The organism is Longirhabdus pacifica (genome assembly GCF_004115085.1).
Lineage (GTDB): Bacteria > Bacillota > Bacilli > Paenibacillales > DSM-105158 > Longirhabdus > Longirhabdus pacifica.
In genome coordinates this window covers 1-57,671 of sequence record NZ_QXJP01000017.1, presented here as the reverse complement: position 1 = coordinate 57,671, position 57,671 = coordinate 1, and the positions used below count along the sequence as shown (strand labels likewise).

General features: G+C 38.8%; 55 protein-coding genes, 1 pseudogene and 1 other annotated feature (1 of these 57 running past the window's edge). Of the genes and pseudogenes, 48 read left to right on the top strand and 8 right to left on the bottom strand.

The features are described from left to right. The 4 genes from D1Z92_RS12380 to D1Z92_RS12365 all read left to right on the top strand — a co-directional run. Positions 1–959: the 3' portion of a valine--tRNA ligase gene (locus D1Z92_RS12380; protein ID WP_128895991.1), read on the top strand. It extends 1,717 nt beyond the left edge of the window; only the last 959 of its 2,676 coding nucleotides appear in the window; its start codon lies beyond the left edge, outside the window; the stop codon is at positions 957–959. A gap of 40 nt (positions 960–999) precedes the next feature. After that, positions 1,000–2,349: a bifunctional folylpolyglutamate synthase/dihydrofolate synthase gene (locus D1Z92_RS12375; protein WP_240666721.1), complete on the top strand. Its 1,350-nt coding sequence runs from the start codon at positions 1,000–1,002 to the stop codon at positions 2,347–2,349. A 7-nt stretch (positions 2,350–2,356) separates the two neighbouring features. Next, positions 2,357–3,745 carry a UDP-N-acetylmuramate--L-alanine ligase gene (gene murC / locus D1Z92_RS12370; RefSeq protein WP_128895990.1) on the top strand — a complete coding sequence of 463 codons (1,389 nt, stop codon included), beginning with the start codon at positions 2,357–2,359 and terminating at the stop codon, positions 3,743–3,745. 109 nt (positions 3,746–3,854) lie between these two features. Further along, a complete protein-coding gene (locus D1Z92_RS12365) occupies positions 3,855–5,237 on the top strand; it encodes a hypothetical protein (RefSeq protein WP_128895989.1) in 1,383 nt (460 codons plus the stop codon). A 75-nt stretch (positions 5,238–5,312) separates the two neighbouring features. Here D1Z92_RS12365 and D1Z92_RS12360 read toward each other — a convergent pair whose 3' ends face one another. Continuing rightward, positions 5,313–6,764: an N-acetylmuramoyl-L-alanine amidase gene (locus D1Z92_RS12360; protein ID WP_128895988.1), complete on the bottom strand. Its 1,452-nt coding sequence runs from the start codon at positions 6,762–6,764 to the stop codon at positions 5,313–5,315. Between the two features lie 248 nt (positions 6,765–7,012). Between D1Z92_RS12360 and D1Z92_RS12355 the strand changes: the two genes are divergently transcribed. The 8 genes from D1Z92_RS12355 to D1Z92_RS12320 all read left to right on the top strand — a co-directional run bounded on the left by D1Z92_RS12355 (position 7,013) and on the right by D1Z92_RS12320 (position 14,050). Then, entirely contained in the window at positions 7,013–7,606 is a 594-nt protein-coding gene (locus tag D1Z92_RS12355; RefSeq protein ID WP_128895987.1) for a Maf family protein, read from the top strand. Between the two features lie 24 nt (positions 7,607–7,630). Continuing rightward, positions 7,631–8,320, top strand: coding sequence for a RadC family protein (radC, locus tag D1Z92_RS12350; RefSeq protein ID WP_128895986.1), 690 nt, complete (start codon positions 7,631–7,633; stop codon positions 8,318–8,320). Positions 8,321–8,631: 311 nt separating this feature from the next. After that, complete coding sequence (locus D1Z92_RS12345; protein ID WP_128895985.1) at positions 8,632–9,660, top strand: rod shape-determining protein; 1,029 nt, start codon at positions 8,632–8,634, stop codon at positions 9,658–9,660. A gap of 314 nt (positions 9,661–9,974) precedes the next feature. Continuing rightward, positions 9,975–10,844: a rod shape-determining protein MreC gene (mreC, locus tag D1Z92_RS12340; protein ID WP_128895984.1), complete on the top strand. Its 870-nt coding sequence runs from the start codon at positions 9,975–9,977 to the stop codon at positions 10,842–10,844. A gap of 12 nt (positions 10,845–10,856) precedes the next feature. Beyond that, positions 10,857–11,381 carry a rod shape-determining protein MreD gene (gene mreD / locus D1Z92_RS12335; protein ID WP_128895983.1) on the top strand — a complete coding sequence of 175 codons (525 nt, stop codon included), beginning with the start codon at positions 10,857–10,859 and terminating at the stop codon, positions 11,379–11,381. A 64-nt stretch (positions 11,382–11,445) separates the two neighbouring features. After that, positions 11,446–12,102: a septum site-determining protein MinC gene (minC, locus tag D1Z92_RS12330; protein ID WP_128895982.1), complete on the top strand. Its 657-nt coding sequence runs from the start codon at positions 11,446–11,448 to the stop codon at positions 12,100–12,102. 6 nt (positions 12,103–12,108) lie between these two features. Next, complete coding sequence (gene minD / locus D1Z92_RS12325; protein WP_128895981.1) at positions 12,109–12,903, top strand: septum site-determining protein MinD; 795 nt, start codon at positions 12,109–12,111, stop codon at positions 12,901–12,903. Between the two features lie 7 nt (positions 12,904–12,910). Then, positions 12,911–14,050: an FtsW/RodA/SpoVE family cell cycle protein gene (locus D1Z92_RS12320; protein ID WP_128895980.1), complete on the top strand. Its 1,140-nt coding sequence runs from the start codon at positions 12,911–12,913 to the stop codon at positions 14,048–14,050. 127 nt (positions 14,051–14,177) lie between these two features. On the opposite strand, the gene D1Z92_RS12315 is transcribed toward D1Z92_RS12320, so the two are convergent. Both D1Z92_RS12315 and D1Z92_RS12310 read right to left on the bottom strand, forming a co-directional pair. Further along, positions 14,178–14,417 (bottom strand): HD family phosphohydrolase, encoded by a 240-nt coding sequence (locus tag D1Z92_RS12315; protein ID WP_128895979.1) that lies wholly within the window; start codon positions 14,415–14,417, stop codon positions 14,178–14,180. A gap of 28 nt (positions 14,418–14,445) precedes the next feature. Further along, positions 14,446–14,772, bottom strand: a complete 327-nt coding sequence (locus D1Z92_RS12310; RefSeq protein ID WP_128895978.1) for a YbjQ family protein — start codon at positions 14,770–14,772, stop codon at positions 14,446–14,448. Between the two features lie 268 nt (positions 14,773–15,040). On the opposite strand from D1Z92_RS12310, the gene D1Z92_RS12305 reads away from it, so the two are divergent. The 26 genes from D1Z92_RS12305 (at position 15,041) to yajC (ending at position 39,323) form a co-directional block, all read left to right on the top strand. After that, positions 15,041–15,889, top strand: a complete 849-nt coding sequence (locus D1Z92_RS12305) for a M23 family metallopeptidase (protein WP_128895977.1) — start codon at positions 15,041–15,043, stop codon at positions 15,887–15,889. Beyond that, entirely contained in the window at positions 15,882–16,769 is an 888-nt protein-coding gene (locus tag D1Z92_RS12300; protein ID WP_128895976.1) for a M50 family metallopeptidase, read from the top strand. Before D1Z92_RS12305 ends, D1Z92_RS12300 begins: the two co-directional genes overlap by 8 nt. A 96-nt stretch (positions 16,770–16,865) precedes the next feature. After that, complete coding sequence (locus tag D1Z92_RS12295) at positions 16,866–18,095, top strand: Rne/Rng family ribonuclease (RefSeq protein ID WP_128895975.1); 1,230 nt, start codon at positions 16,866–16,868, stop codon at positions 18,093–18,095. Positions 18,096–18,161: 66 nt separating this feature from the next. Next, positions 18,162–18,239: a sequence feature (ribosomal protein L21 leader region), on the top strand. 11 nt (positions 18,240–18,250) lie between these two features. After that, a complete protein-coding gene (gene rplU / locus D1Z92_RS12290; protein ID WP_128895974.1) occupies positions 18,251–18,562 on the top strand; it encodes a 50S ribosomal protein L21 in 312 nt (103 codons plus the stop codon). Between the two features lie 3 nt (positions 18,563–18,565). Continuing rightward, positions 18,566–18,916, top strand: a complete 351-nt coding sequence (locus D1Z92_RS12285; RefSeq protein WP_128895973.1) for a ribosomal-processing cysteine protease Prp — start codon at positions 18,566–18,568, stop codon at positions 18,914–18,916. Then, the gene (gene rpmA, locus D1Z92_RS12280; protein WP_128895972.1) at positions 18,913–19,209 is read left to right on the top strand and encodes a 50S ribosomal protein L27; all 297 of its coding nucleotides are present in this window, start codon (positions 18,913–18,915) and stop codon (positions 19,207–19,209) included. The genes D1Z92_RS12285 and rpmA overlap by 4 nt, the downstream gene beginning before the upstream one ends. A 270-nt stretch (positions 19,210–19,479) precedes the next feature. Further along, entirely contained in the window at positions 19,480–20,247 is a 768-nt protein-coding gene (locus D1Z92_RS12275; RefSeq protein ID WP_164931605.1) for a Spo0B domain-containing protein, read from the top strand. A 26-nt stretch (positions 20,248–20,273) separates the two neighbouring features. Further along, the gene (gene obgE / locus D1Z92_RS12270; protein ID WP_128895970.1) at positions 20,274–21,578 is read left to right on the top strand and encodes a GTPase ObgE; all 1,305 of its coding nucleotides are present in this window, start codon (positions 20,274–20,276) and stop codon (positions 21,576–21,578) included. A 118-nt stretch (positions 21,579–21,696) separates the two neighbouring features. Further along, a complete protein-coding gene (locus tag D1Z92_RS12265) occupies positions 21,697–22,149 on the top strand; it encodes an ACT domain-containing protein (protein ID WP_128895969.1) in 453 nt (150 codons plus the stop codon). A 22-nt stretch (positions 22,150–22,171) separates the two neighbouring features. After that, complete coding sequence (locus tag D1Z92_RS12260) at positions 22,172–23,461, top strand: homoserine dehydrogenase (protein WP_128895968.1); 1,290 nt, start codon at positions 22,172–22,174, stop codon at positions 23,459–23,461. 26 nt (positions 23,462–23,487) lie between these two features. Next, entirely contained in the window at positions 23,488–24,471 is a 984-nt protein-coding gene (gene thrB, locus D1Z92_RS12255) for a homoserine kinase (RefSeq protein ID WP_128895967.1), read from the top strand. Further along, positions 24,468–25,340: a prephenate dehydratase gene (gene pheA / locus D1Z92_RS12250; RefSeq protein WP_128895966.1), complete on the top strand. Its 873-nt coding sequence runs from the start codon at positions 24,468–24,470 to the stop codon at positions 25,338–25,340. The genes thrB and pheA overlap by 4 nt, the downstream gene beginning before the upstream one ends. A gap of 1 nt (position 25,341) precedes the next feature. Beyond that, positions 25,342–26,214, top strand: coding sequence for a branched-chain-amino-acid transaminase (ilvE, locus tag D1Z92_RS12245; protein WP_128895965.1), 873 nt, complete (start codon positions 25,342–25,344; stop codon positions 26,212–26,214). A gap of 169 nt (positions 26,215–26,383) precedes the next feature. Then, entirely contained in the window at positions 26,384–27,262 is an 879-nt protein-coding gene (locus tag D1Z92_RS12240; protein WP_164931604.1) for an acetoacetate decarboxylase family protein, read from the top strand. Positions 27,263–27,295: 33 nt separating this feature from the next. Further along, a complete protein-coding gene (locus D1Z92_RS12235; RefSeq protein WP_128895963.1) occupies positions 27,296–28,336 on the top strand; it encodes a ketopantoate reductase family protein in 1,041 nt (346 codons plus the stop codon). A 273-nt stretch (positions 28,337–28,609) separates the two neighbouring features. Further along, positions 28,610–29,521: a LysM peptidoglycan-binding domain-containing protein gene (locus D1Z92_RS12230; protein WP_164931603.1), complete on the top strand. Its 912-nt coding sequence runs from the start codon at positions 28,610–28,612 to the stop codon at positions 29,519–29,521. Between the two features lie 105 nt (positions 29,522–29,626). Further along, complete coding sequence (locus tag D1Z92_RS12225) at positions 29,627–30,253, top strand: BofC C-terminal domain-containing protein (protein WP_128895961.1); 627 nt, start codon at positions 29,627–29,629, stop codon at positions 30,251–30,253. A 73-nt stretch (positions 30,254–30,326) separates the two neighbouring features. Continuing rightward, positions 30,327–31,604, top strand: coding sequence for an ArsB/NhaD family transporter (locus D1Z92_RS12220; protein WP_128895960.1), 1,278 nt, complete (start codon positions 30,327–30,329; stop codon positions 31,602–31,604). 57 nt (positions 31,605–31,661) lie between these two features. Then, positions 31,662–31,937: a hypothetical protein gene (locus D1Z92_RS12215; RefSeq protein WP_128895959.1), complete on the top strand. Its 276-nt coding sequence runs from the start codon at positions 31,662–31,664 to the stop codon at positions 31,935–31,937. 226 nt (positions 31,938–32,163) lie between these two features. Next, positions 32,164–32,670, top strand: a complete 507-nt coding sequence (ruvC, locus tag D1Z92_RS12210) for a crossover junction endodeoxyribonuclease RuvC (protein ID WP_128895958.1) — start codon at positions 32,164–32,166, stop codon at positions 32,668–32,670. After that, on the top strand, positions 32,663–33,268 hold the full coding sequence (gene ruvA / locus D1Z92_RS12205; protein WP_128895957.1) for a Holliday junction branch migration protein RuvA: 606 nt from the start codon (positions 32,663–32,665) through the stop codon (positions 33,266–33,268). Before ruvC ends, ruvA begins: the two co-directional genes overlap by 8 nt. Positions 33,269–33,284: 16 nt before the next feature. After that, on the top strand, positions 33,285–34,289 hold the full coding sequence (gene ruvB / locus D1Z92_RS12200; protein ID WP_128895956.1) for a Holliday junction branch migration DNA helicase RuvB: 1,005 nt from the start codon (positions 33,285–33,287) through the stop codon (positions 34,287–34,289). Positions 34,290–34,704: 415 nt separating this feature from the next. After that, on the top strand, positions 34,705–36,735 hold the full coding sequence (locus tag D1Z92_RS12195) for a SpoIID/LytB domain-containing protein (RefSeq protein ID WP_128895955.1): 2,031 nt from the start codon (positions 34,705–34,707) through the stop codon (positions 36,733–36,735). A gap of 7 nt (positions 36,736–36,742) precedes the next feature. Then, positions 36,743–37,795: a tRNA preQ1(34) S-adenosylmethionine ribosyltransferase-isomerase QueA gene (gene queA, locus D1Z92_RS12190; protein ID WP_128895954.1), complete on the top strand. Its 1,053-nt coding sequence runs from the start codon at positions 36,743–36,745 to the stop codon at positions 37,793–37,795. 52 nt (positions 37,796–37,847) lie between these two features. Then, on the top strand, positions 37,848–38,981 hold the full coding sequence (gene tgt, locus D1Z92_RS12185) for a tRNA guanosine(34) transglycosylase Tgt (protein WP_128895953.1): 1,134 nt from the start codon (positions 37,848–37,850) through the stop codon (positions 38,979–38,981). Positions 38,982–39,017: 36 nt separating this feature from the next. Then, positions 39,018–39,323, top strand: a complete 306-nt coding sequence (gene yajC, locus D1Z92_RS12180) for a preprotein translocase subunit YajC (protein WP_128895952.1) — start codon at positions 39,018–39,020, stop codon at positions 39,321–39,323. Positions 39,324–39,469: 146 nt separating this feature from the next. Here yajC and D1Z92_RS12175 read toward each other — a convergent pair whose 3' ends face one another. From D1Z92_RS12175 to D1Z92_RS12165, 3 genes are all read right to left on the bottom strand, one after another. Further along, entirely contained in the window at positions 39,470–40,150 is a 681-nt protein-coding gene (locus D1Z92_RS12175) for a sulfotransferase family 2 domain-containing protein (RefSeq protein WP_128895951.1), read from the bottom strand. 152 nt (positions 40,151–40,302) lie between these two features. Beyond that, positions 40,303–41,118, bottom strand: coding sequence for a phosphatase PAP2 family protein (locus D1Z92_RS12170; protein ID WP_128895950.1), 816 nt, complete (start codon positions 41,116–41,118; stop codon positions 40,303–40,305). 470 nt (positions 41,119–41,588) lie between these two features. After that, on the bottom strand, positions 41,589–41,963 hold the full coding sequence (locus D1Z92_RS12165; RefSeq protein WP_128895949.1) for a TIGR04086 family membrane protein: 375 nt from the start codon (positions 41,961–41,963) through the stop codon (positions 41,589–41,591). Between the two features lie 113 nt (positions 41,964–42,076). Here D1Z92_RS12165 and D1Z92_RS12160 point away from each other — a divergent pair, with 113 nt between their 5' ends. Beyond that, positions 42,077–42,793 (top strand): DUF421 domain-containing protein, encoded by a 717-nt coding sequence (locus tag D1Z92_RS12160; RefSeq protein WP_240666718.1) that lies wholly within the window; start codon positions 42,077–42,079, stop codon positions 42,791–42,793. A gap of 297 nt (positions 42,794–43,090) precedes the next feature. On the opposite strand, the gene spoVB is transcribed toward D1Z92_RS12160, so the two are convergent. Continuing rightward, positions 43,091–44,683 carry a stage V sporulation protein B gene (gene spoVB, locus D1Z92_RS12155; RefSeq protein ID WP_128895948.1) on the bottom strand — a complete coding sequence of 531 codons (1,593 nt, stop codon included), beginning with the start codon at positions 44,681–44,683 and terminating at the stop codon, positions 43,091–43,093. A gap of 175 nt (positions 44,684–44,858) precedes the next feature. Here spoVB and D1Z92_RS12150 point away from each other — a divergent pair, with 175 nt between their 5' ends. The 8 genes from D1Z92_RS12150 (at position 44,859) to D1Z92_RS17970 (ending at position 57,087) form a co-directional block, all read left to right on the top strand. Further along, positions 44,859–45,128 carry a post-transcriptional regulator gene (locus tag D1Z92_RS12150; protein ID WP_128895947.1) on the top strand — a complete coding sequence of 90 codons (270 nt, stop codon included), beginning with the start codon at positions 44,859–44,861 and terminating at the stop codon, positions 45,126–45,128. A 109-nt stretch (positions 45,129–45,237) separates the two neighbouring features. Continuing rightward, positions 45,238–46,521, top strand: coding sequence for a protein translocase subunit SecD (secD, locus tag D1Z92_RS12145; RefSeq protein ID WP_128896009.1), 1,284 nt, complete (start codon positions 45,238–45,240; stop codon positions 46,519–46,521). Beyond that, positions 46,511–47,434 (top strand): protein translocase subunit SecF, encoded by a 924-nt coding sequence (gene secF, locus D1Z92_RS12140; RefSeq protein ID WP_128895946.1) that lies wholly within the window; start codon positions 46,511–46,513, stop codon positions 47,432–47,434. The genes secD and secF overlap by 11 nt, the downstream gene beginning before the upstream one ends. Positions 47,435–47,506: 72 nt before the next feature. After that, positions 47,507–48,466, top strand: coding sequence for a cation diffusion facilitator family transporter (locus D1Z92_RS12135; RefSeq protein WP_503104915.1), 960 nt, complete (start codon positions 47,507–47,509; stop codon positions 48,464–48,466). 16 nt (positions 48,467–48,482) lie between these two features. Continuing rightward, entirely contained in the window at positions 48,483–50,882 is a 2,400-nt protein-coding gene (gene recJ / locus D1Z92_RS12130) for a single-stranded-DNA-specific exonuclease RecJ (protein ID WP_128895944.1), read from the top strand. Then, positions 50,879–51,394 (top strand): adenine phosphoribosyltransferase, encoded by a 516-nt coding sequence (locus D1Z92_RS12125; RefSeq protein WP_128895943.1) that lies wholly within the window; start codon positions 50,879–50,881, stop codon positions 51,392–51,394. Before recJ ends, D1Z92_RS12125 begins: the two co-directional genes overlap by 4 nt. 193 nt (positions 51,395–51,587) lie before the next feature. Then, positions 51,588–54,614 (top strand): NTTRR-F1 domain, encoded by a 3,027-nt coding sequence (locus D1Z92_RS17975; protein ID WP_442404256.1) that lies wholly within the window; start codon positions 51,588–51,590, stop codon positions 54,612–54,614. A gap of 211 nt (positions 54,615–54,825) precedes the next feature. Beyond that, a complete protein-coding gene (locus D1Z92_RS17970; RefSeq protein ID WP_206099754.1) occupies positions 54,826–57,087 on the top strand; it encodes an NTTRR-F1 domain in 2,262 nt (753 codons plus the stop codon). Between the two features lie 167 nt (positions 57,088–57,254). On the opposite strand, the gene D1Z92_RS17345 is transcribed toward D1Z92_RS17970, so the two are convergent. After that, positions 57,255–57,428, bottom strand: coding sequence for a hypothetical protein (locus D1Z92_RS17345; protein ID WP_164931602.1), 174 nt, complete (start codon positions 57,426–57,428; stop codon positions 57,255–57,257). A gap of 167 nt (positions 57,429–57,595) precedes the next feature. On the opposite strand from D1Z92_RS17345, the pseudogene D1Z92_RS17750 reads away from it, so the two are divergent. Beyond that, positions 57,596–57,671, top strand: a pseudogene (locus D1Z92_RS17750) (IS200/IS605 family transposase); the annotation flags it as partial.

The window sequence follows — 57,671 nt, the reverse complement described above, 5'->3', positions numbered from 1 at the left end:
ACTGGGACAAAGTAGAGCAAGCACGTAACTTTGCCAACAAAATTTGGAATGCATCCCGCTTTGTCTTGATGAACATGGGTGAATTCCGTTATGAAGATATCGATCTAAGTGGTCCATTGGAGACAGCGGATAAATGGATATTACATCGTCTGAATGTCACGATTGAAGAAGTTACGCGTTTACTCGATCGTTACGAATTTGGTGAAGTAGGTAGAATTTTATATAACTTTATTTGGGATGACTTATGTGATTGGTATATAGAATTTGCTAAAATCAATCTTTATGGAGACAATGAGACTGCAAAAGCTACAACCATGTCCGTTTTATCATATACATTAGAACAAACGATGAAGTTAATGCATCCATTCATGCCTTACATTAGTGAAGAAATATGGCAGCACTTGCCTCATCAAGGAGAAACCATTACCGTTGCTCCGTGGCCAGAACAAAATGAACAGTTCCATTATGCAGAAGCAGCAGAACAAATGGAATTGTTGATGGATATCATTCGTACGGTAAGAAACATTCGTGCAGAAGTTAAAGCACCAATGAGCCGTAAAGTAAACATGAAAATGAATGTTTCAGATGAAGCGCTTCTCTCTACTATCAAGGAAAACCAACATCTAATAGAGTATTTCTGTGGGACAGCATCACTACAAATTGGAACGGATATCAAACCTACGGAACAAGTGATGACAGGCGTTGTGACAGGGGTCGAAATGTATTTGCCACTCGCAGGATTAGTCGATGTAGAGCAAGAAATAGAAAGACTAGAAAAAGAGTGGACGACACTGAATAAAGAAGTAGAAAGAGTAGAGAAGAAACTTGGAAATGAAGGATTCGTTGCGAAAGCGCCACAACATGTGATTGATGCAGAGAAAGAAAAACAGATCGATTACACCATGAAGAGAGAAAAAGTAACGCAAAGACTAGAAGAAATGAAAAAACTTAGATCATAACGAATACACTAGCTTGGCAAGTGAAATGGAGGATCAGAGCATGTTCCAAAATTATCATGATGCGGTTGAATGGATTAACTCATTAAAATCATTAGGTATGAAACCAGGATTAAAGCGGATGGAGGAACTCTGTTCTCATTTTAACCATCCACACCAAAAGTTAAAGTTTATTCACGTGGCTGGAACCAATGGCAAGGGATCTACTTGTGTCATGATGACAGCAATGCTCAGAAAATCAGGATATGATGTAGGTTTATTTACTTCACCTTACATTACTTCTTTTACGGATCGTATCGTTTACAACGGTATGCCGATTCCAGAAGAAGAAGTGCTGAGGTGGAGTAATGAAATAAAACCGGTAGTGGAGCAAATTGCAGAGAGTGAATTAGGCAGCCCGACGATGTTCGAAGTGGTCACCTTACTCGCTATTCTCTATTTTGCTCGCACTGCATTTCCCGATTTCGTCGTTTGGGAGACAGGACTCGGTGGGAGATTGGATTCGACGAACATTGTTCATCCACTCCTATCGATTATTACAAACGTGAGCGATGATCATATGGATGTATTAGGACCGACTATCTCTTCTATTGCAAAAGAGAAGGCAGGAATTATAAAAGCGGGTGTTCCTGTCGTAACCACAGCAGAACAGGAAGAGGTATTAGAAGTACTAACGGAGACAGCTAAGCAAAAGCAAAGCACCATGTATACGTTAGGACAGCACTTTCATATACAACATATACATCAACAACCAAATGAAAATAAACAACGTTTTGACTTTCAAGGTCCGTTTCAAACCATAGCTCCAGTCACTATCCAACTGCATGGTGAGCATCAAGTGAAAAATGCAGCGGCCGCATTAATGGGGATAGAAGTGTTGAGACAGTATTACGCTGTGGTGATAGATAAAGAACAGATTGACGAAGCACTCCAACAACTGCACTGGCCAGGGAGGATGGAACTAGTGCAGAAACAACCACGTATTTTTGTGGATGGAGCGCACAATCCTGATGCTGCTAAGGCATTGAAACATACGATGATTAACAACTTTACGTATAAAAAATTACATATGATGGTTGGAATGTTGGAAAACAAGAATCATGATAACTACTTTGAACATATACTACCTATAGTAGATACTTTGATTATTACAGAACCTCAATTTCCTTATCGTATGAATGCGGAAGATTTATTTCATATTGTGGAACAATGGATGAAAGAAAACAAAAGAAACATCACATGCTACGTGGAATCAGATTGGGAAAAAGCGTTAGATATATTAGAAACACTGCATACAGATGAGCAGGATCTAGCTGTTATCTCAGGTTCTTTATATTTAATATCTGATATACGTTCGCAACTATTAGAAACTGAAGCTGAAAAAGGTTGGTGAGTTCACCTTGACAACTGCTGAACATGTACACTTTATTGGTATCGGCGGGTATGGGATGAGTGCGATTGCTCGTGTCATGTTAGAAATGGGATACACGGTAAGTGGATCAGATGTAGTGAGACAAGAATTAACGGAAAAATTAGTGGAAAAAGGCGCTCAAGTTTATATTGGACATGAAGCTGATAATGTAAAAGGAGCAGATTTGGTCGTTTTTTCAACGGCTCTAGCTAAAGATAACGTAGAAATAAAAGCGGCCGAGCAATTAAATATACCGATCATACATCGCTCTCAAATGCTTGCGAGATTAATGAATGAAAAACAAGGCATTACGATTGCAGGAGCGCATGGGAAAACGACCACTTCATCGATGATTGCACTGGTAATGGATCGATCAGATCTTGACCCTACGTATATTATTGGTGGAGAAATCATGAATATAGGAAACAATGCAAAGGCTGGAGAAGGGAAATTTGTAGTAGCGGAAGCCGATGAGAGCGATGGGTCATTTTTGCAATATCGTCCTGCATTAGGCATCGTAACCAATATAGAAGCAGACCATCTAGAAAATTATGATGGTGATTTCAATCGATTGAAGCAAGCTTATCTTCAATATATGAATCAAGTCAATCCAGACGGTGCTGTTATCGTATGTGCAGATGATCCATATATTAAGGAACTTATTCCTGATGTGAATCGTGAAGTCATCACCTATGGTATTGAATCAGAAGCAGACTACACTGCAACGGATATTCAACTTGGAGATCGTAAAGTGGTGTTTACGGTGAATGAGAAAGGTACAGCACTCGGTAAAATGGAACTTTCCATACCTGGCACATACAATGTGTACAATGCTTTAGCGACGTGTATCACTTGTTTAAAAGCTGGATTGACGTTTGAACAGATTGCTACTGCCATCAAACCTTTTAGTGGAGCAAAGAGAAGATTTCAAGTGTTGGAAGAAAAAAATGATATGATCGTTATCGATGATTATGCGCATCATCCAACAGAAATACAGGCAACGATCACGGCAGCTAAAACAACAAACAAACGAATTATTGCTATATTCCAGCCACAACGTTACAGCAGAACCTTCTTCTTGCTAGAACAATTCAGCAAATCATTTCATGAAGCGGATGAAGTGATTTTGACAGATATATATTCTCCAGCAGGAGAAAAAAAGATTGAAGGAATTAACTCTGAACGATTGATGGAACTCATCAAACAAAATAGTAACCAACAAGTTTCTCATATTCCAACGAAAGAGCAAGTATTGGATTATTTAAAACAAAATGTGAAGCCAGGAGACTTAGTTATTACAATGGGAGCCGGAGATATTTGGAAAGTATCGCATGATTTTGCATCTTATTTATCACAATTAGAAGATCAGACAGAATAAACTGTCTGGTCTTTTTTTTCATTCATTGCAATTCTATCATTTTTTCTATCATATTTTTATTTTACGCTCATAAATTATAGTACAAGGTTGTAAGGGAGAGAGTATAATAATGAGCGAAAATAAAAAAGCTACGATTACGTATCGGTTGAACAACGTACATGAGCCATCTTCTGTTCAAGCATCTGATTTAAGTGTCGAGGAAGAAATAAAAAAGCAAAGAGATGAAAAAAAATTAGTAGAATCCAACCACATACAGCATAATCAAAATGAAGCTATTCAAGACCCATTGTTGGATGCGAAAAATAAACAACTTCCTACAGAGGAAAAGGGAAGTGACGAATTTAAAAAAATAGTAGATACACAACCTTTAAATCAATTTACAACAGATTTTGGTGCATGGCAGAGTCCATATGAAGAGGAGCTCCATCGCATTGAACAAATCATTAGGGAAACAGATCAACAGCAGTATGAGAAACTTGAACAGGTCAAGCAACGTAACGAATATGAAACTTATCGAGGTCCTATTATTAGTGAAGAAGTACTAAAAGGCGAGGTAAGCTATCATAATCATAATATAAAAGCCCCCCCTTCCTCTATCCGGTATAAAAAAACAAAAAAAACGTCGTGGCTAAAAGTGACGGGAGCTGTTTCTTCTGGAGTTATTAGTGGTGTTTTTTTAGGTTACGTCGTATTGTCCTTTTTTTCATCGACGGAACCGTTGACCATTTTACCAGGAAATAGTGGTGAGGAAACAGAAGCACAGTCTAATGGTGAAACTTCTAATTTGGAAACACCGTTTCCTATTCCCATGGGGAATGAAAACACTGCTAGCTTGCAAGATGAGGGAAATGCAGAGGATACAACATCGCTATCCAATCTGCTTGTGGCAGATCCTTTAAATACAGATACATATTATGTGTTGCAACATGGGGTATTTAGTTCACTGCAAAGTGCTCAAGCTGCGATGCAGCAATTAACAAATGAAGGGTTTGCTTCCGTCATTGATATGCAGCTTCAAAATCAATATTTCGTGTTCACAGCGGCAACGCAAAGCGAAGAAGATGCTGGACTATTGAGTAATGTACTCAATGAAGCAGGATTTGAAACGTATATCAAATCGGTACAAATTCCACAATTTCAAACCGCTTCTAGTGATTCATTAAGCCAAGTGACGGAGTCTTATTTTACTGAAGGAGATAAACTAGTAAGGATGCTAAGCGGCATCAGTGCTGTGCAGTTACAAGAAGATACAGCAGCACTAGAGAAGCAAACCATAGATGCCATTAAAGTGCAGTATCAATCGTGGAATAACGCTGCTGCGCAACTAGTTAATACTGGGGAAGTTTTAAACAGTACATTTGAAGTGATGAATAGTGCGTTGCAAAGGAGCATGACGGCTATGGAAGGATATGAAAAAGATCCTTCACCCTCTTACCTCTGGCAAATACAAAGTGCTATTTTACAATATATCATCACGAAGAAAAATATATAGCCTTCATACAAGTGAGCACGTATGATGGTGAAAGACATCCACCATGCATACGTGCTTACTGTGAAAAAAGTAGCATTAAGGCCTTAGAAGATATCGTGATATGACACTTGCTGCTTCAGCCCTTGTCATGGGCTTTTCTGGTGAAAAAATATGTTGTGAGGTTCCTGTAAATAACTTTGCTGACGTAAGTGAATAGATAGCCTCTTCATACCAACTTCCTATCATCACATCTTCATAGTATATATCGCTAGGTGATAATGTTTCATTTTCCCATATGGAATCAAATAAAACGGCAACTTCCGCTCTTGAAATGACCTGGTCTGGACGATATGTTCCATCATCATAACCGTTAAGAAAACCAAGTTGTACGGCTTTTTCTATTTCAGTATAAGCCCAATGATTTTCTGGTACATCTACCAAGTGTATATCTTCATTATCTGCATCAACTGCAATGTTTTCATCCACGGTATCTACTACATCATTTGCAATGTCTTCCACAACAGAATCGACTGCGTCATTTGCAATGTCTTCCTCAACAGAATCGACTGCGTCATTTGCAATGTCTTCCTCAGCAGAATCAACTACGTCATTTGCAGCGTCTCTCTCAGCAGAATCAACTGCATCATCTGCACTGTCTTCCTCAACAGAGTCGACTGCGACATTTTCATTGTCTTCCCCAGCAGAATCAACTACATCTTCCCCATCGTGCACATCCGTAGATGTAAAGGCAAAGACGTTATTTAATAGCGTAATATACTGAGCTCTTGTCAGATTACCATTAGGTTGAAATTGAGTAGCTGTGATTCCTTTTACAATATTTCCTTCATGTAGAAGCTCAATGTCTGATTGCGCCCAATGACCTTGTATGTCTAAAAAAGTAGGAATATAGTTTACAATGCCTTTGGCAATGCCTGTAGCTGCTTTTTGTCTAAAAGAAGGTTGCTCTAGTAACATAGCATCGTGTTCATTACTCAAAAATCCTGTCTCTACTAAAATACTAGGAACACTCCCTGTTCTAATGACGTACATAGAGCTAGGGATAATACCAAGATGATTTAAATTTGTCGTTTCTACCAATTGTTCTAATACTTCATGTGCTAGTTGTTTGCTCAATGGTGTCAGCTTTCTCATTTCCAAACTAGCAGGATAATTTGCATTAGGATACTGATCGTCGTAATACAAAACCAAACTCCCTGAATGTATAGGGGAAGAGTGGGCATTGCTATGAATGGAAATAAATAAGTCAGCTTCATGTTCATTTGCGATTTCCACTCTGCGTTGCAGTGATACAAATACGTCTGTAGTTCTTGTCATCACTGTCTCGTAACCAAGTGTGGCTAATTCCTGCTGTAATTTTTGAGCTATGTCTAAATTGACTTGTTTTTCTTGCAGCCCATTTACACCTATTGCTCCTGGGTCGTATCCTCCATGACCAGGATCAATGACAATTTTTTCAGCATAAGCAGAATATAACGGAATGAAAAAAGATAAAATAAAAGTGATAAAAAATAGTGAATAATTTCTCATATCATTTGTCCTCCTACCGTTATTACAAGAAAACAATAAAAAAGTTTCTTGGTACTGTTATCCAGATTGTATTATCACTTCCAACGACGTATAATAGAGTAATATACTTATTGCTTGCGTGTGTACAACATTGTCGAATCATGACTACACTTGACAAAGTAATAGAGGACAACCTATACCAAGTCTTGTATTGTCGTAACATTCACATGAAGACTTACACTTTAAAGACCCAGGAGGTTGTGTATAGCATGCATCAAAAAAAAATCATATTAGCTTCTGCCTCTCCGAGAAGGAAGCAGTTATTAGATATGTTAAAGATTCCTTTTGTTGTTAAACCTAGTGCTGTAGACGAACAAACAGACCCTGGTTTAACGCCGCAACAAGTGGTGGAACATCTTGCTGAGAAGAAAGCGAATTTTATTGCAAATCAAATAGAAACAAAGCGTAGTGGTGGTATTGTAATCGGTGCGGATACAATTGTCGTTATGAATGATGAGATTTTGGGAAAACCGTCCAGTAAGCAAGATTCATTCACAATGCTCAAAAAACTGCAATCCAAACAGCATGTCGTTTATAGTGGTGTTTGCCTTATAGACATAGAAAATAACAAACAATTGATTTCTCATCAGGCTACGAAAGTGACATTCAAACCTTTATCAGATGATCTTATATGGCGATATATTGAAACCAATGAACCAGAGGATAAAGCGGGTTCATATGGTATTCAAGGTTTCGGAGCAACGCTCGTTGAAAGTATGGATGGAGATTATTTTAATGTGGTAGGGTTACCGCTTTCGTTACTAGCTGATTTGTTGATGCAATTCAACGTGGAAATATTTTAAAAAGATACAGTTTGAGGGGATATAATGAAGGCTAATGCTTATAAAATAAGCGATATTCCCAACAGTGATAGACCGCGTGAGAGAATGCTTCAGTTTGGGTCCGAAGTGCTGAGTAATGCAGAGTTAGTTGCTATTTTGTTACGTTCAGGCACGGTTTCTGAATCTGCTATACACGTAGCGCAGCGTTTATTGAATGAATGTGGAGATTTACAACGTTTAGCGGATATGAGTGTAAAGGAAATTACACAAACCAAAGGAATAGGAAATGCAAAAGCGCTGCAAATAAAAGCAGCTGTTGAATTAGGCAGAAGGTTATCCAAAAGTAGGATGCAGCATAAAATTGCGATCAACGCTCCAGAAGATGCAGCTAACTATGTGATGGAAGACCTCCGATATTTAAAGAAGGAACATTTTGTGTGCTTGTTTTTAGATATTAAACATCGTATTATTGCTGAAGAGACATTATCTATAGGAAGTCTAAATGCTTCTATTGTTCATCCTCGCGAGATATTTAAAGCAGCTATCCAAAAAAGTAGTGCCGCTATTATCTGCGTACATAATCATCCCAGTGGAGACCCAACCCCAAGTCCTGAAGACGTTGAAATCACACATCGTCTAAAAGATGCTGGAGAAATATTAGGAATACACGTGTTGGATCATATTATTATCGGAGATGGACAATTTTATAGTTTGAATGCCGAAGGACTCCTGTAATATAATATAAAATATTCGTAAATTTAGATGCTATATAAGTTGCATGAACTTGTTCAACCAAGTTCACCCAACTTATTACCACATAAGATGGAGAAATTTTAACATCAACTTTTACGCCTAACAACTGAGGCGTAAACTTGATTCTCATTATTTCTTCATTTTATATGAAATGAAATTTGAAAATGAATTGTAAAACATGGATCTTAAAAAATTGAAATGAATTCTATCAACATAGTACTGCTATGTATATGTTGATAATGAAAGTATATTTGACATCAATCGTGTTGCTGAAGATGAGAAGGGAGAACGTTATGTTTCGGGGATTTACAAAAGAATTAGGAATTGATTTGGGGACAGCGAATACATTAGTTTACGTAAAAGGAAAAGGAATCGTACTTAGGGAACCATCTGTGGTGGCGATACGATCAGACAACTCTATTGCAGCTGTAGGTGAAGAAGCAAAAAATATGATAGGTAGAACACCTGGGAACATTAGAGCACTGCGTCCTATGAAAGATGGTGTTATTGCCGATTTTGATACAACTGCAACTATGATTAAACACTTCATTAATAAAGTGCATAAGAAAAAAACTATACTTCCTTTTCATCCTACAGTGATGGTTTGTGTTCCGTCTGGTATTACAGCTGTTGAAAAAAGAGCAGTAGAAGATGCGACAAAACAAGCTGGAGCTAAGGAAGCTTTCACCATTGAAGAGCCGTTTGCAGCTGCTATTGGTTCAGACTTGCCTGTTTGGGAGCCAACTGGCAGTATGGTTGTAGACATCGGAGGAGGCACCACAGAAGTGGCAGTTATTTCTTTGGGAGGCATTGTAACGTGCCGTTCTGTGAGAGTAGCTGGAGATGATATGGACGACGCTATTATTCATTATATTAAACGTAAATACAATTTATTGATCGGCGAACGAACTGCAGAGCAAATTAAATTGACGATTGGTTCAGCTCTACCATTAGATCAAGCAGAAAACCTGGACATTAGAGGTCGGGATTTAGTCACGGGGCTGCCTAAAACGTTGCAGGTAGGTTCAGATGAAATAACAGAAGCATTATATGATACATTAACGAGTATTGTAGATGCTGTTAAAGTAACACTCGAAAAGTGTCCTCCTGAACTTTCAGCGGATATCATGGATCGCGGAATTGTGTTAACTGGTGGTGGCGGATTGCTCAAAAATTTAGATAAATTATTGTCACATGAAACAGGCATGCCAGTTATCGTTTCAGAAAATTGTTTAGACTCTGTTGCTATTGGCACAGGAAGAGCTTTAGAAAATATTCAACTTCTTAAAAACAATCAAAATCTTTCACCTACTAGAAAATAACACCGTTGAATATAGATAAGATGAAGAAATACTATTACAGCTTCTTTACGGCTGGCAACTGAGACGTAAACTTGTATTTCATTATTTCTTCATCTTATAGTAAGTTGAATGAACTTGTTCAGTCAACTTATTACCGCTATTCATAAGATGAAGAAATTACTATCACATAGCCTTTACGGCTGGCAACTGAGGCGTAAACTTGTATTCCATCATTTCTTCATCTTATAGTAAGTTGAATGAACTTGTTCAGTCAACTTATTACCGCTATTCATAAGATGAAGAATAGCAAGGATCTAATTAAGTGAAAGTGGTAGGTGTTTACCTTGTTCAAAATTTTTGGGGATAAAAGATTATTCTTATTACTTTTATGTCTCATTATATTTATTAGTATTATGGGGATTACATATATCAAACGAGAAGAAGTAACATGGCCTGAGAAAATAAGTGATGATACAACTTCTTGGTTTCAGCAATTGATGTATAAGCCTGCTTCTATGATAGCGGGTTTCTTTGGGAATATAAATGATGTAAGCACCGTATACGAAGAAAACCAAGCATTAAAACAAACGCTTTCTTTTTATGCGCTAGATCGTGCTAGATTGAATTCACTAGAAAAAGAGAACGAACGATTAAAAGAAATGCTGCAATTTACACAATTACAAAAAGAACAAAATAATTATACATATCGGATCGCACAAGTCGTTGCAGTAAGTCCAGATTTATACAACAAAACGATTAAAATTAATCTTGGTTCAGAGAATGGAATAAAAGAAAATATGGCAGTAGCTACGGAAGATGGTTTAATCGGAAGAGTAAACCGTGTCACACCATTTTATGCGCATGTTGAAATGGTGACGAATTTAAGTGAAACTGCGTTAGATTCTATCTTAATTCATGCTGCCGTATCTTCAAGTGAAGAATTTGAAACATATGGAACCATCACTAGTTTTGATCCGATAGAAGAAAGGTTATTAATGACCAAGATTGATCCGAACGATCCTATTGCAGAAGGAGATCTCATTGTCACCTCAGGATTAGGTGGTGTATTTCCGAAAGATATTATCATTGGCACCGTAGATAAAGTAGAGGTAGGAGAATTTGGTTTAACCAACGTTGCTTATATTAAGGCTTCTGCTGACTTTAAACAACTGCATGAAGTGTTTGTCATCGAAGTACCTGAATGATGGGGAGGAAATATGCAACTAAAAATTTTAAAGATAGTAGCCATCATTTGGGTTGCATTTTTAGCTGAAGGTACACTGACTGTATGGATACTACCGAGTCAATGGGATATCGCTCATCACTGGACATACGTGCTTATTTTGATGGTGGCACTATATCAACACCGCTATTTTGCTATCGCTTTAGCTTGTTTCTTTGGTTTTCTACATGACGTGCTTTATTATGGACACATGCTTGGTACCTATACTTTCGCTATGGCCATAGGGACGTATTTTATAGGATGGTTTGCTAACAAAAAAAATGTAACATTTTACTTTAGAAATTATTTATTGATGGTTGCAGGTATTATTTTTATTACGATATTTCTTTTCTTTCTATATAAATTGTTCCAAGTGCATCATCTGCCATTTTATTGGGCAGTGGGTCACTATATACTTCCGACCGTTATATACAATGCATTATTTGCTGCAGTGATTATGGTTCCGTTTCGAAACCTCCTTGGTCCATTTCAACAACCACAGGAAAATACCGATAAGTAATTTATGATCGGATGCAGGATTTAACATTGATGAGGCAGAATTGTTTACAGGGAGGTTGGCATCCATGGCAGTGAAAAAGAATGTAGTTACGATAAAAGGAGTGAAAGATGGTCTTGTTTTCTTAATGAATGATCAGTGTGCATTTGAAGATCTTATTGCAGAGCTGAAACATAAGTTAGAGAAAACACACCATCAATTTTTAGCCGGCCCTCTTGTCCAGGTGACGATTCAATTTGGAGAGAGAAAATTAAGCGAAATACAAAAAAATATTATTGCCGAAATTATAAAAAATCACGGTAATCTCGTTATTCGCTCAATGGAAACAAAAGAAGAAAAAGAAAAATCAAGAAGCAATCTTAAAGTGATAAAAGGTATTGTGCGTTCAGGCCAAACGGTATCGCATGAAGGGAATATGTTATTTGTTGGTGACGTTAACCCAGGTGGTATCATTACCGCAACGGGAGATATATGGATTATGGGTTCTCTTAGAGGAACTGCACATGCGGGAGCAAAAGGGAATATGGAAGCGACGATAGCTGCTTCCTATCTAAGACCGACGCAGCTTCGCATTGCTAATGTCATTAGTCGCCCCCCTGAGGAATGGGGAGTTCAACAGTCTTATATGGAATTTGCTTATTTAAATAATGGAACGATGGAAATAGATAAGATGGTTTATCTCCATAAAATTCGGCCCCAATCTATGCAATTTAAAGAGGAGTGAAGCGAAATGGGAGAGGCAATAGTCATCACTTCAGGTAAAGGTGGAGTGGGTAAAACAACCACGACAGCCAATATTGGGACAGCACTAGCCTTACTTGGTAAAAAAGTGTGTATGGTAGATACGGATATAGGTTTGCGTAATTTAGATGTTGTTTTAGGATTGGAAAATAGAATCATTTATGATTTGGTCGATGTGGCAGAAGGGAAATGCAAATTAAAGCAGGCATTAATCAAAGATAAACGTTTTGATGAGTGTTATTTGCTTCCAGCAGCACAGACGAAAGATAAAGATGCGGTATTGCCAGAACAAGTACGAAAAATGGTAGAAGAGTTGAAGGAAGATTTTGATTATGTCATTATCGATTGCCCAGCAGGGATAGAGCATGGCTTTCGTAATGCGATAGCAGGTGCAGAAGAAGCTATTGTCGTTACAACGCCAGAAAATGCGGCGGTTCGTGATGCTGATCGAATTATCGGCTTGCTTGAGGCAGAGCATATTAAAAACCCTAAGCTTATCGTTAACCGCATTAGACAAAATCTGGTGAAGAAAGGCGAGATGCTGGACATTGATGAGATATGTGCGGTACTAGCCATTGATTTAATTGGTATTGTTCCTGATGATGAGCTTGTGATTAAGGCAGCAAATGAGGGAGAGCCAACGGTCATGAACCCTAATTCTAATGCCGCTATAGCATATCGTAACATTGCAAGGCGTATGCTAGGTGATACAGTGCCGCTCATGCAGTTAGATACGAAACCAAATTTTCTGCAAAAGATTAAGAAGCTTTTTAGAATAGGATGAACCAGCCATGTTAGTGAAATTAAAACGAATGGACTGGGCTGTTGTTTTTATATTATTGCTCTTTATGGGTATTAGCCCAATTCTCATTGAAAGTGGGGTAGAGGCTACCCCTTTTTTTGCAGAAAATGTAAGTAAAACAATTCAATTTTACGGGCTAGGTATTTTTGTTTTTTTCTGCGTTGCTTTTTTTGATTATAAGATATTGCTAAAGTTCTCTCTTTATATTTACATTCTTGGTATCATACTGATTATTGCAGGTATGTTCACCAGAGATGTCAATGGAGCAAGAGGATGGTTTGAACTAGGTGTTGCAGGATTAAAATTTCAACCAGCAGAATTAATGAAATTTTGTATTATCCTTTATACCGCGCATATCTTAAACAAATTAAAAGGAGAGCCGCTGTCGTTAAAAAATATTGCCATATTAATTTTAGTAGCGCTTCTTCCTTTTGTTATCGTCATGCTTTATCCAGATTTAGGGAATGCGATTATTTTCATTATTATTTTAGTCGGTATGTTATGGATTGGAAACTTAAGAGCGAAACATGCCATCATTGGAATAGGGATAGGCATTGTTGCTTTATATAGTATGTATTTCCTTTACAACACATATCACGATCCCATTACGACGTTTTTAGAGGAACAAGACTTGGAGCATTGGACATCGAGAATAGACACCTTCTTGTATCCTGAAAAAGTTGCTGCAAATGACGATGGTTGGCATGTGAATAATGCTATGACTGCGATAGGATCAGCTGGATTGTTTGGAGAAGGGTATAATCAGGGAGAGTTTATTAATAACGGATTTGTACCGTTTCCGTATACGGATTCCATTTTTGTGGTACTTGCAGAAGACTTCGGTTTTATTGGTAGTTCGTTGTTGCTGCTGTTATACTTCTTCTTTTTGTATCGTATGATTCTTATTGCGCTGCAATCGAAAAATCGTGGCGGATCTTATTTGGTTATCGGCATTATTTCCATGTATGTATTCCAAATTTTCATCAACATTGGGATGCTAATGGATCTTGTACCCATAACAGGTATTACCTTACCTTTTATGAGTTACGGGGGAACTTCACTCTTAATTAACTTCATGTCTATTGGCATGGTAATGAGTGTGAAGATACATCAAGAACAGAATGCTTAAGGAATATAAACAGTCACAAACAAGGTAGTACGATTTCATGATCATACTTCCTTGTTTTTTTGATGTTCTTTATTTTTAGTTTCTTCATTTCTAACCTCATCATCTTTTATCTATAATGTCCTACATTCTAATCTTCCTGTATATATGAACGTTTTCCATTGTCTGGATTGAAGTACACTCGATATTTTTTTCCGTCTTTTGGATCAATGAATATTTCTTTCGTTTTAACTAGATTTTCATTGTATTCGTTCGTGTTCTTTTCCTCTGCTTTATATCTTTTATCATATACAGCATACCCAATAATACAAATAATGATGATGATCGAGATATTAATCATTAACCATAGTAGACTAAATTCGAATTCCATTTAGACCTCACTCCTTCCTCAATATCTCTCATTCCACTATTTTTCTTATTTTTACAGCAGTACCATATGCAACGACCTCACTCATATTACTTCCCACATCACCACTATCAAAACGCATCATCGTAATGCCATTTCCACCCATCTGAGCTGCATTTTCAACCATGCGATCGATGGCTTGCTTTCGAGCGTCTTCAATCATTTGGGTATATTGTTTGATCTCTCCACCAAATAATCCTTTAATGCTTGCTGTAATATCTCCACCTAGTCCACGTGCTCTAACGACCACACCAAACGTGGAACCCAGCACTTCCGTAACTTCATAACCTTTCATATGTTCTGTCGTTGTTATCATCATAGTCTAATCCCTCCAATTTAATATATTGGATGAAGAAATAATGGAAATCAAGTTTACGCCTCAGTAGCTAGGCGTAAAGGTTGTAAAATTGTGATTTCTCCATCTTATGAATAGTGGTAATAAGTTGATTGAACTTGTTTCTTCAACTTACGTATTTCAACAACCTTTTAGCCAAGTCATATCTCTCGCTTCTCCAACATAAGAATGAAACAAGCAGTGAAAGGTAATGAACGTTGAACATTTTATTGTATGAGGTGAAAGAAGAGATATGAAAAAATCGATACAAAACAGAAGACGTCATCGTATTGAACAAATTTTAAATGAAAGTCATACTTTCAATAAACAAGTCTCTCCCTCTTATTATAAGGTAAATGTGGACAATCAACTCCATGAAGATCTAGAAAAAAAAGCACACAGTGAGTCATCAAGATCTAATGATCCAGAATGGCAATGGAAACAAAAAATGAAGGAATGGGGCGAAGTGAAAGATCCACACCATCATTGGTTTTCATTTGTTACAAGAGGAATGAAGTATAGATGGTTAGTTAGTATCTTTTTATACGGAATCATTTGGATAATGTTTCAATTTTCTACTCCAATAGCGATGATAGGGCAAAATACAGTAAAAAACGTACTGTATGATGATGGGGACTTGCAGCGTGTGACGCTGTGGTATGAGCAAACATTTGGTAGTGCACCGAGTATTTTGCCAGTTTATCGTAAGGACAGTGAACCACAAAAAGTCACAACGAAAACATTAAATGAATGGAATTTACCTGTCATCGGCAGTATTCATGTACCTTTTTCGAAACATCACTATGGCATTGAAATGGTGGAAATGTTGGATGAAAAGGTGAGAGTCGTAGACGAAGGAAGAGTGCTGTTAGTGAATGATACAGTAGAATGGGGCAACACGGTGGTTGTCCAGCATAGTGGTAATATACAAAGTATTTATGGTTATTTAGAAGAAAGTAATTTAAAAGTTGGGGATTGGGTAAGTGGAGGGGATGTTATTGGCACCCTAAAATATGATGGACAAACGTACGGTCCTTTATTTATTGCCATGAAGCAGGACGAAACATTTATTGATCCAGCGGGCGTGATACCATTTGATTAAAATATTAGGAATTCAAGTGCGCTTACATCCTCTTTTTGTATTTGTGATGGGTGCTTCTCTACTCACAGGGTATTTTATAGAGTTATTTACGTTATTTTGTATTGTGTTTGTACATGAATTAGGTCATGTATATGCTGCAAAAAGTTTCGGTTGGAGAATAAAAGAAATAAAGATGTTGCCTTTTGGTGGCGTCGCTTCTATGGATGAGCAGGCCAGTATCCCGCTTTGGCAAGAAATTGTAGTAGCATTAGCTGGTCCACTGCAAAATGTTCTGATGATCGTTTTTACATGGTGTATGATGACGCTCGGTATATGGGAATCAGCATGGTCACAATATTTTATTTATGTAAATGCGATGATTGCTATATTCAATTTAATCCCCATTTTACCTTTAGATGGTGGGAAGATTGGACAAGCATTACTTAGTTATTACCTGCCTTATTTCCGTGCCGTTTATTGGTCGCATTGGTTTAGTATGATACTTAGCGCCGCATCGTTATGTTTGTTATTTTTTCCGCATCCTTTCTTACAATGGAACTTCAATATTTTTATCGTCTCTTTGTTTTTAATTTATTCTAATTGGCACGATTATAAAAATATTCAATATACGTTTTTTCGTTTTTTAGTACATAGGGAACTACGAAAATATGATGCAGAAACAAATAGTAAAGATAGCCATGGTAAAATGCATCCTTTGTATGTGAAGCGTGCAGCTTCCATTCAACATATTGCACGATGTTTCCGAAGAGATAAAGAACACTGTATTTTTGTCGTCAATGAAAGTGGAAAAGTAGAGCAGTTTGTTACGGAAAAGCAAATCATACAATGTTTTTTTAGTAAAACAAAGCGGAAGTGTGCAGTATCTGATCTTTTCATGTAAAATAAGTTTATAATAAAAATCAATGTATGTCTGGAGTGATATGAGGCACAAAGTCTCCACTCTACATCATTAGATTAGTGCTTATGGGGAGGATGTATGAACAGAATAATCATCCATAGCGAACATCATATGTCGAAAGCTGCGTTATTACACGATAAGCAATTAATAGAATATGATTACGAAGTAGATAGCCATAAACATATAGTAGGAAATATTTATAAAGGAAAAGTCGTCAATGTTTTGCGTGGGATGGATGCTGCTTTTGTGGACATTGGAGTGGGTAAGAATGCCTTTTTGTATATTAATGATATGTTACCCGCTAATTTCGAGCAACAGCCTAAGGAGAAACCGTCGATACATGAGCTAGTAAAAGTTGGACAAACCATTGTGGTGCAAGTAGTGAAAGAAGCTTTTGGAAATAAGGGAGCGAGGGTTACAACACATTTCTCTATCCCAGGTAGATGGCTAGTGTACATGCCAGCTGCAAATTATATTGGTATTTCCAGAAAAATAGAAGATGAGTCCGAAAGAACGCGATTAAGAGATTTGATGAATGATGCAACACAAGACGGTGAAGGCATTATAATTCGAACTGCCGCAAAGGACGAAGATGAAGAAGCGTTGTTACAAGATCTTTTGTACTTGAGGCAGCTTTGGAAAGATATGAATGACAAAAAAGAGCACGTAAAAGCACCTACGATGATTTATCATGAACTAGATCTCATTCCACGTTTCGTGAGAGATTTATATACAGAACACATTGATGAACTGATCGTTAATGATAAAAAAGTAAAAGAAGAAATACAGCGGATTTGCTCTTTTTTCTCAAAAGATTTGGAAAGTAGAGTAAAATACGAAGAGCATGAAAATTTGTTTCAGTATTATGGAGTTGAAGAACAGATTCAAAAGATGTTTTATCGTAAAGTTTGGTTAGAACAAGGTGGTTATATTGTCATTGATCATACTGAAGCGATGACAGTCATTGATGTCAATACTGGAAAGTTTACCGGTTCAAAAAACTTGGAACAGACGGTATTTCAGACAAATATGGAAGCAGCATCTAAGATCATTACTTTACTTCGGTTAAGAGATATTGGTGGCATCATCATTGTAGATTTTATTGATATGGAAGAAGAAGATCATATCCAACAAATTACTTTATTATTAGAGCATGGTTTACAGCAAGACCGAACGAAATCTGTAGTGATTGGCTGGACCAAATTAGGTTTACTAGAAATAACACGCAAAAAGGTAAGAGATCATTCATTCCAAGATCAAGTTAGTGTGTGCTCGACATGTAATGGAACTGGAAGATTGACGAGGTAACAGTATCGTGTTGAAGTATTGATTTAATGAATATAGTATGGTATTATCAAGGTTGTGTGTGTTAGCCACATGCGGTAACCGCTCTAATTAAGGTAAAAAGTAAGCTTTATCGCTTCACCTTAAAAGGCGAGTCTTGGACATGAGGAGGTGCAACAATGTACGCAATTATTCAAACTGGTGGAAAACAATATAAAGTACAAGAAGGCGATGTGCTTTTTCTTGAAAAGTTGGACGTTGTAGAAGGAGAACAAATCACTTTCGATAACGTATTGGCTGTTTCTAAAGAAGACGGATTAGTTGTAGGAAACCCTAGCGTTTCTGGAGCAAAAGTATCCGCTAAAATTGAAAAGCACGGTAAAGGCAAAAAATTAGTTGTATTCAAATACAAACCAAAGAAAAATTACAGTCGTAAACAAGGTCATCGTCAACCTTTTACGAAAGTAGTGATTGAGAAAATAGAAGCATAATTCATGATTCATATTTCTATTTTTCATGATAGTGCATTAGATCGTGTAGAAGGTTATCATGTTGAAGGACACGCTTATTATGACGATCCTGGAAAAGACATCGTATGTGCAGGTGTATCTGCTGTAGTGGTAGGCACAGTGAATGCGATAGAGCATGAACTAAGCTTTGAACCTGCGTATAAGATGGAGGATGGGCTACTGCAAGTGAATGTGTGTCTGCTTAGTGATAAGCAACAGGAGCACAATTTGCAGGTTATCTTTCGCACGATGATTTCCATGCTACAAACGATTGAACAGTCTTATGGTGACTTTATCCATATTAACGTTATAAAAAGAGGAGGTGCTCCAGAATGATCAAATTGAATTTGCAGTTGTTTGCATCCAAAAAAGGGGTAGGTTCGACGAAAAATGGTCGTGACAGTATTTCTAAGCGTCTTGGTGCAAAGCGTGCTGACGGACAATTCGTAAAAGCGGGGAACATTTTAGTAAGACAACGTGGTACTAAGATTCACCCAGGTACAAATGTTGGTATTGGATCTGACGATACTTTGTTTGCAAAAGAATCTGGTGTTGTAAAATTCGAACGCTGGGGACGCGATCGCAAAAAAGTAAGTGTATATCCTACTGAAACTGCCGCTCAAGCATAGACTCCACAAAAACCTGGCGAATCTTTCGCTAGGTTTTTTTAAATGAATTTCAACACACTAATTCTGTTATGTTTCGCATTAAAACTCATTTATTAGTACACTTAATGGGAAGGTTCTTATTTAGAAGACTTCTCTTTTTCAATTTTCAATTACATACAATAAGAAGTAATATACTGTTTAGATATATTTTAAATTACTTGTTGACTTCATCTCATTTATATAGTAGTGATGTATATAAGTAAGTTAGTTATATTAGGACGGAGTAATGCTATGAATGATAGTAAACATATTAACCAACATTATTTCTTATTATTTGTCGTATTTCTGTTTCTGTTTGTATTATATATTTTTATTCCTCTACCTTCAGTTTTACGTATTATTTTTGGGTTTGTTTTTATTGTTCTAAGTATGATGGGATTGTACAATTATAAACATCAATTAGAACATCAAGAGCATGCCTTAAGAGAAGAAAAAGATACTTTTATTGTGGAAGTATTGAGGATGCAACGTCATGATATGCTAAATCAGGTGCAATTACTGCAAGCCTATTTACAGATGGGCAAATATGATAAATTACAACAATGTGTAGATAATATTAATGATTTTGCGGAAGAAAACAGGAAGATTTTTAGCATTGGAATCAATAGCATCATGGTGAAAATTTTAAATGCAAAAGCAACGTGGCATACTACAAAAGTAACTGTAGATGTAGACCCATTGCTTGAAATACAAAAATTTAAAGTGGACGTTGGGCAATTGGACTATTTAATCTGTCGTACATTAAAGAAATTTCAACTGTTTGAAAAGTCTAGTGGTGAGCCTAATGAATTGCAAATTGGATTTCATGAACATCAGGAGAAACTGCTCGTTGCGTTTGAATATGATGGTCATTATGATACGATGGAGTTTCGAAAACAAATACAAGAAATACAACAGGATGTAGTGTTGAAGCATCACTTTCAATTTTATTTTCAGCTAGAGCAAGATTGGATTTACTTGACAGCATCCGCCCTTAACAACAAGGAGAAAGAGCAGTAGTCCAACTACTGTGACGAGGTGATAACATGTTTGTAGATAAAGCAAAAATATTCGTAAAAGGTGGAGATGGCGGAGACGGCATTGTCGCGTTTAGACGTGAGAAATATGTTTCTGAAGGGGGTCCATTTGGCGGAGACGGTGGAGATGGCGGAGATGTCATTTTTCAAGTAGATGAAGGGCTAAGAACATTAATGGATTTTCGCTACCAAAAACATTTTAAAGGGAACAGAGGAGACGCAGGTCGAACAAAAAATCAGCATGGTAAAAATGCAGCAGATTATATTGTTAGAGTGCCTCCTGGAACAGTCATTGTAGATGATGATACAGAGCAAATTATTGCAGATTTAACCAACCACAAGCAACAAGTGGTAGTCGCAAAAGGTGGAAAGGGCGGAAGAGGGAATAGCCGCTTCGCTACACCTAAAAACCCAGCCCCATACATTGCAGAAAAGGGAGAAAGCGGAGAAGAACGTTGGGTCACGCTAGAATTAAAATTAATGGCCGATGTTGGCTTGGTAGGTTTTCCTAGTGTCGGGAAGTCCACTTTGCTATCCGTAGTGAGTGCGGCCAAGCCAAAGATAGCTTCATATCATTTCACTACCCTTTCTCCGAATCTGGGCGTTGTTAGTATAGAAGAAGGAAAAAGTTTTGTTTTAGCGGACTTACCAGGATTGATTGAAGGTGCATCCGAAGGTGTGGGCTTAGGTCACGAATTTTTACGACATGTAGAAAGAACAAAAGTCATTGTACATGTTATCGACATGGCATCGACAGAAGGCCGAGATCCATTTGAAGACTTTGTAAAAATTAATGAAGAGTTAAAACAATATAACGAAAAGTTAGCGGAGAGACCACAAGTGGTTGCTGCAAACAAAATGGACATGCCTGGAGCAGAAGAACACCTTTCTGAGTTTGAGCAGAAATTAAAAGAACAAGACATCGATGTGAACATTTATCCTATCTCTGCTGCATCTAATCAAGGGTTAGATCAGTTAATGTACAAAGTGTTTAACATTTTAGATACATTACCTCAAATTGCACCAATAGAAGAAGTAGAAGAAAAAGAAGAGCGTAAAGTATACAAATTTGAACCTAAAGAAGATGAAAATGCATTTACCATTCGTCGTGAAAATGATACGTTTGTTGTCGAGAGTAAAAAGCTGGAGACGCTTTTAAAACGTTCTAATATGAACTATACTGATTCCGTTACGCGCTTTACACACATTATGCGAAAAATGGGTGTAGATGATGCATTGAAACGGAAAGGTGCCGCAGACGGCCACACGGTTAGAGTTGCAGATTTTGAATTTGAATATGTGGAATATGAATAAGAAGTAAGATGGACAAAAAGATCGCCCAAGTAGGCGGTCTTTTATTTTTGTGTTGCTTTCTGGTGTTTGTTTTTTGTATAATGTCTACTATATAAAAACAAACGTCTACTGTAGGAGGATGATATGTTTGTCTTCAAGTGACAAATTTTACTTAGTACGTGAAGATGTTTTACCTGACGCAGTACTAAAGACTTATGAGGCAAAGATGCTCCTTGCTAGTGGAGATATGAGTACGATACATGATGCTGTGAAGAAAGTAGGCATAAGTAGAAGTGCTTATTATAAGTATAAAGATGGTATTTTTGCTTACGAACAGTTACAGAGAGAAAAGATGGTTACTTTATCCATGAATTTATGGCATCAATCTGGTGTATTATCTCATGTACTAGTCAAAGTGGCTGAAATGGAAGGGAACGTGCTAGCCATTCATCAGTCTATTCCTTTACAAGGTATTGCTAATGTTGTGTTGACGGTGGATAGTTCAAAACCTTTGGAATCGTGGCATGAATGGATACAATCGTTAAAACAGATGGAGGGTGTACATAAAGTAGAAGTAGTAGGTCAAGGTTGATAATGAGAGGGAGTGGAGATATATGAATAATACAATACAAGTTGGATTGTTAGGATTAGGAACAGTAGGAACAGGAGTCGTAAGGTTAATAGAAGGTCATCAGGAAGATTTAAAGAGTAAAATAGGTGCCAACATTCATATTAAAAAAATATTAGTAAAAGATATAAATAAAGATCGCAGTATTGAGATTGATCAGGACAAATTTACAGAGAATGCATTGGACGTGATTGAAGACCCGGATATTGACATTGTCGTTGAAGTCATGGGGGGAATAGAAGAAACGAAAGCATATATGATAGAGGCTTTGCGACGTGGTAAGCATATTGTTACAGCCAACAAAGACTTAATGGCATTGCACGGTGCAGAAATTCTACATGAAGCAAATGTTAATCAATCCGATGTTATGTACGAAGCCAGTGTAGCAGGTGGCATCCCGATACTACGTTCTATCTCAGAAGGTTTTTCCTCAGATCGTATTACTAAAATGATGGGTATTATTAATGGTACGACAAATTATATTTTATCAAAAATGAGTGAGGAAGGCGCAGATTTTGAAGATGTTTTACATGAAGCGCAGCAATTAGGGTATGCAGAAGCTGACCCAACGTCCGATGTCGGTGGATTTGATGCAGCTTATAAAATAGCCATATTAGGTACATTAGGATTTCATATGACCATCGCAATGGAAGACGTTTTAGTCGAAGGGATTACGAACGTTTCGAAAGAAGATATAGCATATGGCAAGAAATTAGGTTATGATATTAAATTATTAGCGATTGCTGAACGAAAAGAAGATCAAGTTTATTTATCTGTTCAACCAACGATGATTAAAAACACACATCCCCTTGCATCCGTAGGTGGCGTGTTCAATGCTATTTATGTGCATGGAGAAGCAGTAGGAGAAACAATGTTTTATGGACCTGGTGCGGGTGAATTACCTACCGCAACTTCTGTCGTTGCTGATGTCGTCTCTGTCGCTAAAAATATAAAATTGAACGTCAACGGTAGAACAAGCTCCATGCCATATAAAGAGAAAAAAATGATGGATGAGCAAGATGTGATGAGTAAAAACTTTTTACTACTACATGTGCAAGATAAAGCAGGTGTTTTGGCTAAAATTACAGAAATATTTGCAGCGTGTCATGTTAGCATCGAATCCGTATTACAGCAACCAGTTGAAGACCATGATTTTGTTGAACTTGTCATGATTACTCACGAGGCAAGCAAGTCAAATTTCAAGCAAGTCCTTGGACAGTTGGAGGCCTTGGATGTTGTCCAACAAATCAGAAGTATGTACAGAGTAGAGGCCTAAACATAGATAAAGTAGGGGATTTGGACATGTTAATACGAAATGAAATTTGCGTAAAAGTGCCTGCCAGTACAGCAAACTTGGGTCCTGGGTTTGATTGCTTAGGAATGTCACTAGATTTATATATATGGATTAAAATGAAGGTGAGTTCAGACCAAACGATCATTAAGCACTATGGTGTTGCCGCAGAAGGCGTACCACTGGATGAAAATAACCTCATTTACAAAGTGGCTCAACAAGTTTTTGAGAGATGTGATGTACATGCGCCTTATTTACACATCGACATCTACAGTGAGATTCCATTATCAAGGGGACTTGGAAGTAGCGCCTCTGCTATTGTTGGAGGTATGGTAGCTGCCAATGCATTATTGAAACAACCACTTTCCAAAGATACGTTATTTCAAATGGCAACTGCGTTGGAAGGACATCCAGATAATATTGCCGCATCGCTCTTTGGTGGCGTTGTGATTACAACTTATGATGGCAAGCAGGCAGAGTGTATCCGTGTTGAAGTACAAAGTAATTTGATGTGTTTAGTTGTAGTACCTGCATATACGTTACCTACAAGCGAAGCAAGAAAAGTACTGCCAGCATCTGTATCATTTCAGCATGCCGTATATAACAACACACATACCGCGTTGCTCGTTGCTGCATTTTGTACTGGACAATATCAAGTATTATCGGTAGCGATGCAGGATACGTTACACCAACCTTATCGGGGAACCCTTATACCTGGTCTAGAAGAGTGGATACAAGATGCAAAGCATAATGGGGCTATCGCTGCGGCTTTAAGTGGAGCGGGGCCTACGATGATTGCTTTTACAGATCAAAGTGTCAACGATCCTCAACTTCTAGAACAATATGCCAAACGTTGGATGGAGAAACATAACATAGACGCTGATATGACATGGCTCACGCCTGTGAATGAAGGAGCGCACATCGTAGAGTGCAGTGAAGTATCAGAACTTATAGTAGGTAGAGAAGATAGACAAGGGGGAGTTTTTGCATCATGAGACTGTCTTTTTTGGGACCAGAGGGAACGTTCTCGGAGGAAGCAGCAAGGTTTTTTTTACAGTCATCACTGCCCCAAATTCAATTTGTTCCTTATCAATTGATTTCGGATGTTTTTGCCGCGGCAGTAAACGATGAAGTAGACTGGGCGGTTATTCCTATAGAGAATACCATTGATGGATCGGTAAGTTTACATCTTGATTTGTTAGTACATGAATTCAATATGCCTATATTAACTGAATGGATTTATCCAGCGAAGCAAAATTTGATTGGCACAGACAGAGAGACCCCCATAAACTATGAGGAAATTAAAACGGTCATCTCTCATCCTGTCGTCATCGGACAATGCAGGCAGTTTATTAAACAACATCTTTCCCATGCTGAAATTGAAACAGTAAGCAGCACTGCCAAAGGTGTGACCAAAGTAAAAGCAATCAATGCGCCGCATACGATTGCGATTGGTACTAAACTAGCTGCTAAAAAATATGGATTGGCATTGTTGGATGAGAACATTCAAGAGCATGAAAAAAACTTTACACGATTTATGATTGTGGGGAAAAAGCCGTTGCCTACATTGCAAGGTCAAAAACATAAAACGAGCTTGCTCATTATTTTACCAGAAGATTACGCAGGGGCATTGCATCAAGTACTATCTGCATTTGCTTGGAGAAAAATCAATTTATGTAAAATTGAATCCAGGCCAACGAAAAAAAAGTTAGGCAATTATTATTTTTTTATCGACATTGAAGAAAACATTCAATATATTTTAGTGCAAGAAGCAATAAAAGAAATCGAGGCACTTGGTATTCAAGTGCGAATCTTAGGTTCATACCCAAGTTATGGTTATGAAGCGGCATCTTTGGAGGGATGATATGAAACAACAAATCTATTTAAATGGTGAATTTGTAGCAAAAGAAGATGCGAAAGTATCCGTTTACGATCATGGTTTTCTTTATGGAGACGGTGTTTTTGAAGGTATTCGCATTTACAACGGTAATATTTTTAAATATCAAGAACATATAGATCGCTTATATGACTCTGCTAAGTCCATTAAATTAAATGTTCCTCTTTCTTATGAAGAAATGGAAAAGGCAGTGGTAGAAACCGTAAAAAGAAATCAACTTAAGGATGGATACATCCGCTTAATCGTATCACGTGGTGTAGGAGATTTAGGACTAAATCCAGATTTATGCCCGAAGGCGACAGTCATTATTATCGTCGAACAACTGGCCATATACTCTGAAGAAGACTATCAACGTGGTTTGAAGCTTGTATCTGTTTCTACACGCCGCAATATTCCAGATGCATTAAATCCGAAAATAAAGTCTTTGAACTATTTGAACAATATTTTAGTTAAAATTCAAGCTAATTTAGCTGGTGTGGGCGAAGCATTGATGTTAAATAGAGAAGGCTTTGTTTCTGAAGGTTCCGGAGATAACATCTTTATTATTAAAAATAATAAAATCATTACGCCTCCAAGTTATGTAGGTGCATTAGAAGGAATTACTCGTGCTGCGATCATGGAGATATGTGATACATTAGGTTATGAAGTTCATGAAGAACCGTTTGCACTACATGATGTGTATGTTGCAGATGAAGTTTTCTTGACAGGAACAGCTGCAGAAGTAATTGCTGTACGTGAAGTGGATGGTAGAGTCATTGGCAAGGGAGAAGCGGGTCCCATTACTTTAAAGTTACTTGATGAGTTTAGACATCTCGTCAATATCGATGGACTTAAAATATAGCACGGTAAAGTAAAAGATGGTTGAAAAAAATAGCATCAATAAAACAAATGAATAGTCAAGATGTCATGAAAATCCTGTTTTATTCCAAATAAAACAGGATTTTTGCTTTCTTAAGTACAGATGAGAAGCTATAATGAGTGTATATTTATGTGATATAGGGAGTGAGGACATGAAACCGTTATTACAGTTTGACGAAACATTATTGGATAATAAAGATCAATTTAAGGATGATTTTTTTAAAAGAAAATCGTTACGTCATGCGGATAAACCATTGGAGTTAAATGATCATGTTGCTAAAGATTATTTATTTCCAACGCTGTATAGTGATGTGACCTGTGCCATCGGTATATTTATGTGCAACTACGATAAAGCAGTACAATTAATGCCTCATCCGTTGATGAAACCCGTAAAGATGCCACAAAAAAGATCTTTAGTTGTTTTCTCATGCTATATTTATAAAAATGTACTCGGAATTCCATCTTATAACGAAATAGCGATGACGATTCCCGTTCTGATTAACCCTTCCTTTAGCCCGCCAGTGTTACCTATGATTGCGGAGAAAATGTTTCCTAACTTCGGCTACCATGTTTTTTCCATGCCTGTGACGTCACTTGAAAATCAAATAAGAGGAAATAAAATATGGGGTCTACCAAAAGTAACACAACAGATTGATATGAAGAAACAAGGGGATTATTTTGTCACTACAGCAATGGAGGAAAGTGGAGAGACTTACTTTGAGTTATCTATTCCTATGGAAGGGAAAGAGACACATTTTGATGTGTCATCTAATCTATATTCCGTATTAGATGGGGAATTATTACAAAGTGAAACGAACTTTAAAGCAGATTTCAACATGAATAAATACATGAAGAAATTATGGAACAAAAATAATAAACCAAATCACGAGTTTTTGAAACTAAGTGACACGCCGAGTGGGAAGTTATTACAACAATTAGAAATGGAACAGCACCCTTTTCAAACAAGATTTGCGGAAGGCATGAATAGTAGTTTTGACCTTTCAAATCCAAACTATAAGGCACCGAAATAAGGCGATGTATATAAAATGTAGGGAGTGGATGATATGAGTATCCAACACAAAAAAGTGGTGATCTTTGGAGCAGGAGCTGTAGGAGGATCACTAGCTGCATGGATGGTTCCACATCATGATCAAACTTACATATTGGATAAGCCAGAAGTGATAAGTCGCATCGAAGAGCATGGTTTACAAGCTTATTTAGAAGGGGAAAAGGAGCAAACTCCCCTCGTACATGTAAAAGGGTTAAGTGATATAACTCAAATAGATAACGCAGATATCATCATTATTGCTGTGAAGAATTACAGTTTGGATGGGGTAGCTAAATTAATAAAAGATAACATCAAAGGCGATCCCATTATCGTCGCATTGCAAAATGGCATACAAAATCAAGACATACTCCCTCAGTATTTTAAAAAAATCATTTATGGTGTCGTTGGCTACAATGCATGGTTAGATGAGCCAGGCATGGTTGGGTATCAAAAAAAAGGCCCTTTTATATTAGGTACACCAGATAATACACTACAGGAAGAACTGAAAGAAGTCGCTAGTTATTTTCAACTAGGCGTAGAGACAGTAGCAACGGATCACTTGCAAGATGCTGCTTATTCTAAAATGATTATTAATTTAACGAATTCCTTTACCACATTAGTAGGGCATAAATATCGTGAAATTTCGGAATTTTCTTTATTTAAAAAAATACTAACGAACTTACTATACGAAGGAGTACAAATTGTAAAAGCTTCGGGATATAAGGAATGTCGACTAGGCGGCATGCCTTCGTGGAGAACGATGACCGTCGTAGTTAAACTACCTGACTTTATGACAAATAGCATATTCAAGAAAAATTTAGCTAAAATGGTGCTGAGTAGCATGGGTCAAGATGTGTTGCAGCGTAAGGGAAGTGAGACAGAATTAGAATCATTGAATGGTCATTTTATAGCGCTGGCGAACAAAGTTGGACACAAAGCACCATACAATAGAGCAGTGTACGACATGTGTCAGGAGAAATTTAAGGAAGTACCTTTTCAGCCTATTACTGAAGAGGAAGTATGGAAGCGCATACAAATACAAATGAAAAAAGGATAGCAGTTTTAGAGTTATAACAAGATATATAAGATATAGTTTGAAGAAATAACGATATAAGTTTACGCCTGAACTTGTTTCTCCAACTTATCTATTTAGGAAAAGGAAAAGAGCATGGAAGCGATACGCTCCTTAAAAGTTAGTTTTTAACACTTACTTTTGGGGTGCTGTACGTGAGGCATGTTCTTTTTTTTATTCTTTTTATTTTTTTGATGTCAAATTGTAGGCAGATGCATAGACTGTACTAAATGAGGATATAGAAAGGGAGGAATAAGTGTGAAGATTCATATTGTAAAACCTGGGGATACGTTTCAATCTATTTCGGAAAGGTACGAAGTAGACGTGGAACAGATTAAAGAAGCAAACCCAGAGCTTTATATGATGGATGAATTGGAACCAGGCACTAAAATATTTATTAGTCAAAAGAAAAGCCAATTTCATAACGTTAATATAAATGAAGATATGTTTATAGAACAGAAAGTGGGAATTCATACTAGAGAGGACAAAGCATCGAATCATGAGGGGGAAGATGCATTTAAAAAAGAAAAAGATGAATCACTGTCCACATCATTTATGGAGGAAAATCAAGTGATGAATTTCTATGATCTTCCAGATGTACCTCAGCTAGATGAAGAAGAGCAAACGTCTATTCAAAATCAAAATGATCAACAAGATACATCACGTAAGCAGCAAGCTCAAGCTGGAACCCATGCAAATTATGCTCAGCCTTATCATGTCAATCCATTTCAGGCTCAAGAGTACACTACTCCACATCATCACTCCTCTTCCTGTGGTTGTGGGTGTGAGGACTGTCAACATCAACAATATATGCAACATGCTTATCACGGATTCCAACCATATCAACAGAACCCTTATGGTTACTATCCAGGTACTGCATCGGTGTTCAATACGTATCAACCTTATCAACAAGGTGGTCCAATGTTTCCGATGCAAGGGATGATGCAGCCTATGCAATCCATGCAAGGGATGATGCAACCATACCTAACGTCAAGAGAAGTGGTGGAGAGTATATTAGGGTATGACCCTCAAAGTGTACGAGAATTTGAACCTGATGAAGATGAGCAGCCGGAAAGCAATGCAACCAGTAAACAGGTCAGCGTGAAGAAAAAGCGGAAGACACCAGCAAGAAAAAAGCGTCAGGCATACAAAGGAAAAGGTCATATTTGAAAATTGAATATCCCCTTCTGTAATGGTTAATAATACAAAATAGCAAGGTTGTATTTTATCTAATGCATCGTTGATGTGTAACTCATAGAAGGGGATGTCACAAACATGTTTTTAAACATATTACGTAAAATAAAAAAAATATATCGAAAGTCTAATAAGCTAGTTTTAGGTGGGGGCATCATTCTTCTTTTATGCTTCATCTCAGCTACTTGGGTGATATTTTTAAAACCTGAAGCCTCTCCTGTTTTTCAATCTCAAATCAATGATGTGAATGTCGTCACAAACAATGACACACAGATGATAGATGAAAAAACAACGTATGATGTGACTTTACAAAAAAAATATTTATGTGGAGAAGAACAAACTTTTTTGGGTCCTAAAAAAGGACAAGATATCCTTGCACTACTAGCGGACGAAAAAACATGGAAGCTATTACATTTACGTGATGATCATATTGTTGTGATGGAACAGATTGCCGACTTATCTCCTACATGTAAACAACATGCTTATATAGGATTAGACGAGCAAGGAAATTTAAGCTTGTTCCAAGGAAAGCCTAGTGGAAATAACATTATTCAAACATTTTTTCAAATTGATATTGAGTATTTAGAGAGTAGTGTTCCTAGAGAGACAATGCAACAGTTATATCACGGCATACGGATTCGTGATTTTGATGAATACAACAGCGTACTTTCTACATTTAGCGATTATGCTATACAATACCTTCAATAAACATGAAACAGTTTGATGACATTAAACATCAAGCTTACATCAATATGCTGTATACATATAAAGGAGAATAGGCATGGAAACGCAGGCTTACACTGCTATAGCTATATTTTTAATTACCTATGCTTTTATTATTTCTGAAAAAATTCATCGCACGATCATTGCCATGTTGGGTGGAGCAGCCATGCTCGTTTTCCGAATTGTAGATTATGAGGGGGCATTGCATCATATTGATTTCAACACGTTGGGTTTGCTGACAGGGATGATGATCATTGTCGCTATTACAGCAAGAACAGGTCTGTTTAAATATTTAGCGATTGTATCCGCTCAAAAAGTGGGTGGTCACCCTTTAAAAATATTAGTAGCGCTGAGTTTGATTACCGCAATAGGATCCGCTTTCTTGGATAATGTAACAACAGTGTTACTGATGGTTCCTGTTACATTTAGCATTACAAGGCAACTACAAGTGAACCCACTTCCATTTCTAATTTCAGAAATTATTGCATCTAACATTGGTGGTACAGCAACCATGATTGGAGATCCTCCCAACATTATGATTGGGAATAAAGTAGAGGAATTAGATTTTATCGATTTTATTATCAATCTAGCGGGTATTGCTATTTTCATTATGATCATTACGATTGCTATCTTAGCGTTTTTATATCGTAAGCAAGTGAAGACAACGGACAAGCTTAAGAAAAGTATTATGAATCTAGATGCAGCTGATGAAATAACGGATAAAAGATTACTGCTAAAGTGTATGATTGTATTAGCAGGCACCATTATCGGGTTTTTCTTGCATTCTATTTTAGATATCGAATCCTCTGTGATTGCCATTACAGGAGCGTTTATTTTATTGTACCTCGTAGGAGAATCTTATATAGAAGATGCATTAGAAAAAGTGGAATGGACGACGATCTTTTTCTTTATCGGATTATTTGTCCTTGTATCTGGTTTAATTGAAACACAAATCATTAGTTTGCTAGCAGACAAAGCGTTAGCGTTTACAGGTGGGGATTTGACTGTGACATCCATGTTGATCTTATGGATGAGTGCGATTGCCTCTGCTTTTGTGGACAACATTCCATTTGTGGCAACGATGATTCCGATGATTCAAGAGATGGGATACAGCATGGAAAATATTGAACCACTATGGTGGAGTCTAGCATTAGGAGCTTGTCTCGGTGGTAACGGAAGTTTAATTGGTGCAAGTGCCAATGTCATTGTCGCTGGTTTAGCTGCAAAGGAAGGACATCATATCACGTTTGTAAAGTTCCTGCTTATTGGTTTTCCATTAATGATTTTATCTATAGTGATCGCAACGTTTTATATTTATTTGCGCTATTTGTTTTAGCAGTATGCGTACATGTTTATAATATAACATCTAATATATCGTAAAGGAGTTACTCTCTTGCTTACTTACGAATACAATACTGAAGACTTGACGATAGAAGAAAAAAAGAATGGAAATGATCATGAGTTTACTATTTTGATCATAAAAGAGGAACTATGTGAAAAGTTGTTAGAGGTACGTTATTTTTTCGAAAATAATGATATACATACCGATGTTTTATTTTATACACACAATAAGGAAAACGAGTACCACATTATCGTTCGCAATGATATGTACGTGAGTTTTCTTCTTCTTTTATTCCAGCATCAATTGATTCAAAGCTTGAAATGGTAAAATAAGATGAATGAACATGATATACAGTGACCCAAAAGTTTTCTTGTGAATCTTTTGGGTCTTTCTTTTTATACAAAGGAGTTCAAACCAATAATATAAGGTGCAAAAAGGAAGCAACGAATAAAAGAAAACGATGAATTCCAAGTTTGATGTTAAGCTTATATTTGATATAATGGATTTTGATACATATGTTCGCTTGAGTTAGAAAAGACAGGGGAGAAATAGATTGAGAATTATTGGTATAGATCCTGGTATCGCTATTGTTGGTTTTGGAATTATAGATAAAAAAGGGAGTAAGCTCACTCCGGTTCAATACGGATCTATCCAAACAGAAGCACATACCGATATTGCTTTGCGGTTAAAACAAGTTTATGATGCTACCATACAGCTTATCGATAAATATAAGCCTGATGCGATGGGAATTGAGAAATTATTTTTTAATCGAAATGTGACAACGGCTTTTACAGTTGCGCAGGCACGGGGTGTGCTTATGCTAGCCGCTGAACAAAAAGGACTGAAAATCGCAGAATACACCCCACTACAAGTCAAACAATCTACTGTAGGATATGGGAAAGCGGAAAAGAAGCAAGTGCAGGAGATGGTCAAAATGCTACTTCATTTGAAAGAAGTACCTAAGCCAGACGACGTTGCGGATGCTTTGGCTGTGGCCATTTGTTATGCCCATTCTTCTCACTTGCAAATGAAAATGAATGAGGTATGGAGAAATGATTGATTTTATTAAAGGTGAAGTACTTCTCATTGAGGAAGATTATATCGTAGTAGAAGTACAAGGAATAGGCTATCGTATTTTTTGCCCCAATCCATTTCAGTTCACATTACATAGTCAAGTGACGATGTATACGCATCACCATGTGAGGGAAGATGCTATGCATTTATTTGGTTTTTCATCAAGAGAAGAACAGAAGCTATTTCGAAAACTATTAGATGTGAACGGCGTAGGACCGCGAGTAGCAGTAGGGATATTAGCAGCTGGGAATCCTCACTCCTTTACTACTGCCATTCAACAAGAAAATATTACTGTGTTGACGAAATTGCCTGGCATAGGAAAGAAAACTGCGCAACGACTGATCTTAGATTTGAAAGGCAAACTGCCTGAGGTGGCTATGGATAGCACAGATACCAACATTTCAAGTATGAGCACGGTTGCTGACACTAGTCTTAGCTTCGAAACCAAAGAGGCCCTGCAATCGTTAGGTATTTCTAGAGATGAGGCAGATATGATCTGGCAGAAGATAGAGCATCAAGTGACAGCAGACGACAGTGTAGATGCTGTCTTAAAGTTGGCATTAAAACAGCTTCATCAAGGGTAAGGAGGGAGAGTAAGTCATGGATGAGCGCATTATTTCAGCTAATTTGATGATGGAAGACGAAGCGGTGGAATTAAGCTTACGTCCACGTTCACTTCGTGAATACATCGGTCAATCTAAAGCGAAACAAAATCTCGAGATATACATTGAAGCAGCAAAACAGCGGAACGAGGCTTTGGATCACGTCTTATTGTATGGACCACCTGGACTTGGGAAGACAACGTTATCTAACATTATTGCCAACGAGATGGGTGTAAATATTCGTACGACTTCAGGTCCAGCGATAGAACGACCAGGTGACTTGGCAGCTATTTTGACTAACTTGCAAGAAGGCGATGTATTGTTTATTGATGAAATTCATCGCTTACATCGAACGGTGGAGGAAGTACTGTATCCTGCAATGGAAGATTTTGCGTTAGACATCATTATCGGCAAAGGTCCAAGCGCTCGCTCGGTGAGGTTGGACTTACCTCCGTTTACTTTAATAGGAGCTACAACTCGAGCGGGATTGTTATCTGCACCACTTCGAGATCGCTTTGGCGTTTTATCTCGTTTGGAGTATTACACCATAGAAGAATTGACGATTATTGTGAACAGAGCCGCAGATATTTTGCAAGTACAAATAGATGATGTAGCAGCAGAAGAAATAGGAAAGCGTTCGAGGGGAACGCCAAGGATTGCTAACAGATTGTTGAAGAGAGTAAGAGACTTTGCCCAAGTAAAAGGGGACGGCATTATTTCGCTTGAAATGGCACAACAGTCTTTAGCATTATTACAAGTAGATGATATTGGCCTAGACCATATTGACCACAAGTTACTGCATGCGATTATTCAATCCTTTCAAGGCGGACCTGTTGGACTTGATACGATTGCAGCGACAATTGGCGAAGAAAGTCAGACGATTGAAGATGTATATGAACCGTACTTGCTGCAAATCGGTTACTTACAACGCACACCAAGAGGAAGAATGGTTACGCCTCATGCTTATCAACATTTAGGGATGCAGCCGCCAGAACGCAAATAATTTTCAATATAGGATTCGATGGTGACACATTGTTTGTTGTTTGTCGAACCCTATATTTTTGTGTGTAGTTTTATGTCAGAACTGCAACTTTTACAAAAAAATAGAGTCTATATAAGTTAAATGAACTTGTTCAAGCAACTTATTACCGCTAAACATAAGATGGAGAAATTACAATATTACAGCCTTTACGCCTGGCAACTGAGGCGTAAACTTATACTTATTATTTCTCAATCTTAAATATAAGTTGAAGAAAAAAGTTCAAGCAACTTATTACCGCTAAACATAAGATGGAGAAATTACAATATTACAGCCTTTACGCCTGGCAACTGAGGCGTAAACTTATATTCAATTATTTCTCATCTTTATTTAAATAAAAATAAGATACAATGCATCTAAGGAAGGCAGGTAAATATTTATGTGGAGAGTAAACAAAAAATTACTATTTATTTTCGTATTGGTGTGTGTTGCTGTATTTAATTTATCAGCTACAAATGCTGCTGAGACGGATGAAATCGAAGTTGCTTTATATATTGCTGATATTGAAAGCGTGCCAACCGTTTCGTTAAGTGCAGATAGTAACTTGACAGTATCTTCTGTCCAAAATGAAAGCTATTTTATTTCAGATCGTATGATAAAAGGTAGTCGTGATGTATTTACGTTGAAATTACCTTCCACAACCGACTACAGCGAAGCCGTAAGTTGGAAAACAACGCTACAAAGCCAAACAGATCATACATATATTTTGATTTCTAAAGCGAATGGCGAAAGTAATTATACGGTATACGGTGGATCATATTCACAGTATGAAGATGCAAAAAAAATGAAAGAAAAAATACAATCTACTACTTCTTCATTAAGTAGTATTGATATTGCAGGAAACTATCATATTGCAGCTGGAGAGTATACTACCGCTTCTAGCGCAAAAGAAGCTGCTGCAAATTGGCAGCAACAAGGTATACCTGCCTATGCTGGAATGTTTGTATCCAGCAATGCAAACGGTTATACTGTTTTTCTGGGAGAAGAATCTTCTAGCAACGCATTAGAACAGTTGAAGTCCAATGTGAAAAACATCGATAGTTCTACCAACATAGAAACGGTGTCCACATCAGATGCTTATATTCTAATAAAAGATGATGCGACAATCAGCAGTGGAATAGCAAGGGATCATTATTTTTATTCGGATGCAACGAAGATGCAAGTTAGTAGTGAGGATCCGATAAAAGTAATAGAGAAAAATGGTAGACAATACCGAGGTATGATGGAGCTGTCTACATATAAGAATGAACTAGCGCTAGTCAATGTACTTCCAATTGAGCAGTATTTATATTCTGTCGTTGGTAGTGAAATGTACGGTAATTGGCCTATTGAAGCGTTGAAAGCACAAGCAGTTTCTGCTCGTACGTATGCTTTAATGCAAGGGGTGAAGTATGATATTGCTAACGTATCTGACACGACAAGGGATCAGGCCTATTCTGGAGTTACTGCAGAAACAACAGGTTCCATTCAGTCCGTACAAATGACAGAAGGGGAAGTGCTTGTGGATGCATCTTCTGATAAAATGATTACGCCGTTCTATTCTTCTAATGCTGGTGGTATGACTTCTGATCCAAGTGAAGTCTGGGAATCTGACATACCTTATCTTACTCCTGTAGCTAGTCCAGATGATAGTGCAGGCGATAGAGTAAGAGAATGGCACCGCATCGTGCTACAGAATGGAACGGTAGGCTATACAAGTACAGAGTTGCTCACCAGTTCAGGTAAAAACAATAATATTGGTTTACCAATATATCAATCCAATACTAGTGCAGTAAACGTAAGACCAGCACCTTTTGTTGCTGAAAGTAATGCACCTATTCATCAATTGCAACTTGGGGAAAAGGTGATCGTTTTAGATACAGTACAGGAGTCCAATGCATATAGCTGGATCTATGGCCCTTATAGCGAAGATCAATTAGCACTTATGATTGAAGATGCAACAGATGAAAACATATCCAGCATTTCTTCCTTAGAAGTATCTAAGCGAGGTACATCCGGTCGCGTAACAGAAATAAAGTTGAATGGTGACGTATTGGAAGTCAAGTATCCTGATTACTATAGAACAGTGTTCGGAGGATTACGTAGTACAAGGTTTGAAATTGAAAACATGGGTGAGTATTACGTTATGTCAGGGAATGGACAAGCAACAAAATCATCTAGTTCTAGCATGGTTGCTTTGAATGGTGACGGAGAAAAAGTTGAGGTGTATGACGAAACGTTCTTTGTCATGGATGCGGACGAAAACATTAGTGTCAAAACACAAAGTGATCAATATCAATTCGTAGGAACAGGATTTGGACACGGTTTAGGAATGTCTCAGTATGGAGCAAAACAGTTTGCTGATTTAGGGTATGACTACAAATATATTTTGCAATACTACTACCAAGGTGTGGAAATTAAAAAAGGATGAGAATAGCATGAACGTTGATTTATTTGATTTTGACTTACCAGAGCAATTAATTGCACAGAAACCTCTACAGGAAAGGACACATGCTAGGCTCTTTGCGCTGAACAAAACGACAAAAGAAATGAAGCACGATACATTTGCTCATTTTATCGATTATTTGCAGGAGGGTGACGTGCTTGTGTTAAACAACACAAGAGTCATACCTGCAAGACTGTACGGGAAAAAGAGAGAGACAGGGGCTCATGGGGAGTGCTTGTTGCTACGCAACGTGGAAGAAGACAGCTGGGAAGCACTCATTAAACCTGCAAAGCGTTTTAAAGTCGGAACGATCATTGATTTTGGTATAGAAGAAAGCCAGTCACCACTGCTGACAGCGGTAGTAACAGAAGAAAAGGAAATGGGACTACGCACACTTCGTTTTTCATACGAGGGCGATTTCGAAGCTATTCTAAATCAACTAGGGGAAATGCCACTGCCTCCGTATATTAAAGAGAGGCTAGAAGATCGTGAGCGCTATCAAACGGTTTATGCTGCTTCAGATCAAGCAGGCTCAGCAGCAGCACCTACTGCCGGTCTACACTTCACTCCGGCGTTACTAGAGGAAATTAAAAACAAAGGGGTACATATTGCATACGTCACACTGCATGTAGGGCTAGGTACGTTTCGTCCTGTGTCTGCAAATACAGTAGAAGAGCATGAAATGCACTCCGAGTATTACCATGTTCCAGCAGAAACAGCTGCTATATTAAACGATGCAAAATCGCAATCAAGACGAGTCATCGCGGTTGGGACTACTTCTTGTAGAACGTTAGAAACGGTTGCGTCTAAGCTACAAGGTGAACCATTTAAAGAAATGAGCGGATCTACAGATATCTTTATGTATCCCGGGTATTCATTTAAACTTGTAGATGCACTTTTAACTAATTTTCATCTTCCGAAATCCACGTTAGTGATGCTGGTTAGTGCATTTGCTGGTAGAGAACTCGTTATCGATGCTTACGAAGAAGCCATTAGAGAACAATATCGCTTCTTTAGCTTTGGAGATGCGATGTTCATCTTTTAAAAGTATAGAGCTTCAAGAATCGACATTATTTTGTTAGGGGAAAGGAAATAACATGGCCATACGTTATGAATTAATCAAGACATGTAAACAATCAGGAGCTAGACTTGGAAAATTACATACTCCGCATGGAGAAATTGAGACACCTATTTTCATGCCTGTAGGAACACAAGCGACAGTAAAAACAATGAGCCCAGAGGACTTGAAACAACTCAAGGCACAAATCATACTAAGCAACACGTATCATTTATTCCTTAGACCAGGGCATGAACTAATTCGTGAAGCTGGTGGATTACATAAGTTTATGAACTGGGATCGACCTATTTTAACAGATAGTGGAGGATTTCAAGTATTTAGTCTGAGTGAAATGCGAAAAATAACAGAAGAAGGGGTGGCATTCCGCTCCCATCTTAACGGAGATAAATTATTTATTTCACCAGAAGTTGCAATGGAAATTCAAAATGCACTTGGTTCCGATATTATGATGGCTTTTGATGAATGTCCGCCTTATCCAGCAGATTATAATTATGTCAAACAATCCACAGAACGTACAAGCCGTTGGGCTGAGCGCTGTTTGAATCATCATGAAAGAAAGCACGATCAAGCTTTATTTGGCATTGTACAAGGTGGAATGCATGAAGATTTACGGAGACAAAGCGTCGCGGACTTAACCTCCATGGATTTCCCAGGCTATTCTATTGGTGGACTGAGCGTTGGGGAACCCAAAGATATCATGTACGAAGTACTAGAATTCACGACTCCATTGTTGCCGACGCACAAACCGAGATATTTAATGGGAGTAGGCTCACCAGATGCTCTACTTGAAGGTGCAATTAGAGGCGTGGATATGTTTGATTGCGTATTACCTACACGAATTGCACGTAATGGTACATTGATGACAAGCCAGGGAAGATTGGTCGTCCGTAATGCAAAATATGCAAAAGACTTCGGACCACTTGATCCGAACTGTGATTGTTACACTTGTAAAAATTATTCCCGTGCATATATTAGACATCTTTTGAAAGCAGATGAAATTTTCGGAGTTCGATTGACGACTTACCATAACCTTTATTTTTTGGTACAATTAATGGAGCGCGTCAGAGAAGCCATAAGAGAAGACAGATTGCTTGATTTCAAGGAAGAGTTTTTCGATGCTTATGGTCTCCATGATAATAAGCGTGGTTTTTAATGTTGAACAATATGTAATGGAAGGAGGTTACTATATATGAACTTCGTAGAGTTAGCGAGTGATACTGGACAAGGAAGTATCTTCGCATCATTCGTACCACTTATCCTTATTGTGGTTATATTTTATTTTTTACTTATTCGTCCTCAGCAGAAGAAACAGAAGCAGCGTAATATGATGCTTCTTAATTTGGAAAAAGGGGATAAAGTTGTCACGATTGGAGGAATTCACGGTACGATCTTAGAGATAGACGATGACACTGTTGTGTTACGCATTAACGATGCAACAAAGGTGACGTTTGATCGTGCTGCGATTAACAATGTTGCTTCTCAAAGTTCTTCTTAATAGTACATAGGCAAAACATGTGTTTTATTTTTGCAAGGTAAAGAGGTTGGATAGCTTGAATGGGCTATCCGACTTTTTTATTTTCTTATAGTTCAAGTTGCTATCCTTTATGATGCATAGTATCTTCTTTATGATGCATAGTATCTTCATATTTTGGATAGCAACAAACTTTTAGCATACTCATATAGTTGTATATCTTTTTCATTGTATACTTTGATTTTATGAAGAACATGTTTTGGGATGTCATCACGTGTTGGATGGTTGCTTTTATTTGCTAACGTATATTTGTTGTTTTTCCAACCTAAGTTTTCTTTCATTAAGCGCCATGAATCATTATACAGTTCCATAATACCCACGATTAAAAATTTTTCCTTCACATTTTTCTTAGCCAAATCTATATTTGTTGTCCCATCACCAGTGAGCATTAATGTTTGTGAATTTGCGTGCCGAAAAGGATATGATGGTGGAGGATGATCAACAAATTGTTCAAAGGTATCTTTGTGTCTCCCTCTTGTAGTGTAGTAATATAATGAAATCATTCGATCAACAGGATCTCTTAGCATAGTAATATACTTTAATTCTCGATTCACGTCAGAGGGGATCATGCTTTTTTTATGCTTTTGATCCCAGAATAGATAACCAAAATGCCCAGCTATACAGTCATAATGTTCGATGTTTTTTTCTAGTACACGTTGATCTGGGGAGTTATTAATAAAGAGGCTGTTTCTATATTCTGATTGTAAAAACATTCGCATTGTCGTTCCACCGGTTTTAGATATATGACAAAACACAAGAAGTGGGTTTTTATTGATGTTGTTACTGATCATTAGCACCTCCTATATTGCTACATAATGTAGAGTATGTCTGTTGTACAATAATTGCTTGGACTACTTTATACTGAAGGACAAAATAAAAAAATCCCAGATAAACTGGGATAGGAGAACTTCGTTTGAAGTATGAATCAATCAATATGCTTGCTTTATTTATTTTTAGTAAACGGAAGTTGTACATCTAATTTAGCAAGTTTTAATCCCGTAATGGATGCAAACGTACCTAGTGCTAACCCACCTAACATATCAAGGAGCCAGTGAATGCCTAAATAAAATATAGAGAATATGATAATGACTGCACTAATACCGACAAACCATTTCCATAATGTTTGTTTAGAATGAAAAGCGAGTACGGCTAACGTTACGGATAGCGATGTATGCAAGCTAGGGAAGCAATTGTCTAGTCCTGAAAGCTTTCTATACGTTTCTTCAAAAGTTGGAAATACATCCAGCATACGAAACTCTACATTTGCTGCTGCAAATGCCCACGTTTCATCGATAGGAAAAAACAAATAGAACGGTATTGCAATAAGGTAGTTTAACATGACTGCATAACATAAAGCGTAGAATAGCTTATATTGTTTTGTATACGTATAAATACAAATAGAAGTAACCAGTAACGACTGGAAAACTACAACATAAAAGAAAACGAGTACTACCGTCAATATATGATGGTCAAAAACTGATTGAATCCAAGATACAAAATGACCTTCGATGTTATAGAACATTTCAGTGAAATCTAGATCAAGCTGTAAACGTTCTTCCAGTTGCAGTTCTAACTTATTGATGTATAGAATAACTAGCATACCTACAAAATGCAAAGCAAACTTTTTAGAAGTAAATAGCATCGAAATAAAATTCCACACAATAGGAATAGGTTGTTGCTTCAGGAAAATGAGTAAAAATAAAATGGTCGTTATCGTAGTATAAATAGAAATTTGAACCATAGATTCGAATAAAATCACGTCAGCTTCTCCTTCTCATCATTTCTTAGACAAATAAGTTGCATGAACGTGTTCAATCAACTTATTACCACTATGCATGAGATGAAGAAATTTCAATATCAACCTTTACGCCTGGCAACTGAGGCGTAAACTTGTATCTCATCATTTCTTCATCAAATAAGTTGCATGAACGTGTTCAATCAACTTATTACCACTATGCATGAGATGAAGAAATTTCAATATCAACCTTTACGCCTGGAAACTGAGGCGTAAACTTGTATCTCATCATTTCTTCATTTCATATATGTAATACAATATAAATTCACAAATACCAATTATATCATTAACAAAAAGGAATAAACAGAAAAATAAATAAAAAGACACTCTTAATGGTAAGGGTATTCCCCAGAAGCTAGATTCCTCTCTAACTTATGGGGGAAACGAATGGAGCCTTACCACAAAAGGTCTTTTTCAACTTACTATTATAGGTTTCAATTGGAATTTACGCCTATCATTCCTCCTATAGCGCCTCCAGTAAAACAGACTCCTGAAATAAGTGCTGCATGGAGAGAAGAAAAGGAATCAAAAGCAAGATAAGCAATCAGAAGAATAGCAGTGCTGTATAGTACGCCAAGCATTCCCCCATAATACCACCCTTTACTTGATACCCGTTTTCCACACATCCATCCTCCGATAAGAATGCACATAAAATGAACAAAATAAGAAACAATGTCAAGATTGCTTTCTTTCATTGCACTAAAACGTAAAACAATAGAGAGTATGAATGTGATAAAAAGCAGCATAATAAAAGCGAATGTAAGTCCACTTAATAATGAGTAAGATGTCCCATTTCGAAACGTCTTCATTTTTACGACACCTCCAAATACGCGTTAATATATGATATGCCAAGCTGATTAGGTTAGTACAACTTGTGCGAATAAATACCAAATATGACAGCATGAAAGGGCAGGCGAATACATTGGATTTAACATTGACACTGTTGCGTACCGTCATCGTATATATAACCGTATTTGTTATGTTGCGGTTAATGGGAAAACGTGAAATTGGGAAGTTGTCCGTTATTGATTTAGTCATCTCCATTATGATTGCTGAAATCTCTGTAATCATCATTGAAGATTTAGATAAATCTATACTGCAAGGCGTGCTTCCTGTTGTAGTTTTAGTTGGGATTCAAGTTTTATTGTCTCAACTGTCATTAAAGAGTAGAAAATTTCGTCTCTTACTGGAAGGCAAACCGAGCATGATTGTGGAAAATGGAAAACTGAACAATAAAGAAATGAAAAATCAAAAATATAATTTAGATGACCTCATGCTACAGCTAAGAGAAAAAGGAATTACAAATATCTCTGATGTTGAATTTGCTTTATTAGAACCTACAGGAAAGCTTTCAGTAGTAAGAGATAATAGTAAAGCATCGGGACATAGCGCACCCAAAATGAAGTCAAACAACAAATATTTTAATACAACTCAATTGAAAAACATTCATTTCACTGAATTGCCGATTCCACTTATTATGGATGGGAAAGTACAAGATCACCACTTAGAAGATATACACAAAACACGTTTCTGGTTGAAAAATGTTATTCAACAACATGGAATACAACATTTCAAAGATGTTCTGCTTTGTACGGTTAATCATAACGGAGAAATCTATGTCGATAAAAAAGATACATAGCGGTAATAAGTTGACTGAACAAGTTCATTCAACTTATCTATATAAGATAAAGAAATAATGATGTATGTTTACGCCTCAGATGCCAGGCGTAAAGGTTGTGACGTGGAGATTTCTTCATCTTATGGTTAGCGGTAATAAGTTGACTGAACAAGTTCATTCAACTTATCTATATAAGATAAAGAAATAATGAAATGCAAGTTTACGCCTCAGAAGCCAGGCGTAAAGATTGTGATGTGGAGATTTCTTCATCTTATGGTTAGCGGTAATAAGTTGACTGAACAAGTTCATTCAACTTATCTATTTCCATATTTTTTTGATGCGATGACCAAACCAAGGGACTCTTTCCATGTCATGCTTATTAATAATGTTTAGCATCAGTATCATCATAAAATACACGATGATTCCAATGAACATGGCCACAACAAGTTTGTACCATAATGTTGCTGTCCAATCACTGTTCCATATCACGTACAAAGGCATAGCCATCACCAATCCAGAAACTAAAATTTTACCTATATTCATGTGCTGTATGGAAATCGGAACGATGTGCCTCACGCTGCGAAAATGCAGTAACGTTACTGTAACAATATTAATACATATCGCCAATGCTCCCCCCATAATACCTAATTCTAATTTTGCTGCCAAAATAAAAATGAGGATAAGCTTCGTACAAGCCCCAATAAACGTATTAAGCAAAGCTTGACCTGGGCGATCTAGAGATTGTAACGCTGCTTGCAGTGGAGACTGTAAGTAAATGAACAAACCAAATGGGGCCATCCATTTTAACATTTGTCCAACAGAACGATCTCCATATAGTAATTGACAAATAGGCTCCGCTAGCACAAATATTATCACTGTAAAAGGAACACCGATCACTAAAGCAATGCGAAGAGACTGATGAATACGTAGTTGAATTGATTTGATGTTGTTTTTCACGGCAGCTTCAGACAAATTAGGTACGAGGGAGACAGCTAACGAAAAAGTAACCGCGGTAGGAATAAGTAGCAGTGGAATGACCATTCCGGTTAGTTTTCCATACAATGCGGTAGCAGTCGTAGTAGCTATTCCTGCAACGGCTAAACTTTGCACAATCATAATCGATTCTAAAAAATAGGAACTAGAACCTACTAATCTACTTCCAGTCACCGGCATCGCAATTTTGAATAAGCTTCTGAAAGATGACAGCATGTAGCCTCTTTCTTGTTTGTGTTCCTTCTCCACGGATTGTGAATCCGCTGTATCCATCTTATCTGTCTTTATACTATGTTTCCTATACTGCATGTACAACACAAGTAGTCCGAATACCTCACCGATTAAAACGCCTAACATCGCACCCGCAGCGGCAATTTCAACACCATAGTCCAATAAAAAATAGGCTAGTGCTAACATCGCAATACTTCTTACAATCGTTTCCGTAATATTAGATGCCGCAGATGGAATCATGTTTTGTCTGCCCTGAAAGTATCCTCTTAATACCGCCGAAATACTGACGATAAATATAATGGGGCTCATACTAAGAAATGTGTAGTACACTCTGTTATCTGTAAGTAAGTAATTTGAAATATAGGAAGCCAAAAGCATTGATAATACAGTGAAAAGAAGTCCTAATGTCATCGTAAATAACAAAGAAACTTTTAGAATTAATTTAATTTTCCTTTCATCTTGATTGGAACCAGCTTCCGCTACTAATTTTGCAATGGCTAGTGGGATTCCGCCTGTAATTAATGTTAAGAGAACAATGAGAAATGGATATCCCATCTGATATAACCCCACACCTTCCGCACCAATAATACGCGGAAGCATAATACGGGGTACAAAACCTAATATGCGTGTAACAATACCAGCTGCAAGCAATATCATAGCACCGTGGATAAAATTTTGTTTCGTCACTTTTTTTCCTCACTTATCCCATTTTTGAATGAACTTTCTATATGAATATGCTTGTCAACCTCAACTCATACTTACTTCTTTATCAAGAAAATTTCCACGTCATTTCATATTGTAGAAGGAGATAAGCAAGCAGTTATCGAAATTTACTATAGGATACTTGGAAGGGGTTGTTTGGATGAAAATACAAACAGACAAGCCGCTTAATGAACAGGAATTAAATGAGATGATCGAAAAACTTTGTACTGCCAAAGCGGAAGAATTTCATTTATTAGGTTATAAACAAGTAGAGGGACATGAAGTGTGGGAATGTGTAAGTCAATCTTACGCTAAAAAAGGGATGCCGCACTTGCACCAAATCGTTAGTGACATTTTGTCTTTGAAAATTACGCAGTTCATGAATTGGATGACACTTAGCATTTATCGTGAAGATCATAGTATGGATTAACCATGTTTTGAGACAACTTGAGAATTTAAGCATAAATTGACTGTCACATTTGTGATGGTATAATAATGAGGGTAAACATTTGGACGTGAAGGGAGATTTGACACAGTTGATAGACAAAAAGAGAATAGTCGCCTTTCTTGTGATCATCGTTGCGTTATTCAGCACGATGATTTGGACAGGTCCGGCTATGTTAGATGATTTAAAATTAGGATTGGATTTAAAAGGTGGTTTTGAGAGATTATATGAAGTAGAACCACTGACAGAAGGACAAGAGATTGATGCTCAGACCCTTCGTGAAGCCGCTTATAGTTTGGAAAGAAGAATTTATGCTAAAGGAGTAACAGAACCGGAGATTTTACCTGAAGGTACAAATCGTATTCGCGTTCGTTTAGCAGGTGTAGAAAATCAGGCGGAAGTGTTAGCCATTTTGGAAAAGACAGCAATATTGACATTCCGCAGTAACTTAGGTTGTGAAGATGGCGAATTTTGTAATGATGAATTAATAGGAAGTGATTTTGCAGAGGGCGGTGCATCCGTTCAGTATGATCCAACGACGAATGCCCCATATGTCAGCATCAAGCTAAAAGATGCACAGAAATTTTATGATGTAACGAAAAAGATTGCAGATGCTGCAGAAGAACAAGGTCTTCCAGGTTTACCACTTGCCATTTACTTAGATGAAGAACAAATTTCAGCACCAAATGTTAGCAATGGCATTGCTGGTGGTGATGCGATGATTTCAGGAAGCTATACATTAGATGAAGTGAAGGATTTAGTATCTATTATTAATAGCGGTGCATTGCCTGTGAAGTTGAATGAAAAATATACGCAAAGTGTAGACGCGACATTAGGTGAGGAGTCACTGGAAAAGACAGCTATCGCTGGAATCGTCGGGTCCGTCATTATTTTTGTTTTCATGATTATATATTATCGAATTCCAGGTGTAGTTTCTGTGATTACACTGATCGCTTATATATGGCTCATATTACAAGTGTTTGATTGGATGAATGCAACGTTGACGCTACCTGGAATAGCGGCACTCATACTCGGTGTCGGAATGGCAGTAGACGCCAATATCATTACTTACGAACGTATTAAAGAAGAGATGAAAAGTGGTAAAAGCATTTTGTCATCTTTAAGAGCAGGATCAAGAAACTCATTAAAAACGATACTAGATGCCAACGTAACAACCATTATTGCTGGTATAGTATTGTATTTTGTAGGTACAGGTGCCATACAAGGTTTTGCACTTTCTTTAGTGTTTAGTATTTTAGTGAGTGTCATTACGAATGTATTTTTATCCAGAGCTTTACTTCATTTACTTATTCGCTCTAAATGGGTAAACAAACCGAGCTATTTTGGAGTAAAGGAGGCAGACATCAGTGAACTCTAAAATTCAACAATTCGACTTTGTACAGAAACGCAAACCGTTCTTTTTGGTATCTGCCGCAATTATTGCTGTTGGTATAGTATTTATGCTATTGTTCGGTTTGAACCTAGGTGTAGATTTTCAATCTGGAACGAATCTAGATATTCAAGTGGAAGGAAACGCTTTAACCGTAGATGAGGCCTCGCAAATATTTGCAGATGCTGGGTTCGAGGGGACAAGTCCAACTGTTGGTGGAAGTGACTCTAACAGGGTAACAAACCGTTTCGCAGAAGTGTTAAATAACGACCAAACAACAACGATTATTGAAACTTTTGAAGCAAAGTTTGGTGAAGGAACCGTAAGTTATGAGGAAAATACGGTCGATGCTGTTATGGCAAAAGAGTTAAGTTTAAAAGCCATTTACGCCGTTTCTGTCGCAAGTATATTTATCATTCTTTACGTCACTATTCGATTTGAATGGAGATTCGCCTTAGCTGCGATTTTAGCTATCGTTCATGATGCCATGATTGTCATCAGTATATTCGCTATCTTTAGATTTGAAATTAATTTGGTCTTTATCGCTGCGATACTGACCATTATCGGTTATTCCATTAACGATACGATCGTTATTTTTGACCGTATACGTGAAAATGTGAGCAAAACAAAGAAATTAAAAACATTTCATGATTTGGCAACTATAGTGAACAATAGTATTATGCAAACATTAGCACGATCTATCAATACAGCGGTCACGGTTATATTTGCTGCTGGATGTTTATTAGTGCTCGGTAGTCCAGCGATCAAAGTATTTTCACTAGCGATATTGATCGGCTTAATTAGTGGTGCATATTCATCTATTTTTATCGCCAGTCCAATTTGGTTAGAGTTTAAAAAGAATAGCATTAATAAGCCTAAGAAATCTACGACAGAAGTTTAAGATACAAGCCGTGGATATGAGCAAGATGTTCACGGCTTTTTTATGTTGATTTTTTTAAAATAGACAAGGAGTGTGTCCATGACGGAGCAGAGGTTTAAAAAGGCGGAATTTGCGGCTTGGATAGGAATTATTGGTAATGCACTGCTTGCTGTGATGAAAGGAATCATTGGAGTTATATCTAATAGTAAAGCTTTGATTGCTGATGCCGCACATTCAGCTTCTGATGTTGGCGGTTCATTTGCTGTGCTAATTGGAATCAAAGCAGCGAAAATGCCACCTGATAAAGATCATCCATACGGGCATGGAAAAGCGGAGTCCATTGCCGCTATTATCGTTTCTGTTTTATTGTTGATTATCGGCTTTGAAATTGCATCCAGTACCATTCAAACGCTCATATCTGGAGTAGAGGAGCCTCCGAAAGGTATTGCGATCATAGCGCTTATCGTATCCATTATTGTAAAAGAAGCGATGTATCAGTATAAATATCGTTTAGGGAAACAATTATCTTCTCAAGCTTTAATCGCCAATGCAATTGAGCATCGCTCAGATGTGTTTTCTTCTTTCGCGGCATTGTTAGGTGTCATTGGAGCTTTGATTGGTAATGCATTAGATATGCCGTATTTGTTATATTTAGATCCAATTGCGGGTATTTTTGTTGCTTTGCTTATCATGAAAATGGGATATGGATTAGTAAAAGAAGCCATTCACAATACGATGGATCATGTGCTTCATGATGAGGATGCAGCAGGCATTAAAGAGGCTGCATTAAAAGTTCAAGGCGTCATTAACATTGATGAACTAAGAGCCAGAGAACATGGTCACTATGTTATTGTTGATGTTAAATTGAGCGTTAGCCCAAATATATCTGTGCAAGATGGTCATAGTATCGGCAAAAAAGTGAAAAAGACATTGATGGAACAATTTAATCACGTAGCGGACGTGTTCGTACATGTGAATCCTTACAAAGCTGATTTTCCCTATGAAGATATTGGAAGCGCTTTGAAAACCAGTAGTTCTAAATTGATTCATTAGTAAAAGGAGGGATGTCATGTCTAAAAAGAAAATGCAATGGAAGGTGACACCACCTGATCAGGCTAATGTTCAAGTTTTAGTGGAATCACTGCATATTGATCCTTTAGTTGCAAAAGTGTTAATTACTCGCGGAATAACTTCTGTTGATGCTGCACGAGCTTTTCTGTCTCCAGAAACACAAGGGTTTTACGATCCATTTCTTATGGATGGGATGCAAGATGCGGTGGATAGGGTTAGACAGGCAATAGAAGCAGGGGAGCGTATTCGAATTTACGGTGATTACGACGCAGATGGTATTAGCAGTACGTCACTCATGATTCAGTTATTGCGGCATGTGAACGCTAATTTTGATTATTATATACCACACCGTTTTCATGAAGGTTACGGCTTAAATATAGATGCCATATCCGCTGCAAAACAAGATGGAGTTAGCCTTATTATTACGGTAGATAATGGAATAAGCGCAGTGGAGCAAATTGCTCATGCTAATGAGCTTGGTCTGGATGTTGTGGTAACGGATCATCATGAACCACCAGCAGTACTACCGGATGCATTGTGTATAGTGAATCCAAAGAAAGAGGGATGTTCCTATCCTTTTAAAGATTTGGCAGGTGTAGGTGTTGCATTTAAGTTTGCACATGCTTTACTGGGAGAAGTACCGCATTGGTTGCTTGAACTTGTTACCTTAGGTACGGTTGCAGACTTGATGCCTCTATTAGACGAGAATCGTTTGTTTGTAACGTTAGGATTATCTCTGATGAACGATAGTGCGTATCCTGGAATTGCCGCATTGTTCGACGTAGCTGGTGTGAACTCCACTATACAATGTGAAGATGTTGCCTTTTCTCTAGCTCCTCGTATTAACGCCAGTGGCAGATTGCAGCACGCCGATACTGCAGTGGAGCTTTTGACGACAAAAGATAGCTCTCTTGCAGAAGTACTAGCAAAAGAACTTCATCAACTTAATCAACAGCGACAGAAATTAGTCTCTGATATGGTGAAGGAAGCCCTTGCGCAATTAGAACAAGTGAAAGACGATGACGTCATTGTTTTAGCTGGAGAAGGTTGGAATATCGGTGTTATCGGTATTGTTGCTGCAAAAATATTGGAAAAGACGTATCGTCCTACGATTATATTGAATATAGATCATGAAACAGGTTTAGCAAAAGGTTCGGCACGTTCTATACCTGCATTTGATATTTATAGTGCATTGAAGGCATCTTCTTCTTATATGGATCACTTTGGTGGTCATGAAGGCGCGGCAGGGATGACGATGAACATAGAACATATTGATGATTTTAGAATAAAGTTAAATGAAATTGCAAAGGAATGGTTAACGGAGGATGATTTTATTCCTTCTATCGACGTTGATTTGGAATGTGAAATAGAAGAGATTACAGTAGCTTCAATACAGAGTGTCCAAGCTTTAGCTCCGTTTGGTAAAGCGAATCCTGCCCCTGTTGTTGCACTTCGTACTTTACATGTCGAAGACGCTAGATTTTTAGGGAAGCAGCAAAATCATTTGAAACTAAAGGTCAAGGGTGAGTCTAGACATGCGTTAGACGCTATATATTTTAATTATGGATACGAACCACATGAAATTAAAAAAGACATGATCATCAGTTTATGTGGTGAGTTATCTTTAAATGAGTGGAACGGTAATATTACGCCACAAGTTAGGCTGAAAGATATACAGTCCAATGGCTTTGATTTGATTGACATTAGAAATAGGAAACTACAGCCTTCGTTACCTCAATGGTTAGATAGCCTGAGAAAAGAAGATAATAAAAATGGTATTATATTTTTTTCAAAAGAAATGGCACAACAAGTCCAACATATGATACAGTCTTATAGTGGCGGTATGTGGTTGATAAAGCATGATCAGGCTGTTGCTCTTGGGGATAATGATATTTCTTTATCCGAGGTGCAGCAATGTTTTATTGTGGACTGCCCTCCTTCTTTACTGCCTTTTACATGGTTGATGAAGCATGTGCCGTCATTAGAGAAGTTATGTATTAACTTTAGTGTAGTTGGTGAAAGTCAGATTCCTTCACGAGAGAAATTTGCGATACTGTATAAAATGTTGCAACAAATGAACGTGATGACTTTAAATGAAGAATTTACAACGGAAATAAGGGATAAATATTATATTTCACATCAACAGTTACGTTTTATTTTGAGTGTTTTCGAAGAGCTTGGATTTGTGGAACAAGAGAATGGTGAATATCATTTTATTCCCTCACCCCAGAAGAAACCTCTTCACACATCGTTAATATATAAACAACAATACGAAAATGAACAACTTGTCAGAAGTACGTTGCTTCAGTCTTCTACTATGATGTTATACAAGTGGATTAATGAGCAAAGAAATGAACAAAGTAATCAAAATGAATTTATGGAGGAAGTAATGGTATGAATTTTAAAGAACATATTCGTGTTATCGAAGATTTCCCACAACAAGGAATTAGGTTTAAGGACATCACAACCTTATTGAAAAATGGGCAAATGTATAAGGCCGCAATAGATGAATTGAGAGAAAAAGTGAAACACTTGGAGATCGACCTCATCGCTGGTCCTGAAGCAAGAGGATTCGTCGTAGGTGCACCTCTCGCTTATGCTTTAGATGTTGGGTTTATTCCTATACGTAAAAGTGGAAAATTACCAGGCGAAACGATAGAGGCAGATTATAATTTGGAGTACGGAAAAGATAAATTAGCCATGCATAAAGATGCTATTTTACCAGGTCAAAAAGTGTTAATTGCAGATGATTTACTTGCTACTGGTGGAACGATTCAAACTTCCATTGATCTCATCAAGCAATTAGGCGGAGAAGTGATAGGTTCAGCATTTATGATTGAATTGATGAGTTTAAATGGTAGGGATAAATTACCAAGTGAATTAGAGATCATCACGTTAATGCAATACTAAAATGACATATTTCTTTTAGTGTAGAACTCTCTTTTGTGAGCCACAGTTTAGGCATAACTGTAGTTTGCAAAAGGGGGTTTTTTTGTTATGCATAAATTAGAGGGGCAAAAAAATGTGATACGTGTTATAAACACAGGAAATTTTATGATAGATGCATACGATAGATTATTGTACGGAAGGAGGGTGAAATAGCATAGTTAATATTACAAATATTTTAATAAATAGCGGGTTTGAAACTGGTTCAATTGCTCCATGGACGGGTCAGAAAGTATCCATCACAGTCATACCAGGACCAGTTTTTACAGGATCATTTAGTGCACTATTAGCTGAAGGAAACGTCAATGCTTTTATTATGCAAGACGTGGCAGTTACAGCAGGGCAGAGTTATGACCTATTTTTAGCGATAGCAGCTAATAAAGAGGGACAATCGCCTAGTGTATCTATAACATTGCAATTTTTAAATGATAATAATACATTTCTTGGATACGGAATAAATACAACTATATTTTGGAACCAACTACCAAACGCTGCAAAAGGATGTTATAAGTCCGTTGATTTTGTTAGTGGAGTTGCTCCAGCAGGAACAACTAAAGCGAGATTAGTTATTGCAAAATTAGGACTTGCGAATAGTACAGGAGTCATATTAGATAGAGTGAAATTAATGAGATGGGATGGTATAGCAGGTCCAACGGGCGCAGCGGGAATGACTGGCGCAACCGGAGTAACGGGAGCCACCGGCCCGACAGGAGCCACGGGATCAACCGGCTCGACAGGTTCAACCGGCTCGACAGGTTCAACCGGAGCAATGGGAGTCACGGGCCCGACGGGAACCACCGGTACGGCAGGCTCAACAGGAGCGACTGGACTGACAGGAACAACAGGTCCAAGTGGTTCAACCGGAGCAACTGGCGCAACAGGTTCGACAGGAACAACGGGAGCCACAGGAGCAAAAGGTTCAACCGGCTCGACCGGTACGTCAGGCTCCACCGGCACCACGGGAGCCACGGGATCAAGTGGCGCAACAGGTCCGACCGGATCAACGGGCTCAACGGGTCCGACAGGCGCCACAGGAACCACTGGATCAACGGGAATGACAGGCTCAACCGGCGCCACTGGCACAACAGGTTCGACAGGAACAACCGGATCAACAGGCTCAACAGGTTCGACCGGCGCAACCGGGGCCACGGGATCAACAGGTTCAACGGGCTCAACGGGATCAACAGGTTCAACGGGCGCAACAGGTTCAACGGGTTCCATTGGAACCACTGGCGCAACGGGAGTCACAGGTCCAACCGGCCCGACCGGTACGTCAGGCTCAACCGGGGCCACGGGATCAACAGGTTCAACAGGCTCAACAGGCTCGACAGGCTCAACGGGAGCAATGGGAGCCACCGGATCAACCGGTTCAACCGGTTCAACAGGCTCAACGGGTTCAACAGGAGCAACGGGTGCAACAGGTCCGACCGGAGCAACGGGCTCAACGGGCTCAACCGGAGCCACAGGTTCAACAGGCTCAACCGGCCCGACTGGCTCAACCGGAGCGACAGGTCCAACCGGAACAACAGGAACCACAGGATCTGCGGGAATGACAGGCACAACCGGAGCAACAGGAGCCACAGGCCCAACTGGCTCAACGGGCGTAATTGGTCCGACCGGCGCAATGGGCTCAACGGGCGCAACAGGCATAACGGGCTCAACGGGTGCAACAGGGTCGACGGGAGCCACTGGCGAAACGGGCTCAACGGGCCCGACAGGCTCAGCAGGTCCAACCGGAGCAACGGGCTCAACGGGCTCAACGGGTTCAACAGGTTCAACGGGCGATACGGGCGCAACAGGTTCAACGGGTTCAACAGGAACAACCGGAGCAACGGGCTCAACGGGTTCGACCGGCTCAACGGGGGCAACCGGAGCAACCGGCTCAACGGGTGCAACAGGGTCGACGGGCGCAACGGGTTCAACCGGCGCAACAGGTCCAACAGGTTCAACGGGCGCAACCGGTTCCATTGGAACCACTGGCTCAACGGGAGTCACAGGTCCAACCGGCCCGACCGGTCCGGCAGGCGCAACCGGGGCCACGGGATCAACAGGTTCAATAGGCTCAACCGGCGTAACTGGCGCAACGGGTCCAACCGGCGCAACAGGCTCGACAGGTTCAACCGGAGCAATGGGAGTCACCGGCCCGACGGGAACCACCGGTCCGGCAGGCTCAACAGGAGCGACTGGACTGACAGGAACAACCGGAGCAACGGGCGCAACCGGTTCGACAGGAACAACGGGCGCAACAGGCTCCACCGGCGCAACGGGAGCAATGGGAGCCACTGGATCCACCGGTTCGACCGGCGCCACGGGTTCAACCGGCTCAATGGGAGTCACGGGCTCGACGGGTCCATCTGGCACAATGGGTTCAACCGGAGCCACTGGAGCAAGTGGAACAACAGGTCCAAGTGGTCCAACCGGCTCGACCGGTACGGCAGGCTCCACCGGCGCAGCGGGAGCAACGGGATCAACAGGTTCAACAGGCTCCACCGGCGCAACGGGTTCAACTGGTCCAACAGGTTCAACGGGAGCAGCAGGTTCGACAGGCGCAACAGGAACAACGGGAGTCACGGGGGCAACAGGCTCGACGGGTCCATCCGGCTCAACAGGATCAACCGGAACAACTGGTACGGCAGGAGCCACCGGTCCGACCGGCGCAACGGGTTCAACAGGTTCAACCGGCTCAACCGGAGCCACAGGTTCAACAGGCGCAACAGGGATCACTGGATCTGCGGGAATGACCGGCTCCACCGGCGCAACAGGAGCAAGTGGGATAGGTTTAGCATCTGCAGCATTTCTTTTTGCAACTGGTGCGACAACTGTAACTGCTGGATCTTCTGTAAATTTCACAAATGCTGGTTTGATTTTTGGGTCTGATATTTCTTTTACACCAACAAGTTCAATGATAATAATTAATACTACGGGTGTATACTCCGTTAGTTTTAATCTTCTTAAGGATACTGTTGCACCTAGGTCGTTTGCAATACAATTCAATGGATCAGTGGTACCTACTTTAGATTCAATATTTTTTTCAGGTAGAGAGAGAAGCATTCAAGGAGAAATATTGTTTAATGCTGGAGTAACAGGAACAGTCACTTTCACCTCACAAGAAGGTGCAATGTCTACTGTTTTAGATAATAGTGGGGAAATTAATGCATCAATTGTCATAAAAAAACTATCATAAAATACAAATATAAAATTTAGCGTAGTATTATGATGAGGAAAGTTGTATCTTAATAACTTTCCTCTTTGCTTTATATCAAAATAGTATAATTTTGATTTGCTATTTATAATGTAAAACATCTCAAAGTAACCATCATTCCTCGTCTTATTATAATCGCACAGGAATTTTCAAAGAAGGATTCATATTATAGATTAGTTTAAAGGAAAGGATGGTGAACAATATCGTTAATATAACCAATATCTTAATAAACGGCGGTTTTGAAACAGGATCATTGGCTCCGTGGGAAGGTCAAGAAGCAACAATCACAACCGTACCGGGTCCTGTATTTACAGGATCACATAGTGTATTGTTAGCAGAAGGGAATACAGATGCATTTATTCTTCAGGAAGTTCCAGTCACAGAAGGACAAAGTTATGATTTATTTTTAGCAATCGCAGCTAATAAGGCAGGACAGTCACCTAGTGTATCTATAACATTTCTATATTTGGATGATAATAATGCTTTTTTAGGATTTGGGATAAACTCAACTATATTTTGGGACCAGCTACCAAATGCTATTAAGGGAAGTTATAAATCAGTTAATTTTGTCAGTTCAGTAGCTCCTATGGGGGCAACAAAAGCATTAGTAGTTATTACAAAGCTAGCTCTTCCATATGGAACCGGAGTCATTGTAGATAGAGTAAAATTAATGAGATGGGATGGTATAGCAGGTCCTACAGGTGCGATGGGAGCTACAGGCACAACGGGAGCAACAGGTGCAACGGGTTCAACTGGCTCAACGGGTTCAACAGGTCCGACCGGAGCAACGGGCTCAACGGGCGCAACCGGAGCGACAGGTTCAACCGGCCCAACCGGAGCCACAGGAACAACCGGCTCAACCGGTCCGACAGGTCCAACAGGAACAACCGGCTCAACTGGAGCAACGGGCTCAACTGGCTCAACTGGAGCAACGGGTCCGACCGGAGCAACGGGCTCAACGGGAGCAACCGGAGCGACAGGTTCAACAGGCTCAACCGGAGCGACAGGCACAACGGGAGCAACAGGTCCAACCGGAGCAACAGGAGTAACCGGCTCAACGGGTTCAACCGGCCCGACAGGCACAACGGGAGCAACAGGTCCAACGGGCTCAACGGGCGCAACCGGATCAACAGGTGCAACGGGTTCAACAGGCTCAACGGGTTCAACCGGAGCGACCGGCGCAACTGGCTCAACGGGTTCAACAGGTCCGACCGGCTCAACGGGAGCAACCGGAGCGACAGGTCCAACCGGAGCAACAGGAGTAACCGGCTCAACGGGAGCAATCGGAGCCACAGGTTCAACGGGCTCAACGGGCTCAACGGGCTCAACGGGTCCGACCGGGGCAACCGGAGTAACCGGCTCAACGGGTCCAACGGGAGCAACCGGAGCCACAGGTCCAACGGGCTCAACCGGTCCGACCGGCGCAACCGGCTCAACGGGCGCAACCGGAGCCACAGGTTCAACGGGCTCAACGGGCTCAACGGGCTCAACCGGCGCAACGGGTTCAACAGGCTCAACGGGAGCAACCGGAGCCACAGGCACAACGGGAGCAACGGGCTCGACCGGCGCAACGGGAGCAACAGGAGTAACTGGCCCAACGGGCTCAACGGGCTCAACGGGAGCAACCGGAGCGACAGGTCCAACGGGAGCAACAGGAGTAACCGGAGTAACCGGCGCAACGGGAGCAACAGGAGTAACCGGCCCAACGGGCACAACCGGAGCGACAGGTCCAACCGGCGCAACGGGTTCAACAGGCTCAACGGGAGCAACCGGAGCCACAGGCACAACGGGAGCAACGGGCTCGACCGGCGCAACGGGAGCAACAGGAGTAACTGGCCCAACCGGCCCAACCGGTCAAACAGGAACAACGGGTCCGACAGGTCCAACCGGCTCAACGGGAGCAACCGGAGTAACTGGCCCGACAGGTCCAACCGGAGCTACAGGCCCAACTGGCCCGACAGGTCCGACAGGTCCAACGGGTGACGACGAAGGATTTCTTTCATTTAACTGGGGTTTCAATTCAAATGAGGGAACAATAGTTTCTGATGCATGGACTGGTTTTGCAAATGTTACAGCAAACAACCAAACTTATCATATTTACACTGCTAGTAATTCTAACATCGTAACTGTAGATGCATTTATCCTAATAGAAGATAATACTAATAATGCAGTTTTAAACATTGAAGAAATTTTGCCAGCACAATTTAATTCAGGACCTGGAACACCAATGCCGTTAACTTTCATTTCATTTGCTCCAGACCCATTGGCAGGTGTAACAGTAATGCAAAGTGGTGCAAATGGCATATTATTTGATAATAATAATGGGGATGATCGTGTAGTTAAGGTAACATTTACTGTCGAACCAACTACAGATTGTAGTGTATGGTATTGGAGGGTAACAGATTCTGATAATGACGATGATTTATTTTTAGCAAGTATAAAAATATTACGCTAGTTTAATTAACAAAAGAGAAGGGACGATTGTAGTGACCTCCAAAAGTTAGTGTTTCACTTCACCTGAGGCCATTACGTACGTAACCTTCTCTTTTTTTCTTTTTTCAATTAAAGCACATATTAGGATGACAAAGAGAACCTATAGTCCTTATCGCATTACATATTCAACTACTCTTCATCTTCCATCTTCTCAACGATTTCTTTCTTTTGCTTCTCACTAACACTATCATCAATAAGATGCTGATTGGATAGACTTTCTACTGCATCGTATTCTGCATACAAAGTAGACGTAATAGCTTTTTTCTTTTGTTCTTCTTCTAATTGCGGATGCTGTTTATACAATGTTTCCAATTTTTTATGAGACTTGTTTAATCCATCTTCAAGCGTGTGAAGGGCGAAGCCCAACGATAAGGTGGAGATGAATTTCGATTGGCGTTAGCCAAAATTATTGTATGTTATTTTCAACATTGATATAATCAGTACTAGTGAGTAGAAAGGTTGTTATATCAATGAAGTTAGATAACAATAATCACTCAGTTTTCTCACTGCATTATCACCTTGTTTTGGTAGTGAAATATCGTATCG

Excerpts from the sequence above, each read along its gene's own strand:
- thrB (WP_128895967.1), top strand. The coding sequence starts at position 23,488 with ATGTTAATACGAAATGAAATTTGCGTAAAAGTGCCTGCCAGTACAGCA.
- radC (WP_128895986.1), top strand. The coding sequence starts at position 7,631 with ATGAAGGCTAATGCTTATAAAATAAGCGATATTCCCAACAGTGATAGA.
- recJ (WP_128895944.1), top strand. The coding sequence starts at position 48,483 with ATGTCTAAAAAGAAAATGCAATGGAAGGTGACACCACCTGATCAGGCT.
- D1Z92_RS12365 (WP_128895989.1), top strand. The coding sequence starts at position 3,855 with ATGAGCGAAAATAAAAAAGCTACGATTACGTATCGGTTGAACAACGTA.
- rplU (WP_128895974.1), top strand. The coding sequence starts at position 18,251 with ATGTACGCAATTATTCAAACTGGTGGAAAACAATATAAAGTACAAGAA.
- tgt (WP_128895953.1), top strand. The coding sequence starts at position 37,848 with ATGGCCATACGTTATGAATTAATCAAGACATGTAAACAATCAGGAGCT.
- ilvE (WP_128895965.1), top strand. The coding sequence starts at position 25,342 with ATGAAACAACAAATCTATTTAAATGGTGAATTTGTAGCAAAAGAAGAT.
- mreD (WP_128895983.1), top strand. The coding sequence starts at position 10,857 with ATGCAACTAAAAATTTTAAAGATAGTAGCCATCATTTGGGTTGCATTT.
- D1Z92_RS12295 (WP_128895975.1), top strand. The coding sequence starts at position 16,866 with ATGAACAGAATAATCATCCATAGCGAACATCATATGTCGAAAGCTGCG.
- ruvB (WP_128895956.1), top strand. The coding sequence starts at position 33,285 with ATGGATGAGCGCATTATTTCAGCTAATTTGATGATGGAAGACGAAGCG.
- D1Z92_RS12355 (WP_128895987.1), top strand. The coding sequence starts at position 7,013 with ATGCATCAAAAAAAAATCATATTAGCTTCTGCCTCTCCGAGAAGGAAG.
- yajC (WP_128895952.1), top strand. The coding sequence starts at position 39,018 with ATGAACTTCGTAGAGTTAGCGAGTGATACTGGACAAGGAAGTATCTTC.
- rpmA (WP_128895972.1), top strand. The coding sequence starts at position 18,913 with ATGATCAAATTGAATTTGCAGTTGTTTGCATCCAAAAAAGGGGTAGGT.
- ruvA (WP_128895957.1), top strand. The coding sequence starts at position 32,663 with ATGATTGATTTTATTAAAGGTGAAGTACTTCTCATTGAGGAAGATTAT.
- D1Z92_RS12265 (WP_128895969.1), top strand. The coding sequence starts at position 21,697 with ATGATATGTTTGTCTTCAAGTGACAAATTTTACTTAGTACGTGAAGAT.
- D1Z92_RS12150 (WP_128895947.1), top strand. The coding sequence starts at position 44,859 with ATGAAAATACAAACAGACAAGCCGCTTAATGAACAGGAATTAAATGAG.
- D1Z92_RS12125 (WP_128895943.1), top strand. The coding sequence starts at position 50,879 with ATGAATTTTAAAGAACATATTCGTGTTATCGAAGATTTCCCACAACAA.
- D1Z92_RS12195 (WP_128895955.1), top strand. The coding sequence starts at position 34,705 with ATGTGGAGAGTAAACAAAAAATTACTATTTATTTTCGTATTGGTGTGT.
- pheA (WP_128895966.1), top strand. The coding sequence starts at position 24,468 with ATGAGACTGTCTTTTTTGGGACCAGAGGGAACGTTCTCGGAGGAAGCA.
- D1Z92_RS12305 (WP_128895977.1), top strand. The coding sequence starts at position 15,041 with ATGAAAAAATCGATACAAAACAGAAGACGTCATCGTATTGAACAAATT.
- D1Z92_RS12345 (WP_128895985.1), top strand. The coding sequence starts at position 8,632 with ATGTTTCGGGGATTTACAAAAGAATTAGGAATTGATTTGGGGACAGCG.
- minD (WP_128895981.1), top strand. The coding sequence starts at position 12,109 with ATGGGAGAGGCAATAGTCATCACTTCAGGTAAAGGTGGAGTGGGTAAA.
- D1Z92_RS12275 (WP_164931605.1), top strand. The coding sequence starts at position 19,480 with ATGAATGATAGTAAACATATTAACCAACATTATTTCTTATTATTTGTC.
- D1Z92_RS12375 (WP_240666721.1), top strand. The coding sequence starts at position 1,000 with ATGTTCCAAAATTATCATGATGCGGTTGAATGGATTAACTCATTAAAA.
- D1Z92_RS12165 (WP_128895949.1), bottom strand. The coding sequence starts at position 41,963 with ATGAAGACGTTTCGAAATGGGACATCTTACTCATTATTAAGTGGACTT.
- D1Z92_RS12360 (WP_128895988.1), bottom strand. The coding sequence starts at position 6,764 with ATGAGAAATTATTCACTATTTTTTATCACTTTTATTTTATCTTTTTTC.
- D1Z92_RS12310 (WP_128895978.1), bottom strand. The coding sequence starts at position 14,772 with ATGATGATAACAACGACAGAACATATGAAAGGTTATGAAGTTACGGAA.
- D1Z92_RS12320 (WP_128895980.1), top strand. The coding sequence starts at position 12,911 with ATGTTAGTGAAATTAAAACGAATGGACTGGGCTGTTGTTTTTATATTA.
- obgE (WP_128895970.1), top strand. The coding sequence starts at position 20,274 with ATGTTTGTAGATAAAGCAAAAATATTCGTAAAAGGTGGAGATGGCGGA.
- queA (WP_128895954.1), top strand. The coding sequence starts at position 36,743 with ATGAACGTTGATTTATTTGATTTTGACTTACCAGAGCAATTAATTGCA.
- D1Z92_RS12175 (WP_128895951.1), bottom strand. The coding sequence starts at position 40,150 with ATGATCAGTAACAACATCAATAAAAACCCACTTCTTGTGTTTTGTCAT.
- D1Z92_RS12225 (WP_128895961.1), top strand. The coding sequence starts at position 29,627 with ATGTTTTTAAACATATTACGTAAAATAAAAAAAATATATCGAAAGTCT.
- D1Z92_RS12315 (WP_128895979.1), bottom strand. The coding sequence starts at position 14,417 with ATGGAATTCGAATTTAGTCTACTATGGTTAATGATTAATATCTCGATC.
- D1Z92_RS12260 (WP_128895968.1), top strand. The coding sequence starts at position 22,172 with ATGAATAATACAATACAAGTTGGATTGTTAGGATTAGGAACAGTAGGA.
- D1Z92_RS12285 (WP_128895973.1), top strand. The coding sequence starts at position 18,566 with ATGATTCATATTTCTATTTTTCATGATAGTGCATTAGATCGTGTAGAA.
- D1Z92_RS12235 (WP_128895963.1), top strand. The coding sequence starts at position 27,296 with ATGAGTATCCAACACAAAAAAGTGGTGATCTTTGGAGCAGGAGCTGTA.
- D1Z92_RS12240 (WP_164931604.1), top strand. The coding sequence starts at position 26,384 with ATGAAACCGTTATTACAGTTTGACGAAACATTATTGGATAATAAAGAT.
- minC (WP_128895982.1), top strand. The coding sequence starts at position 11,446 with ATGGCAGTGAAAAAGAATGTAGTTACGATAAAAGGAGTGAAAGATGGT.
- D1Z92_RS12220 (WP_128895960.1), top strand. The coding sequence starts at position 30,327 with ATGGAAACGCAGGCTTACACTGCTATAGCTATATTTTTAATTACCTAT.